The organism is Micromonospora sp. NPDC005203 (assembly GCF_042872705.1).
Classification (GTDB): domain Bacteria; phylum Actinomycetota; class Actinomycetes; order Mycobacteriales; family Micromonosporaceae; genus Micromonospora.
This window is the reverse complement of record NZ_JBIAKV010000006.1, coordinates 258786-314788: the sequence shown is the minus strand read 5'-3', so window position 1 is coordinate 314788 and position 56003 is coordinate 258786. Positions and strand designations below refer to the sequence as shown.

General features: G+C 72.1%; 55 protein-coding genes, 2 pseudogenes and 1 riboswitch (1 of these 58 only partly in view). Of the genes and pseudogenes, 28 read left to right on the top strand and 29 right to left on the bottom strand.

Features of this window, described 5'->3' with window-relative positions:
• Together lon and ACFYPM_RS16940 are read right to left on the bottom strand one after the other, a co-directional pair.
• Positions 1-644, bottom strand: partial view of an endopeptidase La gene (gene lon / locus ACFYPM_RS16945; protein ID WP_387197192.1) — the 5' portion only. 1687 nt of this gene lie to the left of the window's left edge; 644 of the gene's 2331 nt are visible here — the first part of the coding sequence; it begins with the start codon at positions 642-644; its stop codon lies off the left edge, out of view.
• A 34-nt stretch (positions 645-678) separates the two neighbouring features.
• Positions 679-1170, bottom strand: a complete 492-nt coding sequence (locus ACFYPM_RS16940; protein ID WP_387197190.1) for a manganese catalase family protein — start codon at positions 1168-1170, stop codon at positions 679-681.
• Positions 1171-1435: 265 nt separating this feature from the next.
• Between ACFYPM_RS16940 and ACFYPM_RS16935 the strand changes: the two genes are divergently transcribed.
• On the top strand, positions 1436-2041 hold the full coding sequence (locus tag ACFYPM_RS16935; protein WP_387197188.1) for a response regulator: 606 nt from the start codon (positions 1436-1438) through the stop codon (positions 2039-2041).
• A gap of 142 nt (positions 2042-2183) precedes the next feature.
• On the top strand, positions 2184-2531 hold the full coding sequence (locus ACFYPM_RS16930; protein WP_387197185.1) for an Lsr2 family protein: 348 nt from the start codon (positions 2184-2186) through the stop codon (positions 2529-2531).
• A gap of 127 nt (positions 2532-2658) precedes the next feature.
• Here ACFYPM_RS16930 and ACFYPM_RS16925 read toward each other — a convergent pair whose 3' ends face one another.
• Together ACFYPM_RS16925 and ACFYPM_RS16920 are read right to left on the bottom strand one after the other, a co-directional pair.
• Positions 2659-3930 (bottom strand): hypothetical protein, encoded by a 1272-nt coding sequence (locus ACFYPM_RS16925; protein ID WP_387197182.1) that lies wholly within the window; start codon positions 3928-3930, stop codon positions 2659-2661.
• A gap of 284 nt (positions 3931-4214) precedes the next feature.
• A complete protein-coding gene (locus tag ACFYPM_RS16920; protein WP_387197179.1) occupies positions 4215-5096 on the bottom strand; it encodes a hypothetical protein in 882 nt (293 codons plus the stop codon).
• A 162-nt stretch (positions 5097-5258) separates the two neighbouring features.
• Here ACFYPM_RS16920 and ACFYPM_RS16915 point away from each other — a divergent pair, with 162 nt between their 5' ends.
• From ACFYPM_RS16915 to ACFYPM_RS16895, 5 genes and pseudogenes are all read left to right on the top strand, one after another.
• Entirely contained in the window at positions 5259-5450 is a 192-nt protein-coding gene (locus tag ACFYPM_RS16915; RefSeq protein WP_387197176.1) for a hypothetical protein, read from the top strand.
• Positions 5447-5761, top strand: a complete 315-nt coding sequence (locus ACFYPM_RS16910) for an Asp23/Gls24 family envelope stress response protein (protein WP_387197173.1) — start codon at positions 5447-5449, stop codon at positions 5759-5761. Before ACFYPM_RS16915 ends, ACFYPM_RS16910 begins: the two co-directional genes overlap by 4 nt.
• Before the next feature lies 1 nt (position 5762).
• Positions 5763-6284 carry a DUF6286 domain-containing protein gene (locus ACFYPM_RS16905; RefSeq protein WP_387197170.1) on the top strand — a complete coding sequence of 174 codons (522 nt, stop codon included), beginning with the start codon at positions 5763-5765 and terminating at the stop codon, positions 6282-6284.
• The gene (locus ACFYPM_RS16900; RefSeq protein ID WP_387197167.1) at positions 6281-6841 is read left to right on the top strand and encodes a hypothetical protein; all 561 of its coding nucleotides are present in this window, start codon (positions 6281-6283) and stop codon (positions 6839-6841) included. The genes ACFYPM_RS16905 and ACFYPM_RS16900 overlap by 4 nt, the downstream gene beginning before the upstream one ends.
• 95 nt (positions 6842-6936) lie before the next feature.
• Positions 6937-7293 (top strand): annotated as a pseudogene (locus tag ACFYPM_RS16895) (helical backbone metal receptor); the annotation flags it as partial.
• 60 nt (positions 7294-7353) lie between these two features.
• On the opposite strand, the gene ACFYPM_RS16890 reads toward ACFYPM_RS16895, so the two are convergent.
• A complete protein-coding gene (locus ACFYPM_RS16890; protein ID WP_387197164.1) occupies positions 7354-8298 on the bottom strand; it encodes a TerC/Alx family metal homeostasis membrane protein in 945 nt (314 codons plus the stop codon).
• Positions 8299-8594: 296 nt separating this feature from the next.
• Between ACFYPM_RS16890 and ACFYPM_RS16885 the strand changes: the two genes are divergently transcribed.
• Positions 8595-8987 (top strand): FKBP-type peptidyl-prolyl cis-trans isomerase, encoded by a 393-nt coding sequence (locus ACFYPM_RS16885; protein WP_387197161.1) that lies wholly within the window; start codon positions 8595-8597, stop codon positions 8985-8987.
• Between the two features lie 150 nt (positions 8988-9137).
• Here ACFYPM_RS16885 and ACFYPM_RS16880 read toward each other — a convergent pair whose 3' ends face one another.
• Complete coding sequence (locus ACFYPM_RS16880) at positions 9138-9524, bottom strand: STAS domain-containing protein (protein ID WP_387197158.1); 387 nt, start codon at positions 9522-9524, stop codon at positions 9138-9140.
• Between the two features lie 102 nt (positions 9525-9626).
• Here ACFYPM_RS16880 and ACFYPM_RS16875 point away from each other — a divergent pair, with 102 nt between their 5' ends.
• The gene (locus ACFYPM_RS16875; protein WP_387197155.1) at positions 9627-10697 is read left to right on the top strand and encodes an SMP-30/gluconolactonase/LRE family protein; all 1071 of its coding nucleotides are present in this window, start codon (positions 9627-9629) and stop codon (positions 10695-10697) included.
• A gap of 57 nt (positions 10698-10754) precedes the next feature.
• Here ACFYPM_RS16875 and ACFYPM_RS16870 read toward each other — a convergent pair whose 3' ends face one another.
• A complete protein-coding gene (locus ACFYPM_RS16870) occupies positions 10755-12023 on the bottom strand; it encodes an Ig-like domain-containing protein (protein ID WP_387197152.1) in 1269 nt (422 codons plus the stop codon).
• 668 nt (positions 12024-12691) lie between these two features.
• Between ACFYPM_RS16870 and ACFYPM_RS16865 the strand changes: the two genes are divergently transcribed.
• Both ACFYPM_RS16865 and ACFYPM_RS16860 read left to right on the top strand, forming a co-directional pair.
• The gene (locus tag ACFYPM_RS16865) at positions 12692-13645 is read left to right on the top strand and encodes a sugar phosphate isomerase/epimerase family protein (RefSeq protein ID WP_387197149.1); all 954 of its coding nucleotides are present in this window, start codon (positions 12692-12694) and stop codon (positions 13643-13645) included.
• Positions 13646-13665: 20 nt separating this feature from the next.
• Positions 13666-15747 carry a PQQ-dependent sugar dehydrogenase gene (locus ACFYPM_RS16860; protein ID WP_387197146.1) on the top strand — a complete coding sequence of 694 codons (2082 nt, stop codon included), beginning with the start codon at positions 13666-13668 and terminating at the stop codon, positions 15745-15747.
• A 103-nt stretch (positions 15748-15850) separates the two neighbouring features.
• Here the strand turns inward: ACFYPM_RS16860 and ACFYPM_RS16855 are convergent, their stop codons facing one another.
• From ACFYPM_RS16855 to pdhA, 4 genes are all read right to left on the bottom strand, one after another.
• Complete coding sequence (locus ACFYPM_RS16855; RefSeq protein WP_387197394.1) at positions 15851-17530, bottom strand: right-handed parallel beta-helix repeat-containing protein; 1680 nt, start codon at positions 17528-17530, stop codon at positions 15851-15853.
• Positions 17531-17667: 137 nt separating this feature from the next.
• Positions 17668-19077 carry a dihydrolipoamide acetyltransferase family protein gene (locus tag ACFYPM_RS16850; RefSeq protein WP_387197391.1) on the bottom strand — a complete coding sequence of 470 codons (1410 nt, stop codon included), beginning with the start codon at positions 19075-19077 and terminating at the stop codon, positions 17668-17670.
• Positions 19062-20066 carry an alpha-ketoacid dehydrogenase subunit beta gene (locus ACFYPM_RS16845; RefSeq protein ID WP_387197388.1) on the bottom strand — a complete coding sequence of 335 codons (1005 nt, stop codon included), beginning with the start codon at positions 20064-20066 and terminating at the stop codon, positions 19062-19064. The genes ACFYPM_RS16850 and ACFYPM_RS16845 overlap by 16 nt, the downstream gene beginning before the upstream one ends.
• Positions 20063-21229, bottom strand: a complete 1167-nt coding sequence (gene pdhA, locus ACFYPM_RS16840; RefSeq protein ID WP_387197142.1) for a pyruvate dehydrogenase (acetyl-transferring) E1 component subunit alpha — start codon at positions 21227-21229, stop codon at positions 20063-20065. The genes ACFYPM_RS16845 and pdhA overlap by 4 nt, the downstream gene beginning before the upstream one ends.
• Before the next feature lie 106 nt (positions 21230-21335).
• Here pdhA and ACFYPM_RS16835 point away from each other — a divergent pair, with 106 nt between their 5' ends.
• Positions 21336-21842, top strand: a complete 507-nt coding sequence (locus ACFYPM_RS16835) for an Lrp/AsnC family transcriptional regulator (RefSeq protein ID WP_387197140.1) — start codon at positions 21336-21338, stop codon at positions 21840-21842.
• A gap of 74 nt (positions 21843-21916) precedes the next feature.
• Entirely contained in the window at positions 21917-24085 is a 2169-nt protein-coding gene (locus ACFYPM_RS16830; RefSeq protein WP_387197137.1) for an acyltransferase family protein, read from the top strand.
• Positions 24086-24104: 19 nt separating this feature from the next.
• Here ACFYPM_RS16830 and ACFYPM_RS16825 read toward each other — a convergent pair whose 3' ends face one another.
• The 4 genes from ACFYPM_RS16825 to ACFYPM_RS16810 are packed head-to-tail and all read right to left on the bottom strand — an operon-like array spanning position 24105 to position 28312.
• Complete coding sequence (locus ACFYPM_RS16825) at positions 24105-25076, bottom strand: DNA polymerase domain-containing protein (RefSeq protein WP_387197134.1); 972 nt, start codon at positions 25074-25076, stop codon at positions 24105-24107.
• Between the two features lie 33 nt (positions 25077-25109).
• The gene (locus ACFYPM_RS16820; protein ID WP_387197131.1) at positions 25110-26402 is read right to left on the bottom strand and encodes an acyltransferase family protein; all 1293 of its coding nucleotides are present in this window, start codon (positions 26400-26402) and stop codon (positions 25110-25112) included.
• A 21-nt stretch (positions 26403-26423) separates the two neighbouring features.
• On the bottom strand, positions 26424-27398 hold the full coding sequence (locus ACFYPM_RS16815) for an NAD-dependent epimerase/dehydratase family protein (RefSeq protein WP_387197128.1): 975 nt from the start codon (positions 27396-27398) through the stop codon (positions 26424-26426).
• Positions 27399-27421: 23 nt separating this feature from the next.
• Complete coding sequence (locus ACFYPM_RS16810; RefSeq protein WP_387197126.1) at positions 27422-28312, bottom strand: glycosyltransferase family 2 protein; 891 nt, start codon at positions 28310-28312, stop codon at positions 27422-27424.
• Between the two features lie 194 nt (positions 28313-28506).
• On the opposite strand from ACFYPM_RS16810, the gene ACFYPM_RS16805 reads away from it, so the two are divergent.
• The 4 genes from ACFYPM_RS16805 (at position 28507) to ACFYPM_RS16790 (ending at position 33289) form a co-directional block, all read left to right on the top strand.
• Positions 28507-30066, top strand: a complete 1560-nt coding sequence (locus ACFYPM_RS16805) for a glycosyltransferase family 39 protein (protein WP_387197123.1) — start codon at positions 28507-28509, stop codon at positions 30064-30066.
• A 43-nt stretch (positions 30067-30109) separates the two neighbouring features.
• Entirely contained in the window at positions 30110-30841 is a 732-nt protein-coding gene (locus ACFYPM_RS16800) for a histidine phosphatase family protein (protein WP_387197120.1), read from the top strand.
• Complete coding sequence (locus ACFYPM_RS16795) at positions 30825-31694, top strand: NAD(P)H-hydrate dehydratase (protein ID WP_357248875.1); 870 nt, start codon at positions 30825-30827, stop codon at positions 31692-31694. Before ACFYPM_RS16800 ends, ACFYPM_RS16795 begins: the two co-directional genes overlap by 17 nt.
• A 49-nt stretch (positions 31695-31743) precedes the next feature.
• A riboswitch (ZMP/ZTP riboswitch) is annotated at positions 31744-31833 on the top strand.
• A gap of 19 nt (positions 31834-31852) precedes the next feature.
• Positions 31853-33289 (top strand): glycine hydroxymethyltransferase, encoded by a 1437-nt coding sequence (locus tag ACFYPM_RS16790; protein WP_387197117.1) that lies wholly within the window; start codon positions 31853-31855, stop codon positions 33287-33289.
• Positions 33290-33406: 117 nt separating this feature from the next.
• On the opposite strand, the gene ACFYPM_RS16785 is transcribed toward ACFYPM_RS16790, so the two are convergent.
• Positions 33407-33658, bottom strand: a complete 252-nt coding sequence (locus tag ACFYPM_RS16785) for a hypothetical protein (protein WP_387197114.1) — start codon at positions 33656-33658, stop codon at positions 33407-33409.
• Between the two features lie 101 nt (positions 33659-33759).
• Positions 33760-34344, bottom strand: coding sequence for a hypothetical protein (locus ACFYPM_RS16780; RefSeq protein ID WP_387197112.1), 585 nt, complete (start codon positions 34342-34344; stop codon positions 33760-33762).
• A gap of 1411 nt (positions 34345-35755) precedes the next feature.
• On the opposite strand from ACFYPM_RS16780, the gene ACFYPM_RS16775 reads away from it, so the two are divergent.
• The 3 genes from ACFYPM_RS16775 (at position 35756) to ACFYPM_RS16765 (ending at position 36957) form a co-directional block, all read left to right on the top strand.
• Positions 35756-35968 carry a hypothetical protein gene (locus ACFYPM_RS16775; protein ID WP_387197109.1) on the top strand — a complete coding sequence of 71 codons (213 nt, stop codon included), beginning with the start codon at positions 35756-35758 and terminating at the stop codon, positions 35966-35968.
• 180 nt (positions 35969-36148) lie between these two features.
• Entirely contained in the window at positions 36149-36277 is a 129-nt protein-coding gene (locus ACFYPM_RS16770; RefSeq protein ID WP_387197106.1) for a hypothetical protein, read from the top strand.
• A complete protein-coding gene (locus tag ACFYPM_RS16765) occupies positions 36274-36957 on the top strand; it encodes a hypothetical protein (RefSeq protein WP_387197103.1) in 684 nt (227 codons plus the stop codon). The genes ACFYPM_RS16770 and ACFYPM_RS16765 overlap by 4 nt, the downstream gene beginning before the upstream one ends.
• A gap of 44 nt (positions 36958-37001) precedes the next feature.
• On the opposite strand, the gene ACFYPM_RS16760 is transcribed toward ACFYPM_RS16765, so the two are convergent.
• The 9 genes from ACFYPM_RS16760 to ACFYPM_RS16720 all read right to left on the bottom strand — a co-directional run bounded on the left by ACFYPM_RS16760 (position 37002) and on the right by ACFYPM_RS16720 (position 45211).
• On the bottom strand, positions 37002-37319 hold the full coding sequence (locus ACFYPM_RS16760; RefSeq protein WP_387197100.1) for an antibiotic biosynthesis monooxygenase family protein: 318 nt from the start codon (positions 37317-37319) through the stop codon (positions 37002-37004).
• Positions 37316-38566 (bottom strand): beta-ketoacyl synthase N-terminal-like domain-containing protein, encoded by a 1251-nt coding sequence (locus tag ACFYPM_RS16755; RefSeq protein WP_387197385.1) that lies wholly within the window; start codon positions 38564-38566, stop codon positions 37316-37318. The genes ACFYPM_RS16760 and ACFYPM_RS16755 overlap by 4 nt, the downstream gene beginning before the upstream one ends.
• A 23-nt stretch (positions 38567-38589) precedes the next feature.
• Positions 38590-39864, bottom strand: coding sequence for a beta-ketoacyl-[acyl-carrier-protein] synthase family protein (locus ACFYPM_RS16750; RefSeq protein ID WP_387197097.1), 1275 nt, complete (start codon positions 39862-39864; stop codon positions 38590-38592).
• Between the two features lie 173 nt (positions 39865-40037).
• On the bottom strand, positions 40038-40442 hold the full coding sequence (locus ACFYPM_RS16745; RefSeq protein WP_357555296.1) for a cupin domain-containing protein: 405 nt from the start codon (positions 40440-40442) through the stop codon (positions 40038-40040).
• Entirely contained in the window at positions 40435-41190 is a 756-nt protein-coding gene (locus ACFYPM_RS16740; RefSeq protein WP_387197094.1) for an SRPBCC family protein, read from the bottom strand. The genes ACFYPM_RS16745 and ACFYPM_RS16740 overlap by 8 nt, the downstream gene beginning before the upstream one ends.
• Positions 41187-42629 carry an acetyl/propionyl/methylcrotonyl-CoA carboxylase subunit alpha gene (locus ACFYPM_RS16735; protein ID WP_387197091.1) on the bottom strand — a complete coding sequence of 481 codons (1443 nt, stop codon included), beginning with the start codon at positions 42627-42629 and terminating at the stop codon, positions 41187-41189. Before ACFYPM_RS16735 ends, ACFYPM_RS16740 begins: the two co-directional genes overlap by 4 nt.
• 19 nt (positions 42630-42648) lie before the next feature.
• On the bottom strand, positions 42649-43161 hold the full coding sequence (accB, locus tag ACFYPM_RS16730; RefSeq protein ID WP_387197089.1) for an acetyl-CoA carboxylase biotin carboxyl carrier protein: 513 nt from the start codon (positions 43159-43161) through the stop codon (positions 42649-42651).
• Positions 43158-44876, bottom strand: coding sequence for an acetyl-CoA carboxylase carboxyltransferase subunit alpha (locus tag ACFYPM_RS16725; protein ID WP_387197086.1), 1719 nt, complete (start codon positions 44874-44876; stop codon positions 43158-43160). Before ACFYPM_RS16725 ends, accB begins: the two co-directional genes overlap by 4 nt.
• Complete coding sequence (locus ACFYPM_RS16720; protein ID WP_387197084.1) at positions 44873-45211, bottom strand: TcmI family type II polyketide cyclase; 339 nt, start codon at positions 45209-45211, stop codon at positions 44873-44875. Before ACFYPM_RS16720 ends, ACFYPM_RS16725 begins: the two co-directional genes overlap by 4 nt.
• A 446-nt stretch (positions 45212-45657) precedes the next feature.
• Between ACFYPM_RS16720 and ACFYPM_RS16715 the strand changes: the two genes are divergently transcribed.
• From ACFYPM_RS16715 to ACFYPM_RS16695, 5 genes and pseudogenes are all read left to right on the top strand, one after another.
• Positions 45658-46455 (top strand): BTAD domain-containing putative transcriptional regulator, encoded by a 798-nt coding sequence (locus ACFYPM_RS16715; RefSeq protein WP_387197081.1) that lies wholly within the window; start codon positions 45658-45660, stop codon positions 46453-46455.
• Between the two features lie 90 nt (positions 46456-46545).
• Positions 46546-46893: pseudogene (locus tag ACFYPM_RS16710) on the top strand (TcmI family type II polyketide cyclase); the annotation flags it as partial.
• A gap of 91 nt (positions 46894-46984) precedes the next feature.
• Positions 46985-48334 carry an FAD-dependent oxidoreductase gene (locus ACFYPM_RS16705; RefSeq protein WP_387197078.1) on the top strand — a complete coding sequence of 450 codons (1350 nt, stop codon included), beginning with the start codon at positions 46985-46987 and terminating at the stop codon, positions 48332-48334.
• Positions 48335-48697: 363 nt separating this feature from the next.
• Positions 48698-49765: a hypothetical protein gene (locus ACFYPM_RS16700; RefSeq protein WP_387197075.1), complete on the top strand. Its 1068-nt coding sequence runs from the start codon at positions 48698-48700 to the stop codon at positions 49763-49765.
• Between the two features lie 367 nt (positions 49766-50132).
• Entirely contained in the window at positions 50133-51263 is a 1131-nt protein-coding gene (locus tag ACFYPM_RS16695) for a low temperature requirement protein A (protein WP_387197072.1), read from the top strand.
• A 19-nt stretch (positions 51264-51282) separates the two neighbouring features.
• Here ACFYPM_RS16695 and ACFYPM_RS16690 read toward each other — a convergent pair whose 3' ends face one another.
• Together ACFYPM_RS16690 and ACFYPM_RS16685 are read right to left on the bottom strand one after the other, a co-directional pair.
• Positions 51283-52032, bottom strand: coding sequence for an Asp/Glu racemase (locus tag ACFYPM_RS16690; RefSeq protein ID WP_387197069.1), 750 nt, complete (start codon positions 52030-52032; stop codon positions 51283-51285).
• Entirely contained in the window at positions 52029-52856 is an 828-nt protein-coding gene (locus tag ACFYPM_RS16685) for a hypothetical protein (protein ID WP_357248831.1), read from the bottom strand. The genes ACFYPM_RS16690 and ACFYPM_RS16685 overlap by 4 nt, the downstream gene beginning before the upstream one ends.
• 253 nt (positions 52857-53109) lie before the next feature.
• On the opposite strand from ACFYPM_RS16685, the gene ACFYPM_RS16680 reads away from it, so the two are divergent.
• The gene (locus tag ACFYPM_RS16680) at positions 53110-53316 is read left to right on the top strand and encodes a hypothetical protein (protein WP_306271566.1); all 207 of its coding nucleotides are present in this window, start codon (positions 53110-53112) and stop codon (positions 53314-53316) included.
• A gap of 84 nt (positions 53317-53400) precedes the next feature.
• Here the strand turns inward: ACFYPM_RS16680 and ACFYPM_RS16675 are convergent, their stop codons facing one another.
• Positions 53401-53742 (bottom strand): winged helix-turn-helix transcriptional regulator, encoded by a 342-nt coding sequence (locus ACFYPM_RS16675; protein ID WP_387197066.1) that lies wholly within the window; start codon positions 53740-53742, stop codon positions 53401-53403.
• 95 nt (positions 53743-53837) lie between these two features.
• Between ACFYPM_RS16675 and ACFYPM_RS16670 the strand changes: the two genes are divergently transcribed.
• Positions 53838-54740: an NAD(P)-dependent oxidoreductase gene (locus tag ACFYPM_RS16670; protein WP_387197063.1), complete on the top strand. Its 903-nt coding sequence runs from the start codon at positions 53838-53840 to the stop codon at positions 54738-54740.
• A gap of 91 nt (positions 54741-54831) precedes the next feature.
• On the top strand, positions 54832-55791 hold the full coding sequence (locus tag ACFYPM_RS16665) for a TIGR03557 family F420-dependent LLM class oxidoreductase (protein WP_387197060.1): 960 nt from the start codon (positions 54832-54834) through the stop codon (positions 55789-55791).
• Positions 55792-56003: the final 212 nt, after the last annotated feature.

Here is a 56003-nt window from a genome sequence, read left to right as displayed (position 1 = left end):
TGGCGCAGCAGGAACTCCCGCTGGGACTTCTCCAGCCCCTCGCGGACGTCACTGTTGATCTGCTCGGTGACCTCCTGCTCGGCCAGGTAGTCCTTCACCCAGCCGACCAGCAGCTCCAGCCGGGCGGTGACGTCCGGCGCCCCGAGCAGCTCGGTCTTCTGGTCCAGGGTCAACCAGGGCGCGTAACCGGCGGAGTCGGCCAACTCGGACAGGTCGGTCATCCGCTCCACCGCGTCGATGACCTGCCAGGCGCCCCGTTGCTGGAGCACGGAGGTCACCAGGGCGCGGTACTCGCGGGCGAGTTCCCGGGCGCGGCCGGCGGGAGCGGGTTCGTCGAGTTCGGTCGCCTCGACCCAGAGGGCAGCGCCGGGGCCGGGCACGCCAGAGCCGATCCGGGCCCGGGACAGGCCACGGATGACGGCGGCGGGCTCACCCTCGGGCAGCCGGCCAACCTTCTCGATGGTGGCGACGACACCGACCGGGCCGTACTCGCCGTCGATGCGCGGCACGGCCAGCAGTTGGCGATCGCCGGTCGCCCGTGCCGCGTCGATCGCGGCCTGGGTGGTCGGGTCGAGGGTCACCGGGATGACCATGCCGGGCAGCAGCACGGCGTCGGTCAGGGGAAGTACCGGAAGAGTTGCCATCGAACACCTGCTATCGCGTTGAGTTGAGCGTGTCTCACTCAAGTAACAAAGCGTTCCCCTTGTTCCGGACTGTGACCCAGACCACGCGACCCGGGCTCCGGCGGAACGCCCCCGCACCGGTGGGCGGTCCGCCGGGAGACCTCACGTGAGCCTGCTCTTCACCGTGTTCACCACCGAGCCGGCCACGCCCGGACTGGTGCCGTACAACCGTGGGTCCCCCAGTGCCAGCACCGGCTCGGGGACGTTCGCGCGGGGCGTCGTCGTACCGGAACTCGCCCTTGCCGTCCGGCGCGGGACCAGACGCCCACCGTCCCTCGGCGGCGTCCGCGCCCGAGGAGAAGCCCAGGTAGGTGTAGCCGTACTCCTCGGTGAGGTCGCCGGAGTCCGGGAACGCCTCCGGCACCGGCATGTCCTCCAGGCCGTCCTTCTTGACCTGCTCGATCGCCGCCAGCCACATGTTCTGGTGCACCGTGTCGCGGGCCAGCAGGAATCGCAGCATCTGCTTGACGCCCGGGTCGTCGGTCATGTGGAACGGCCGGGGTCCCACCACTGCCGTGGATGAAGTGCGCCGGGTTCGACCCGGCGTGGGTCGCCGCGCCCCGAGTCGGCCCCGGCACGCCGCAGGTCACCCGAGACCGGCTCGATGCGGTGCAACCCTCGCAGCAGACCCCGCAGGCCGTGGCGCGCGTGCATCCACCCGACTCCCCTCGTTCGGTGCGTACCGGCATGATCGGTACCCGCTGGGGAACGGCGCAGACATGCCGGGAGCAGCCACCCTTCGAATCGTCGTCGTGGACGATCACCCCCTCTTCGTCCGCGGGCTGGAGTTACTGCTTCCGACCACCACCGACGGCCGGGCCGAGGTGGTCGCGTCGACCGGCGACGCCGCCGCCGCGGCCGCGCTGACCAGCCGCTGCCGGCCCGACCTGGTCCTGGTCGACCTGCAAATGCCGGCACCCGGCGGGATCCGGGCGGTGGCCTCGATCATGCGGACCACCCCACGGGTACGGGTGGTCGCGATGTCCGGTTCCGTCGACACCGCTGGGGCGGTGGAGGCGCTGCGGGCCGGCGCCGAGGGGTTCCTGCCGAAGACCAGCGAACCGGAGGAACTGCTGCCCCCGCTGCTGGCCATCCTCGACGGCTGGGCGGTGCTCCCAGCCGAGTTGCTCCGTGCCATGCTGCGCCCCGCACCCGCCACGTCCGTCGACCTGGACGGCAAGGAACGGCGACTGCTGCGCGCGATCGCCGCCGGCTGTACGACAGTCGACATCGCCGAGGAACTGCACGTCTCGGAACGGACGGTGAAACGGATGACCGCCGCGTTGCTGCGCAGGCTGCGGGTGTCCAACCGGGCCGAGGCGGCCGCCGTGGCCGGGCACACCGGCCTGCTTGATTGAGGGTTCCGTCATCGCACCGATTCACGGTTTTTCTCGGTAACGGGAATCACGACGCGCCGAATGGGACGCATATTGTTGCGGATTACCGGGGTGATAGGTCAGACTTTGGACACATCCCGCCGGACACAGGGAGTAATCGGCAATGGCGAGAAAAGTAATCACGGTCCTGACCGACGACCTCGACGGCGGCAAGGCCGACCGGACGGTCGAGTTCAGTCTCGACGGAGTGGCCTACACGATCGACGTCTCGGACGAAAATGCCGGCGTCTTGCGCAAGTCGCTGGATCCGTACATCAATGCGGGTCGGCGGATCGGGCGCGGCCCGGTGGAGAGCACCCGATCGATCCGGAGGCCCGGACGACCCGCCGGTGCCGGAATGGATCGGGAGCAGAACCGGGCCATCCGGGAATGGGCCGTCAAGAACGGCTACAAAATCTCCGAGCGGGGTCGGATCCCGGTCGAGGTCGTCGAGGCGTACAAGGCGCGCTGACACTCAGGTTGCCGCCGGGGTCCCGCCGTGCCGGCGGGACCCCGTCGGATTGTTCCGGCATTACACGACGGTGGCCGGTCACCCAGGGCCATCGCCCGGGTGACCGGCCACCGCCGGTCGTGCTGGATCAGTTGACGGTGATCCGCACCGAGTCGAAGGCGGGGGTCTGGTTGGCCCGCTCCATCATCGGCAGGCGGTGCGAGCCGTCACCGGCCCAGACGGAGCACTGCGCGGTACCCGACTCCGGCAGGCCCGGAATCTGGATGGTCACCTCGTCGGGCTGGGCACCACCGCGGCCGTCCTCGGTCGCGACGAAGAACGCGGGCACCTCCTGCGGCTCCGGCGGGGCGGTCAGGCTGTCCAGCATCCGGCACGCGGTGTGGAAGTGACCCCGGACCAGGCCCTGGGCGTTGAGCAGCGAGCTCTCCACGTAGTAGCCACCCTGACCGGCGGCCAGGAAGCGGTCCCGGATCAGGTTGCGGGTGCTGACCCGCAGGGTGAAGGCCTGGTTCTGGCCAACCTGCTGGGGGAACTGGGTGATCAGCAGGGAAGGGTTGTTGGCGGCGGCGCCGACCTCACCGAACTCGGTGCTCACGCAGCGGTTGCCGATCTGGAAACCGTCGTGCGGCTGGAGCCGGCTCTCGTCACAGTCGTTGGCCAGCACGCCGAGCCCGGCGCCGGGGGCGTTGCCACCGTTGTTGCCACCACCGTTGTTGCCACCACCGTTGTTGCCACCATTGTTACCGCCACCGGGAGTGGTGGTGGGCGTGCTGCCGCCGCCGTTGTTGCCGGTCGGTTGCACCTGACAGTCGGCGAGCTGCGCGAGGCCCTGCGGCCGAGGTCCGACCCGGTCGATCGCGGTCGTGATCCGGTCCAGCACCGCGCGCCGCTTGCCGGCCAGCGGCTGAAGGATGGCGTTGCGGATGAACGCCTCACCCTTGTTGCCCTCGGCGGCCAACCGGCGGTCCGCCTCGGCGATCTGGGCCTGCAACTGGGCGAGACCGCGATCCACCTCGGCCCGCGCCTGGGCCGGCACCTGCGGCAACTTCGCCGTCACATCCGGACACGCGATGGCCGTGCCGGTGCCCACCGTGCCGTCCCTGCCGTCCTCGCACTCGGGGACCGACTGCTGTCCGTCACCCCAGTGGTTACGCACCCACCGACCGTTCTGCCAGGTCCGGCTGGTCGAGGCGCCGCCAGCCGGCGCGGTCGAACCCGGGCTCGGCTCCACGCACTGTCCGGCAGCCGGACGCGGCTTATTTGTCCGCCGGTCCTGGGCCGACGAAATCTGGGTCACGGCGACGACTCCGCCGAAGACCACGAGCGTGCCGACAACGGCCAGCAGACGCTTGCTCCGCGCGTTGCCGGATGGCCGGCTCGCCCGTGTGGACCTGCGCATCGAATTGCTCTCCTTCTCGATCCGGTAGTGGATTCCTGCCCTCGGCGGACCGACGGATGTGAGAGGGCACGCCACCGCGGTGAGCACCGTGACCTACCCGGGTAATGCGTCGATGGCCGACGATGCCCTTTCCGCACCGTCTCCCGCGCCCGGTGGACGCGGATGGGGAGATCCTGTTCATTCGCGCAGGAGTACGGGACGGCGACCGGGAAGGTTCAACCGTCGCGCAGGAAATTGCCGCGACCGGATCCGGAGCCGGTGTCAGCAGGAAGAACGGGCGCCGGTCAGTCGGCGCAGAGGTGGTCGAAGGCGAACCCGCCGACCAGTTCGTCACGGCGCCGGCTCAGCGCGACAATCTGCGCGGTCAACTCGGCGCGGGGCAACAGGTCAGTGCCGGCGTTCGCGCGCAGCCGCTCCCCCACCGCGACGGTGGCGAGATCCTCGGCCAGTTGGGCCGCGTCGATGCCGCAGGAGAAGCGGTGCTCGGTCACCGAGACCCGCTCGACGAGGCACGCGTCGGGGCGGACCTGCACCCAACTCCAGCCCTGTGCCGTCCCGTCGGCCCAGCGCACGTGCAGCCCTCGCACGATCGGGTCGGCCACCCGTCCTGCCACGTACGCGTCGACCACCGCCGCGCGGCTCAGCGCGCCGAGGTCGTTGACCGGCCCGGTACGGCCGTCCGGCAGCCGACCGAGGATGTCCCGGAAGCTCACCGGGGCCGGGTCGTCCCCATCGACGGTCGCCCCGGCGGCGCCCGCCACGTAGGCGCGTGCGTCGATGACGTACTCCACCAGGCGCCGGCCGTGCTCGGCGGCCCGCACGGTGGGCGACCCGATCCGCAGCACGGGCAGGCCGGCGGCCGCGCTCACCGCGTCGGTGAGTCGCTCGACGCGCTGCTGCGCCGAGCCGGCGGGGGCGACCGGCCCCATCTGCACGGCGACTATCGCCCGGCCGGTGTCGGCGGCGCAGATCACGACGTCGAAGCTGGCCCGGCTGGCCGAACCCCACTGACTGCCGGTGACCCCGGGCGGGCGACCCTGGACCAGTTCGCTGAGCCGGCGTGCCGGGTGGACCCGGTGGCCGGCGCGACCGAACAGCGGCTCGCGTCCGCCGTCGGCGGGCAGCGCCCGCAGCCAGCCGCGGTCGTCGCTGCCGATGCTCGTCATCTGCCTGATCCATCCGCCGGTCGGTCGAGCCGGGCCGAGTCTAGGGGGTCGATCATGGGACTCCGAGTCGGGCTGTGACCTGAATCACAGTCGACCGACGTTCCAGAGACGGCCGACGGGTGTATCCAGCGACCGCCGGTACCGGACCGGCCGGAGGTGATCATGTCGCGACAGCAGTTCGGCTTCCTCGCCGGGTTTCTCGCCGTGGCGGTCTGGGCACTCGCCGGCATCGGCGTGGCCGCCCTCGCCGTGCTCGCGGGCCTGCTCGGCTGGCTGGTGGTCCGGGTGCTCGACGGTGACCTCACGGTGACCGGCCTCGGCGACCGCCACCCGCACTCGCGGCGCCGCCGATGACCACCCACCCCGCCGACGCGGCCGAGGTCGCGCGGATCGCGGCCCAGACGGCCGGCCACGTGCCGGGCGTGTCCGTCGTCCGCCCGGCGGCGGTCCGCCTCGACGACCGGTCCGTCGGCCTCGACCTACACCTGATCACCTGGTACGGGCACAGCGTGCCCGCCATCGCCGAGACGGTCCGGGCGGTGGTCGCCGACCGGGTGGCCGCCAGCACCGGGCTCCGCGTGGCGGTGGTGACAGTCACCGTGGACGACCTGCTCGTGCCGGGCGTCGACGTCTCCGCCGCCCCCGCGACCGCCGAGGGCGGCTGAGATGCGCAGCGTCAACCGGATCGCCTCGCTGCTGCTGGCCACCGCCCTGCTCGTCGGCGGGACGCTGGTGGCCGTCCAGGCACTGCTTCTCGCCCTGCACCGGCCGGCGCCACTGGACCCCACCGGCTGGCTCGACGCCCTGAGCGGCACCCGGTGGCGCGACCCGGGCGTCCAGGCGGTGGCCGGCGGCACCGTACTGCTGGGCCTGGCCATCCTGGTCGCCCAACTGCGTCCCTGGACGCCCGTGCGGTTGCGCACCGACGACCGCGACGGCTGGCACCTGCACCGACGCAGCGTGGAGCGGCGGCTGGCCGACGCCGCCAGCGCGGTGCCGGGCGTACGCCGCGCCCGGGTCCGGGTCCGACGGCGTGGCGGCCAGTGGCGCCCCCGGGTGCGCGCGACAGGTGACCCGGCCGCCCGGGCGGAGATCGAGTACGCGGTGCACCAGGAGTTGCACCGGCTCACGGCACCCCGCTCCGGCCACATCGACGTCCGGCTCCAACCCCGCCGGCGCCCGGCATGACCAATACCGGACACCGCCTGCTGTGGACAGTGGTCGCGCTGCTGTTGGTGGCAGGCGGCGCGGTGGCGCTGGCGGCCGGCCACGGCAGGCTGCCCGGCGCCGATCCACAGGCGGTGGTGCTCAGCGTCGGGCTGCTGGAGCGGTGGCGGACGGCCACACCGTGGAGCACCCTGGCCGCAGCGGTCGGCGGGGCGCTGCTCGCCCTGGCCGGGCAGCGCCTGCTGGCCCGGGAGCTGCGACGACCCGCCGGGACGCTGCGCGGCACCCTGAGCCACCCTGGGCGGCGACCGGGCCGGACCCGGCTGGCCGCCGAGGTCCTCACCGACGCGCTGGTCCGCGACCTGACCGGCAACCCCGGGGTACGCCGGGCCCGCGTGGTGCTCACCGGCGAGCCACCGCACCCCGACGTGTGGATCCGGGTGGACCTGACCGCCGATGCGGCGACCGCGGGTGTCCGCGAGCACGTCGGCGCCGCCGTCCGCCGGTTCGCGGCGACGACCGACTGCCAGCCGGCGCACCTCGACGTGACCGCCCACATCGAGCCGGGCCGACCCTGACTGACGCCCAGCCGAGCCGCGCCGAGCCGAGCCGAGCCGAGCCGAGCCGGCGAGCATGATCGGTGCCGGGACGGGCGGCGGACGGAGGTGCGCGGGTGCGGGTGGTGGCACTGGTGCCGTCGCTGACCCAGGCGGTGGCGCTGACCCTGCCGGGACTGCTGGTCGGGGCCACCGACTGGTGCAGCCACCCGGCCGGGCTCGACGTCGTCCGCGTCGGCGGCAGCAGGGACCCGGACCTGGACCGGGTCCGTGCGCTGCGGCCGGATCTGGTGCTGGTGACTGTCGAGGAGAACAGCCGGGCCGACGCCGAGGCGCTGCGGGCGGCCGGCGTGCCGGTGCGGGTCACCTACCCGCGTACCGTCGCGGGCGCGTTGGCCGAGCTGGGCGACCTGCTGACCGAGTTGGGTGCGCCGGGCGAGCCGGACTGGCTGCGAGCCGCTCGGCGCGCCTGGGTCACGCCGTCCCGATTGGCCTCCCCGGTGCTGATCGACTGAGGCGGGCGGCCCGGCGGATCAGCCGTCGACGCCGGGTCGGCGCGCGGCCACGACGCTGGCCCCGATGGAGATCGCCAGGGTCGCCACCACCACCGCGAGCGTCGACCAGACCGGCAGCTTGCCCACCGGCGTCTCGGCGAGGATGAGCTTCAGCCCCGCGAAGGCGAGCAGCAGCGCGAGCCCGTACCGCAGGTAGCCGAACTGGCGTAGCAGGCCGGCGAGGCAGAAGTAGAGGCTGCGCAGTCCCAGTACGGCGAAGGCGGTCGCCGTCCACACCAGAAACGTGTTCGTGGTGATGGCGAGGATCGCCGCCACCGAGTCGATGGCGAAGACCACGTCGGTGGCCTCGATGGCGACGAGCGCCACCAGAAGCAACGTCGCGACTCGCCGGCCGCCGACCCGAGCGGTGAACCTGTCGTCGTGGTAGCGGGCATCGGTGGGCACCAGCCGTCGGAAGAGTCGGACCACGACGTTGCGGTCCGGGTCGACGTCCGGCTTTCCGCGTACGGCCAGCCGCCAGCCGGTCCAGATCAGGAAGGCGCCCAGCACGAACCCGGCCCAGGTGATCCGGTCCAACAGCTCGGCGCCGGCGAAGATGAACAGCAGGCGGAAGACGAGCGCCCCGACGACACCCCAGAACAGCACCTTGTGCTGAAAACCCGGTGGCACACGGAAGTAGCCGAAGAGCAGGGCGAAGACGAACACGTTGTCCACCGAGAGCGCCTTTTCCAACAGGTAGCCGGAGAAGTACGCGGTGGCCGGGTCGCCGCCGAGGCCCCACCAGAGGACCAACCCGAACAGCAGACCCGCGCCGATCCAGACGGCGCTCCAGAGCACCGCCTCGGGCAGCTCGATGACGTGGTTGTCCCGGTGCAGGAGCACGTCCACGGCGAGCAGCGCGGCAATCAGCGCGCTGGTCGCCGCCCAGGCCCACAGCGGCACCGTGACCGTCGCCTCAGCCACCGGTGCCCTCCGCCTCGACCACGGCCCACCTAACCCGCGGGCCGCTTCCGAGCCTAAAGGTGCGCCCCCGCCCCCACCGGGGCTCCGAGGAAGTCACTCCCGCCCGCCGATCTTGCATTTACTGCCCCGACGAAGGGCGTGAATATGGACATACCGGCGACCGAAAGTGCAAGATCGGCGCATGGTTGGGGTGGGGCTCGGGTCGGGGTGGGCGGGTCTGCCGCACATCGGTGGGGGGTGATCCGGCAGGATCGAGGTGACCGGACACATCAACCGACACGGCAGGAGATCCCCGCATGAACCAGGCAGCAGGCGCCTCATCCGGCAAGCCCGAGGTGGGTCCGATCGAGGGTGCGCCGCCGGCCGACCTCGTGCTCGAGGACATCACCATGGGTGAGGGACCGCAGGCCCAGCCGGGCCAGCTCGCCAGCGTGCACTACGTCGGCGTGTCGCACTCCACCGGCGGCGAGTTCGACTCGTCCTGGAACCGGGGCGAGGCGTTCGAGTTTCCGCTCGGCGGCGGTCAGGTCATCGCCGGCTGGGACCAGGGCGTCGTCGGCATGCGCGTCGGCGGACGCCGACGTCTGACCATCCCGCCCCACCTGGGGTACGGCGACCGCGGCGCGGGCGGCGTCATCAAGCCGGGCGAGACGCTCGTGTTCGTCGTCGACCTGCTCGGCGTGCGCTGACCGACGCTCGGGGGGTCGTCGGATCGCGCTGACGGCCCCGCAGGTCGGATCGCGCCGACGGCCCCGCAGGTCGGTTCGCTCGGGGGTCGTCGGCGCGCCGACGAGCCCCGCGGCGGACTCCTCGGATCGCGGCGGCCGCTCCGGGCCAGGTCAGGCGGCCAGTTGCAGGTGCGCCGGCTCGACTGTCGGGCGACGGGCGGCCTCGACGACCCGGGCCGGCTGAAGGATCGGCATCACCCGGTGCAGGCCGGCGGCGCGCAGCACCCGGGCCACGACCGGGCTCGGGTCGACCAGGACCAGTGCGCCACCACACGCCCGCACACGCAGGTGCGCGGCGAGCAGCGTGCGGACGCCGGTGGCGGAGAGCAGCCGCAGCCCGGACAGGTCCACCTGGAGCACCGGACGGGGCGGCACCGACCACAGCGCGGACCGGAAGGCGGCCACCGTGGCGATGTCGATCTCGCCGGCCACCCGCACGAGGACCATCTGGTCACTCACGCTGACCTGCACGTCCAGCCGGTCGTTCCGCTCTCCCATGCCGAGAAATCTAGCCGCACCCACCGACAGTTTCGGCCTCTGCCGGAGTGATTCCGGGTACGCCCAGGGTCTTACCCCGAGGCTCTCCCCATCCTCCTCGGGGTGGAGGTCGTGTCGATCATCGGTCGGCCGCCGCCGGCGGTGGAGAATGGGCCGATGCTGGTCCCTCGGCCCCGGCCGCCCCGGTTGATCCGTCCCGTCCGTGAGGCGGCCACCACGCCCCCGCCGTTGGCCGGGGAATGGGCTCCGACCGACCAGAGGCTCGACCGGGCCGAGTTGCTGCCGCTGCCCAACGGCGCCGTCGGCCCGGAGGACGTGCTCGTCGACGACGCCGGCCGGGTGATCAGTGGCGACGAGGACGGCCGGCTCTGGTGCTGGCCGGTCGACGCGCCGGTCGGCACCCGCCCCCGACTGCTGGCCGAGACCGGTGGCCGACCGCTCGGCATCGAGGTGGACACGTCCGGCGAGGCTCTCGTCGTCTGCGACGCGTACCGAGGGCTGCTGCGGGTGACGCCCGACGGCGCGGTACGCGAACTGACCGGGACGGCACCCCTGGTGCACCTGGCCAACAACGCGACGGTGGCGCGCGACGGCACCATCTACTTCACCGACTCCTCCGACCGGTTCCCGGTGTCGCACTGGAAGCGGGACCTGCTGGAGCACCGCCCCAACGGTCGGGTGCTGGCCCACCATCCGGGCAGCGGCCGCACCGACGTGGTGGCCGACGGGCTGTACTTCCCCAACGGGATCGCACTGACCCCGGACGAGTCGGCGCTGATGCTCGTGGAGACCAGCACCCACCGCCTGCTCCGCGTCGAACTGGGCGGCGGCGTCCGGGTGCTCGCCGACCTGCCCGCGTACCCGGACAATCTCTCCGCCGTCGGCGACGGGACGTACTGGATCGCTTTGCCCAGCCCACGGGTACCGATCGCCGAGCGGCTGCTGCCGCACCCGCGACTGCGCCAGATCGCCGCGTTGTTGCCCGACGCGTTGCAGCCGCAGCCACGCCGCTACGGGCTGGTCGCGCTCGTCGACGGCGCGGGCGCGGTCCGCCGGACGCTACACGGCCCGGCCGGGCGGTACCGGATGATCACCGGGGTACGCCAGCACGACGAGCGCCTCTGGCTGGGCAGCCTGATCGGGCCAGGGGTGGCCCGCGTACCACTGAACTGACACGCCCGGGCCGACCCGTCGTGGCAGCGGGTCGGCCCGGGTGTCGGCGCCGGTGTCTCAGCGGCCGCTGACCGAGGGCGCCGGAGCGGGCGAACCGCCGGCCACCGCGCCCGGGTGCGCCGGAGTGACAGGTGCGGGCTTGAGGCCGGGCGGCACCGGCAGGGCGCTGCCCCGGACGAACTCGTCCCAGCTCACGTTCCACGCGGTCCAGCCGTTGCCCGGCTGCAACTCCACCTCGGTGCCCTTGACGGTGATCAGGTCACCGACCTGCGTCATCCCCATCAACCAGTCGGCGGCGGTGGCGGAGACGTTGGCGCAGCCGTGCGAGACGTTGGTGTTGCCCTGGTCGCCCTCCGACCAGGGCGCGGAGTGGATGAACTCGCCACCCCAGGTGTAGCGCTGGGCGTCGTCGACGTCGACCACGTAGCCACCGTTCGGCTCACCCCGGGTGTCGAAGGTGGTCCGCTCGTGCTTCTCCATGATCACCATCTTGCCGCTGGAGCTTGGCGTGCTCGGCTTGCCCAGGCTGACCGGGATCCGCTTGATCTGCTTGCCGTCCCGCAGCACCGTCATCTGCTTGGTGGCATTGTCGATCTCCAGCGCGGTCTGGCGTCCGATCTTGGAGGTGGCCCTCCGCTCGGCGTCGCCGACCCGGTCCTTGCCGATCGGCAGGCCCTCGAGGCCGGCCCGGACACTGATCGTGGTCCCCGGCTTCCAGAAATCGGGCGCCCGGTAATAGACCTGACTGCCGTCCTCGATCCACGACCAGGTGCCCGGCTGCGGCGGATTCGTCTTCACGAACAACCGCCGCTGGACATCTGCTCTGGCCTCTTTCGGAATTGCCGGGTCGAACGCGACGGTTACCGGCATCGCGGTGCCGTACGTCCGATTGCCCACGAAATACAGAGTGCTGGTGATCTGCGGTTTGGTCGATCTGGCCATGGTGGTGAACGACGTGGTGCGGGTGGTGGTCGCACCGGAGTCCCCGGTCGCGGTCACCTCGGCGGTGTACGTCCGCCGCGGTTGCAGGGGCGCCGTCGGCACCCAACCCGAGCCGTCCTCGCGTGGCTCGGCGCCGACCTGCTTGCCCTTGTCGTCGGTGAGGCGTACCCCGGTGACCCGTCCACCCGTGACCACGGCGCCCACCTCGGCGCTGACCGGGACGTCGCGGGCCTTGTCCGCCGGCGTCACGGCGAGTTCCGGGCCGGCGACGTGGTCCTTGGCCGAACCATTGGCCGGATCCCGGTCGGCGGTGCACCCCCCCAGGACGAGTGGTGCGGCTGCGATGGTTACCGCCAACAGCGTCAATCGCCGCCTAGACGTCATGTTGAGTCCCCCCGTTTCGACTTCCCTCCGCCACATTCTCACCTGCTCAGCAGGCCTATCCGTCGCATTCCGAAATAATCGGCGGCGCATTTACCGACGCATTTTCCGATGATGTTCCAGATGGCGGATCAGGCGTTCAACCGACAGGTCTCTCGCCCTCTGCTCCGCTTGAGCCGGCCGGATGCGGTCGTCCCGTTCGTGATCGACTCGGCGTCGGTGCAGCCGGGGTGTCGGGACGTCCCGATGCCGCGAGTTCCGTGAGCGCGAGTGGATCATGCCGGGAAGCGCGGCGATGCCGCTCGGTTCCCGGGTGGATCACGCTCGGTTCACGGCCGGGTCGGGTCCGGTGAGATCGAGCCCGCGCACCTCGGGGGCGGACTTTTGTCGACTGAAGCGAAACTTTTGCCGAACGCGACGAAGCTTTGCCTTCGTCCGGGGGCAAGGGTAAGGTCACTTTCCAGATAGAGGGTTGCCCATTAGTCGATCAGCCTGCCGCCACCCCTGCCGGGTCGCCGTGTTCCGCCCCCGACGGGGGGCCGGGCCGCACCGGAGCGCCGTCCTCACCGTCCAGCCGAAGCCCGCCTTCGGCCGGTTCGGCGCGCCCGGGTGACGACAGCCAGGTCGACCGCCGCCGACGGCGTACCTGCCGTCAGGAAGGGACCACCACCATGGATCAACAGCTCAACCCACCGAGACCGACGTCCGAGCCGATCAGCCGGCGCGGAGTGCTGCGCGCCGCGACCGTTTCCGCCGCCGCCGTCGGCGCCGCCGGCCTGCTCGCCGGCCCGGCCACCGCCGCCCCGGCCGCCCCCGCCGCGCAGTCTCGGCGTCGGGTGCCGGTCGACCGGATCAGCATCCAGCTCTACACCCTGCGCGATCAGCTCACCGCCGACCTGCCCGGCACCCTGGACGCGCTGCGCCGGATCGGTTACCGGCGGGTGGAGCACGCCGGATTCGTCGGCCGCACCGCCGCGCAGTTCCGGGCCGCGCTCGACGAGGCCGGGCTGCGATCCACCTCCGGGCACACCGGCATCCCGCAGCCCTTCGACGCCGCCACCTGGGAGCAGGCCCTCGAGGACGCCAACGTCGTGGGCTGCAAGAAGATCGTCCACCCCTACTTCGGTCGGGACGCCAACGGTCAGGCGATCCGGGACCCCAACGTCTACCGGGCCCTGGCGCGCGACCTGAACAAGGCCGGCCGGCTGGCCGAACGCGCCGGGCTCGACTTCGGTTACCACAACCACCAGCTGGAGTTCACGCCGCTGACCGACGGCTCGACCGGCTTCGACATCCTCACCGGGCAGACCGACCCGCGCCTGGTCCACTTTGAGCTTGACCTCTACTGGACCTGGCGGGGGGCGCACGACCCGGTCGACGTGATCCGGGCCAACCGCGGCCGGATCCGCCAGGTGCACGTCAAGGACCTCGACGTCGAGGGTGGCTTCGCCGACCTCGGCGACGGCCTCATCGACTTCGGCCGCATCTTCGCCCAGGAGCGGGAGGCCGGCATCGAGGAGTACATCGTGGAGCGCGACGACGCGGGCACCGCGCCACGCTCCCCCGCCGACGCCCTGGACACCGCACGGGTCGGCTTCGACTTTCTCGCCTCACTTCGGTACTGAAACACCTCGGGGGACAATTGATGAACAGAACCGCATTCGTGTCCGCCCTGCTGCTGGTGACGGCCGGTCTCTCCGTACCGCCGGCGGCCGCGGCCGCCGCACCGGCCCCGCCGCCGGACAGCAGCTTCCAGAAAGTGACACTCAACGACTTCCCGGGCGAGCCGATGAGCCTCGCCGTTCTGCCCGACCTGCGGGTGCTGCACACCTCCCGCACCGGCGAGGTCCGCATCCACGACCCGCGCACCGGGCTGAACACCCTCGCCGCCGACATCCCGGTGTACGAGCACGACGAGGAGGGCTTGCAGGGGGTCGCCATCGACCCGAACTTCGCCCAGAACAAGTGGGTCTACCTCTACTACTCGCCGCCCATGGACACGCCGGTGGACGACCCGGCGACCCCGGGCGTCAACGAGGGCGACGCGCCGGAGACCGGCACCGAGGCGGACTGGCTGCCGTTCAAGGGCGCGCTGCGACTGTCCCGGTTCAAGCTGGACGGGTCGAAGCTCAACCTCGCCAGCGAGCAGCAGATCATCGACGTGCCGACCGACCGGGGCATCTGCTGCCACGTCGGCGGCCAGATCGACTTCGACAGCTTGGGCAACCTGTACCTGTCGACGGGTGACGACAGCAACCCGTTCGCCTCCGACGGCTACGTCCCGATCGACGAGCGGGCCAACCGCCACCCGGCGTTCGACGCCCAGCGCACCTCGGCCAACACCAACGACCTGCGCGGCAAGCTGCTGCGCATCAAGGTGAAGAACGGCGGCGGTTACACGGTGCCCGCCGGCAACCTCTTCAAGCCGGGCACGGCGCAGACCCGCCCGGAGATCTACGCCATGGGGCTGCGCAACGCGTTCCGCTTCTCCGTCGACAGGCGTACCAACAACGTGTACGTGGGCGACTACTCCCCGGACGCCTCCAACCCGAACCCGGCGCGCGGCCCGGCCGGGCACGGCCGGTGGATGCTCGTCGACAAGCCGGCGAACTACGGCTGGCCGTACTGCGTGACGCCGACGATCGCCTACCGCGACTACGACTTCGCCACCGGCCAGTCCGGCGCCAAGTTCAACTGCGCGCGCCCGGTCAACGACTCACCGCACAACACCGGCAAGCGCGTGCTGCCGCCGGTCGAGCAGCCGCAGGTCTGGTACGCGGCAGCCCCCTCGGCCGAGTTCCCGCAGCTGGGCACGGGCGGCATCTCTCCGATGGGCGGCCCGGCGTACGACTACGACGGGACCAGCACGTCGCGTACCCGCTGGCCGGCCTACTACGACGGGGTGCCGCTGTTCTACGAGTGGAGCCGGGACTACATCAAGGAGTTCCGCCTCGACTCCGACGGCGACGTCGCGGACATCCTTGCGGTGGCACCGTCGCTGGTGGTGGACAACCCGATGGACATGGAGTTCGGCCCAGACGGCGCGCTCTACGTGCTGGAGTACGGTGACGGCTACTTCGCCGAGAACCCGGACGCCCAGCTGTCCCGGATCGACTTCGTCCGGGGCAACCGGACGCCGATCCCGAAGATCAGCGGCACGCCGACCGTTGGGCAGGCCCCGCTGACCGTCGCGTTCTCCAGCGCCGGCACCACCGACCCGGACGGTGACAAGCTCAGCTACGCGTGGGACTTCAACGCGGACGGTTCGGTGGACAGCACCAACCCGAACGCGACCTGGACGTTCTCGAAGAACGGCTCGTACACGCCGACGCTGAAGGTGACCGACCGCACCGGACGGTCCGCCTCGGCGTCACTGCCGCTGGTGGTCGGGCCGACCGCGCCGGTGGTCGAGTTCGTCACCCCGGAGGCTGGGCAGCCGTTCCAGTTCGGGCAGACGGTCGCGTACGAGGTGAAGGTCACCGACGACCTGCCGGTGGACTGCTCCAAGGTGAAGGTCACCTACGTGCTCGGGCACGACGAGCACGGGCACCCGCTCTCCACCTCGACGGGTTGCTCCGGCAGCATTCCCACCTTCCTCGACAGTGGGCACAGCGGTGCGGACAATCTGACCGCCGTGTTCGTCGCCGAGTACACCGACGCGGGCGCGCAGTCGGGCTCGGCCGAGGTCGTGCTGGACCCGACCCCGGTGGCCGGTCTGGCCGGCTGACCAACCCACGATGACAGCGGCGGCGCCCGGATCACTCCGGTCGCCGCCGCTCGTCGTCTCTCCCCCGGCCGGCGTACGGCGCGGACGGTCCTGCGGTCGCCGCTCAGGTCCAGTCACTGTCGACGTGGTTGTCCCGCCAGCGCCCGCCCACCGGCGGGGTGTCCAGCAGCATCCCGTCGCCGGCGTTGCCGGCCAGGTCGTTGTCCTCGACCCGGCAGTCCACGCAACTGCCGCGCTCGGTGATCCACAGCCCGTGCGTCTGGGTCTGGTAGTCGTGGTTGTCCCAGATCCGGTTGCCCCGAACCGTGGCCGAGTCGAACGGCGCGTCGATCGTGATCCCGGCCCGCCGCTCGGGTGCTGGCGACAGTTCGTATCCGATGCCGGGCGGCGGCACGTCCCCGCTCCACGCGGTGAACCCGTCGGGGCGTACCGGGGCGAGGGTGAGTTCATCGCCGGTGTTGGAGGCGACCATGGCGACGGCTCGTCCGACCCGTAGGACCTTGCCCCGGTGCCCGTCGTGCGGCCAGTTGGCCGACCGGTCCACCAGACACCGTTCGCTGTAGCGGACGGCGTCGCCGGTACCGCCGGCCCCCTCGGCACACTGCCGCCCGTTGTTGCGGATCCGGTTGTTGAGCAGCACCGCGTCGGTCATCTGGTGGTCGACGCGGACCGCGTCCAGGCCGTTGCCCCAGAACTCGTTGCTCTCGATGACCACGTCCCGGATCGAGCCCTGGTAACCACGTCCGAGGTCGTGCGCGTGATAGCCGTGCCGCCCGTTGCCGCTGATCCGGTTGCCCCGCACGGTGTACGGGCCGGGGCTGTTGCCGATGCTGACCCCGTCGCGCATGTTGCCGTCGATGACGCAGTCGGTGAGCAGCCCACCCCGGCCGGCCACCGACGAGGTGCCCTGCGCCGACACGTCGAAGCCGGTCTCCAGGTTGCCGGTCATCGTGCAGGCGGAGACGATCAGACCGTCGGCGCCCCAGTCGGAGATGCCGAACCGGTTGCCCTGGCTGTGACAGCCGATGATCCGGTAGCCGCGCGGCGGCGGCCAGTAGTCCTTCTGCAACTCCAGGAAGATGCCGTTGGTGCCGTTGGCCAGGGTGGTGCAGTTGGCGATGGTCAGCCGCTCCACCGTGCCCCACCCGCCGACGCCGACGCCGATGCCGGCGCCGCCCATCTGCTCGCCGTTGTCCAGTCGGCCGCAGCCGACCACCACCACCCCGTCGATCAGGGAGTCCTGGAGGAAGTCGCAGCCCAGCCCGGTGGCGGCGGTGTGGTGGATGTAGAGGTTGCGGAAGACGCCGCGCACCACGTACTGGAGGCCGAGGCCCTTGGCCAGGTAGTTGTACTCGGCCATGGCCACCCCGGAGCCGTCGATCTGGAAGTCGGCGAAGGTGCAGTCGGCGATGTGCCGGTCCCGGTCGGCGCCGTGCTGCACGGTGGTCCAGAAGGCCAACGGGGTCGGGTCGGCCCGGTTGCCCTCGTTGCTGAGCATGAACCGGGTCGCCGCCGGGCCGGCCCCGATCAGCGACACACCGCTGCGCCACACCGTGCCCGCGTCCCGGATCGAGTAGATGCCCGGTGGGCAGTAAATGACCCGGGCCCGCCCGTCCGACGCGTACCCGGCGCCCAGCCGGTCCACGAGGGCAGCCAGCGCGGGCTGGTCATTCGTCGCGCCGTCGCCGGTCAGCCCGTACTCGAGCGCGTCGCAGTAGAGCGGCGCGCCGGCCGAGGCGGGCCGTCGTACCCGGACCGAGTTCAGTAGCAGCTCGTTTGCCACGGCCACAGGCCGGCTCCCTTCGACGCGTTCGGTGCGCTCCGGCGGGGCCGACTTCCCGATGACGCCGCCGGGAAACCCCGGGCGTGCGTCGGTCCCGGCGCCGAGGGGGCAGCGCCGGGACCGAGGGGGTACGCGCCTCAGACGGCGGCGATCAGCAGCGCCGGGCGCTCCACGCAGTCGGCGACGTGCCGCAGGAAGCCACCGGCCACCCCACCGTCGCAGACCCGATGGTCGAAGGTGAGGCTGAGCTGGGTCACCTTCCGGACGGCGAGTTGCCCGTCGACCACCCACGGCTTGTCCACGATCCGGCCGACGCCGAGCAGCGCCGCCTCCGGGTGGTTGATGATCGGCGTGGAGCCGTCGACGCCGAACACCCCGTAGTTGTTGAGCGTGAACGTGCCGCCGGTCAGTCGGGCCGGCGGGAGGCTACCCGCCCGCGCGGCGGCGGTGGTCGCCGCCAGTTCGGCGGCCAACTCGGCGGTGGTGAGCCGCTGGGCGTCGCGCAGCACCGGCACCAGCAGACCCCGGTCGGTCTGCGCGGCGATGCCGAGGTGCACCCCGGCGGACTGGACGATCCGCTGCGCCTCGGTGTCCACCCGGGCGTTGAGCTGCGGGAACCGGCGCAGCCCGCTGAGGCAGATCCGCGCCAGCAGGCCCAGGATGCTCACCGGCGCGTTCGGCGTCGCCGCGTTGATCGCGGCCCGGGTCTCCAGCAGCCCGGTGGCGTCCACGTCGACCCAGATGGTCACCTCCGGGATCTCCCGCCGGCTGCGGGAGAGCTTGTCGGCGATGGCCTTGCGCACGCCGGTGAGCGGGATGATCACGTCGTCGTCCCCGGAGGGCACCGGCGCGACGGGGGCGTCCGGCACGGCGGCGAGCCGGGCGGCGGGTACGGTCAGCGCCGCCTCCACGTCGGCGCGGCGGATCACCCCGCCGGGACCGGTGCCCCGCACCGCGTTCAGGTCGACGCCGCGCTCCCGAGCCAGTCGCCGTACGATCGGCGAGATGACCAGGGCGGTCGGCGCCGGGTGGCCGGACGCGTCGCCCGTACCCGAGGCACCGCCGGCAGCCGCGCGGATTTCACTGGTCGGGGCAACACCACCGGACGAGGCGGGGTCGGTCCGCGCGGGGTCGGCCGGTTCGGGAGCGAGCGTCAGCCGTGGCCGGCGCCGGCGGCGGGTGGCGCCGCCGTGGCCCGTGCCGTAGCCGATCAGCACGTTTCCGGAGCCGGCCTGCTCCTCCTCGCGGTAGGTGGCGTGCCCGGCGGGCTCGTCACCACCGTCCAGCGGCGCGATGGTGATCAACGGCTGGCCGACCGGGCGTACCTCACCGGCCGCGCCGTGCAGGGTGACGACCCGGCCGGCGTACGGGCAGGGCACGTCGACGACCGCCTTGGCGGTCTCCACCTCGACCACGCTCTGGTCGACTGTGACCACGTCGCCCACCGCGACCCGCCACTCGACGATCTCGGCTTCGCTCAGCCCTTCGCCCAGGTCGGGCAGGAGGAAGACCTGCGTGCGCGCGACGGTGGTCATGCCGCCGCCCAACGCGCGTCCGGCTGGTCGTTCCACTGGAGTCGGGCCACCGCGTCGAGCACCCGGTCCACACCGGGCAGGTGGGTGTGCTCCAGCATCGGCGCCGGGTACGGGATGTCCAGCCCGGCGACCCGCAGCACCGGGGCGTGCAGCGCGTGGAAGCAGCGCTCCTGCACCCGGGCGGCGATCTCCGCGCCGACCCCCGCGAAACCCTGGGCCTCCTGGATCACCACGCACCGGCCGGTACGGCGGACCGAGGCGGCGATGGTCTCGTCGTCGAACGGCACGATGGTGCGGACGTCCACCACCTCCAGGTCCCAGCCCTCCTCGCGGGCGGCCTCGGCGGCCTCCAGCGCGACCGGCACCGCCGGCCCGTACGCCACCAGGGTCGCGTCGCGGCCGGGCCGGCGCACGACGGCCCGGCCGAACGGCTCGGTCCGCGTCGGCAGGACCGCGTCGGCGCTGCCGAAGTAGAGCTTCTTGGGCTCCATGAAGACCACCGGGTCGGGGTCGTCGATCGCCTCGCGCAGCAGCGAGTACGCGTCCTCGACGGTCGCCGGGGTGACCACCTTCAAGCCGGGGGTGTGCGCGTAGTACGCCTCGGACGAGTCGCAGTGGTGCTCGACCCCGCCGATCCCACCGGCGTACGGCACGCGGATGACGATGGGCACGCTGAGCTTGCCCCGGGTCCGGTTGCGCAGCTTTGCCACGTGCGAGGCGATCTGCTCGAACGCCGGGTACGCGAACGCGTCGAACTGCATCTCGACCACCGGCCGCAGACCGGACATGGCCAGGCCGACGGCGAAGCCGACGATGCCGGCCTCGGCGAGCGGGGTGTCGAAGCAGCGGTCCTCACCGAAACGGGCCTGGAGGCCGTCGGTGATCCGGAAGACGCCGCCGAGCGCGCCGACGTCCTCACCGAAGACGACGACCCGCTCGTCGGCGGCGAGGGCGTCGGCGAGCGCGGCGTTGAGCGCCTTCGCCATGGTGGTGGCCATCAGGCGTCACCCTCCTCGTCGCGGGCGGCGGCCAGCTCGGCGCGGACCTGCTCGCGCTGTTCGATCAGCTGCGGGGTGGGTTCGGCGTAGACGTGGTCGAAGAGGCTCAGCGGGTCCACGGTGGGCTGCTCGTTCATCCGGGTCCGCAGGTCCGCCGCGTACGCCTCGGCCTGCTCGGCGACCTCGGCGACCGCCGCGTCGTCGAGCACCCCGCGGGCCCGCAGGTAGGTCTCCAGCCGGGCGACCGGGTCGCGGTCGCGCCAGGCGTCGACCTCGGCGCCGTCGCGGTAGCGGCTGGCGTCGTCGGCGTTTGTGTGCGGTTCCATCCGGTAGGTGTGCGCCTCGACGAGGAACGGCCCGTTGCCGGCGCGGGCGTGGGCGACCGCGCGGGTGAGCACGGCGAGCACGGCCACCGGGTCGTTGCCATCGACCTGCTCGCTGGGTACGCCGTAGCCGACGCCCTTGTAGGCCAGCGACGGCGCGGCGGTCTGCCGCGACAGCGGGACGCTGATGGCGTAGCGGTTGTTCTGCACGAAGAAGACCACCGGCGCCTTGAACACCGCCGCGAAGTTGATCCCCTCGTGGAAGTCGCCCTCGCTCGTCGCGCCGTCGCCGATGAAGGCCAGCGCCACGGTGTCCCGACCCTGGTACGCCGCACCGTGCGCGAGGCCGGCGGCGTGCACGCACTGGGTGGCGAGCGGGGTGCACTGCGGCGCGGTGTGCACCTCGGTCGGGTCGTAGCCGCAGTGCCAGTCGCCGCGCAGCAGGGTGAGCACCTCGACCGGGTCGATGCCCCGGGCAACCAGCGCCATCGACTCACGGTAGGTGGGGAAGACCCAGTCGGTGTCGCGGACCGCGAGCGTCGCGCCGACCTGGCACGCCTCCTGGCCCCGCGAGGACGGGTAGACAGCCAGCCGGCCCTGCTTGGTCAGGGCGGTCGCCTGGGTGTCGAACCGGCGGCCGAGCACCATCCGGCGGTACAGCTCGCGCAGCACCTCGGCGGGTGGCTCCGGATAGTCGCTGCGGGCGGGCAGCGGCGTGCCGGTCGGGTCGAGCAGGCGGACGGGTTCGGTGTTCGGCAGCAGCGGGCGCGCCGGGTCGGGCGGGGTGGCCGCTCGACGAGTACGCGGGGATGCCCTGCGGACCGCCTGGGGAGTGGTCGTCACGGCGGAACCTCCTGGGACGTGTGGTGAGCCTATGCTTCCGCGTGTCGGATGATTGACTCAAGATCCACGCAGAACGCGGGACGGTTGGCACGCGGAGGGGGTCACAGTGAGCCAGGAGAGCGGCGACGACGCGGACCGGGTGGTGGGATCGGGACGATCGGTTCGAGCCCTCGACGAGGTGGACCGGCGGATCCTCGACGAGCTGGTCCGGGACGGGCGTACGTCGGTGCGCACCCTGGCCGAACGGATCCACATCTCCCGCACCAACGCGTACGCGCGGGTGGAACGGTTGCTGCGCGACGGGGTGATCACCGGGTTCCACGCCCAGGTGGCGCCCGAGGCGGCCGGGTTGGGCACCTCGGCGTACATGGCGTTGACAATCGAGCAGAACACCTGGCGGGAGGTGTCGGCCGAGCTGGCCCGGGTGCGCTACGTCGAGCACGTGGCGTTGCTCAGCGGCGAGCACGACGTGCTGGCCCTGGTCCGGGCGCCGGACAACGCCGCCCTGCGGGATGTGGTGTTGGACCGGGTGCAGCGCATCGCCGGGGTGTTGTCGACACGGTCCTGGCTCGTCTTCGAGGAGTTCGGCGGTACGCAGAGCCCATGGCAATAGAGGACATAACACGAATTCATTAGCACGATGATGAAATAGCCGACGTACCGTAGAGCGCCGCTACTATCCGCGACGTGGCTATATCGAATGAGTTGTGGGCGCAGGCCCGGGTCGCCGCCCCGCCACCGACCAGGCCGTCGTCGACCAGGCCGACGGCACCCGGTGCGCGGTCCTTCCGCGGGGACATCGAAGGTCTACGGGCGGTGGCCGTGCTGCTGGTGCTCCTCGGTCACGCCGGAGTGCCGTACCTGCCCGGCGGTTTCGTCGGTGTCGACGTGTTCTTCGTGATCTCCGGCTTCCTCATCACCGGCCTGCTGCTGGAGGAACTCGACAATCGTGGACGGCTGTCGCTCACCGACTTCTACGCCCGCCGCGCGAAGCGTCTGCTGCCGGCCGCCGCGACCGTCCTGCTCGCGACCCTGGTGCTGACCTACTTCTTCCTGCCTCGCGGCCGCTGGTCGGCCACCGCCTGGGACGTCATCGCCAGCGCCTGCTACGCCATGAACTGGCGGATGGCCGGGCAGTCCGCCGACTACGTGGCCGCCAACGACGCCGCGAGCATCGCCCAGCACTTCTGGTCCCTCGCCGTCGAGGAGCAGTTCTACCTGGTGTGGCCCCTGCTGCTGATCGCGCTCGGGTGGTTCGCCCGCCGCCGGGGCCACGCTGGCCGCGGCCTCTACCTGCTCGGGTTGGCGCTGATCGCCCTCCCCTCGTTCGCCTGGGCGCTGTACGTCTCACCGACCGACCCCTCGGCGTACTACGTCACCACGACCCGGATGTGGGAGTTGGCCCTCGGCGGTGCCGTCGCCGTCACGGCGATCTGGTGGAGCCGGTCACCGCGCCTGGTCGCCGTCCCGCTGGCGTGGGCCGGGCTGATCGCCGTCGGCGCCTCGGCCGCGCTGATCACCACGGAGGCCGGCTTCCCCGGCTACGTCGCGCTCGGCCCCACCCTCGGCACGGCCACGGTGATCGCGTTCGGGCCGGCCGCCGGTCGCGCCGGGCCCGCTCTCCTGCTGGGCCGGCAGCCGCTGCGCTATGTCGGCGGGATCTCCTACTCGCTGTACCTGTGGCACTGGCCGGTGCTGATCGCCGCGCAGGCACACTTCGGTGACCTCGGTGTCGGCCCCGCGCTCGCTGTCGTGGCCGCCTCGGCGGTCCCCGCCGCGCTCACGTACCACTTCGTCGAGAACCCGGTCCGCCGGTCGCCCACCCTCGCCGACCGGCCCTCCGCCGCCCTACGCATCGGCGCCGTCTGCACCGGCGCGGCCGCGCTCGCCGGCCTGACCTTCCAACTGGCCATTCCGACAACGACGGGTACGACATCCGCGTCGGTCATCATGGGTCAGGTGCCCGGCGGCTCCCCACCGGCGACGCCACCGACCGCGCCCGGCGCCGCCGCGCTCGGCACATCCCCCCGGACCAGCCGGGCCGGGGTGCCCGTCGACAAGGTCGCGTCGATCACCCCCGAGCCGGCGCGCGCAGCCCGGGACGCACCGCTGTTGCAGGCGACGAAGAGTTGCCACGTGTCGCTGGAATCCGACACGCCGGACGTCTGTGTCTACGGGAAGATGAACTCGGCGACCACCATCGCGCTGGTCGGCGACTCCCACGCCGACCAGTGGGTCCCTGCCATGCGGCTGGCGGCGGAGACCAACGGGTGGCGCCTCGCCACGTACACCAAGGGCGGCTGCCCGTTCCTGACGGCGGAGATCTCCCTGAACGACAGGCCCTACTCCTCCTGCACCGAGTGGAACAGGAAGGTGCGGGAGACGTTGCTCGGCGCGGGTCGCCCCGACCTGCTGGTCGTCACCAACGCCGAGTACCCGGTCCACGGCGAACCCGCCTCGAAGTGGCGGTCGGCGCTGGTCCGCGAGCTGCGCAAGACGTGGAGCGGCATGATCGCGGAGAAGGTGCCGGTGGTGGTCCTGCGGGACACGCCGCTGCACCTGAAGGACGTCGCCGAGTGCGTGTCGAAGAACCCGAACCGCCTGACGAAGTGCGCCAACAGCCGCGACGAGACCCTGGGCCGCGGGGGCGGTCCGGCCCAGGAAGAGGCGGCCGACGGGCTGTCCGGCGCCCACCTGATCGACCTGAACGACTGGATCTGCCCCGCGGACCGATGCGCGCCCGTCATCGGAGGGGTGCTCGTCTGGCGCGACGCGCACCACCTGAGCGCCACGTACTCGACGACACTCGCACCCCAGGTGGGCGCCGCGCTCAAGCCCGTGCTCGCCGAGCTGTAACCTGCCGGGCTGGCGGACCTCACCGAACGGGAGGGGCCTCCAGCCCGTCCCGGTCGGCCAACGCCAACAGCGGCTCCAACGAGTGCCGGTCGCCATCCAGGCCGGCGTGCGGGTCGCCGCGCTCGGCGAAGCGGGCCGGCATGCTGAGCACGTCGAAGTCCTCCGGTCGGGCGTCGTCCAGCTCCGCCCACTCCAGCGGCGCCGACACCAGGGCCTGCGGGGTCGGCCGGATCGAGTACGCCGACGTCACCGTGTGGTCGCGGGCCATCTGGTTGTAGTCGATGAAGACCGGCCGGTCGCGTTGGTCGCGCCACCAGGTGGTGGTGACCAGCTCCGGGAGCCGGCGCTGGATCTCCCGGCCCAGGGCGAGCACCGCCCGGCGACACTCACCGAAGCTCCACCTCGGCTCGATCGACAGGTAGACGTGCAGGCCCCGCCCGCCGGTGGTCTTCGGGTAGCCGGTCATCCCCAGCTCGGCGAGGAAGGCGCTGACCTCGCGGGCCACCGGCACCACCTGGTCGAAACCGACGCCGGGCATCGGGTCGAGGTCGATGCGCAGCTGGTCGGGTCGCTCCACGTCGGCGGCGGTGACCGGCCAGGGGTGAAACCGCAGGGTGCCCAGGTTGGCCGCCCAGATCACCACGGCCAACTCGCTGGGCGCGATCTCGTCGGCGGTCCGGCCACTGGGGAAGGTGATGTGCGCGGTACGCACCCAGTCGGGCGCGCCCGCCGGTAGCCGCTTCTGGTAGAACGCGTCGCCCCGGTTGGTCTGCCGGGTGGCGATCGTCGCGCCCTCGAAGACGCCGCGCGGCCAGCGTTCCAGCATCGTCGGCCGGTCCCGCAGGGCGCGCAGGATCCCCTCACCCACGGACAGGAAGTAGCGGACCACGTCCAGCTTGGTCAGCCCACGCTCCGGGAAGTACGGCTTGTCGGGGCTGGAGACACGGACCAGCCGCTCCCCCACCTGAATCTCCTCCGCCACCGTGGCCACGCCCCCGAGCGTACTCGGGGGCGGGCCGGCGGGTTACCGTCCGGGAACCAGTGTGGCGGGTTGCTGTGGCAACTCCTGGGTCGGGCCGCCGACCTGCGCCGGCGGCTCCTCGGCCACCGCGGTCTGCTGCTCGACCGGCACCCGCTGCGACGACCGGCGGGCCACGAAGCCCGGCGTCCAGTCCTTCAACCGCAGCGCGGGGCGCTCGACCAACTTCCAGGACAGGAACGCGGCGGCGAACGCGACCGCTACCGACATCGCCGCGAACGGCAGGTAACCCCAGCGGCTCCAGCCGAGGCTCGTCATCACCTGCTGGAGGACGAACCCGTAAATGTAGATGCCGTACGAGTAGTCGTTCTTGCGGCCCACCCAGTGCAGCTGGCGGGGCATCCGCACCGACAGCCAGACCAGCAGGTACGCGAACGCGGGCAGCCCGATGACGAAGAAGCCACCGAAGAGCAGGGACAATCCGAGCGCCACCGCCGAACCGATGCCCAGCGCGTCGTTGATCGGCACCCGCTCGCGGTAGAGGTCCAGGGTCGCCCCGGCGGCGAAGAGGAAGCCCAGGTAGACGATGTAGTGGAAGGTCATGGTGCCGACCAGCGGCGACACGAAGCTCCAGCTCGCCGTCGACACCGGGCCGCTGATCCGTCCGGAGCTGACCCAGTCCTGCAGGATGCTCAGGTAGAGCGCGACGGTCAGGAACAGCACGAACCGCCGGGCGTTCCGCAGCACCGCGGTCACCGCCAGCACGCCCACCACGACGTAGCAGAACATCTCGTACTTCAGCGACCACAGCGCGCCGTTGAAGACGCTGTAGTTGACCTTCTCGCCCCACGGGGTGGTGTCCGTGAACAGGTCCCGGACGCCGTACTGACGGACGCCGGTCCACCAGTTGGCCTGCAGGTAGGCCAGCGGGCCGCCCCGGTCCCAGGGGTTGTCGAAGAACCCGGCGATGGTGCCGTGCTCCCGCAACGCGACGAGCGGGGCGATCACCAGCGCGCTGACCAGCAGGCAGACCCAGAGACCGGGGAAGATCCGCAGGGCCCGGTGCCAGGCGTAACGGAAGATGCCGGTACGCCGGGCGCTGCGGGTGATCAGCAGGCCGGACAGCACGAAGAAGCCGTACACGGCCATGGTGCCGACGTTCGTCTGCCGACCGGTCAGGTAGTAGCCCAGGTCGTTGGCGCCGAAGCCGAGCGGCTTGGAGTGTGACAACACGACGCCGACGGCGAGGCAGAGCCGGATCAGCCCGATGCCGTTGCTCCGGCCGGAGAGCAGGTCGGCGAGGGTGCCCCGGGACCGGATGAGAGCGGGGGTGGTCATGCGCTCAGGAACCTCCCGGCATCAGGCGGGCACATCGGCGCCGGCGTGCTCCCACAGCTGCTTCATCTCGGTGTGCAGGTCGTCGCTGGGCGACCAGCCGAGCACCTCGGCGGCCAACCCGATGTCCAGCCGCTGCCAACTGGTCTCGGCGGGACCGGTCTGCTCGGCCTCGACGAGGTCGGTCGGCACCTCACTGACCTCGATGAGGAGCCGGACCATATCACGCGCGCTGGCCGCCACACCCCGACCAATGTTGATCACACGACCGGCCGCGTCGGGACGGGACGCGGCCAACTGCACGGCGGCGACCACGTCACCGAGACCGATGAAGTCACGCCGGGAGCCGAGCGGAGCCAGCTCCAGCCGGGCCCGCTCACCGGCCCGCTGGGCGTCGCGCAGCCGGCCCGCGACCACCCCGAGCAGGCTGTGGCCGGGCTGGCCGGGGCCGATGACGTTGCCGACCCGCAGCGTGACGCCCTCGATCAGGCCCTGCCGGTCCGCCGCGGTGACCGCCTCGGTGCAGCGCACCTTGAACTCGCCGTACGGCATCACGGGCGCGGGGGTCAGCCGCTCGGGCATCGACGTGTCGACCGGGACCAGCCCGTACTCGTGCACGCTGCCCATCTGGAGCACCCGGACCCGCCCCGGCAGTCGGCCCGCGGCCGCCAGGAGCCGCTCGACCAGGGTGACGTTCACCGCGAGCATCTGCGCCTCGCTCAGGCCCCACATCCCGCCCGCCGCGTTGATCACCACGTCCGGGGCGAGGTCACGCAGCACCGCGGTGATCTCGTCGACGTCGGCGGCGGCCAGGTCCAGTGCGCGGACCTGGACACCCGGGCCGATCGTCTTCGGGGTACGCGCCACGGCGACCACGGTGTGCCCCTGGTCGGCCAGGGCGCGGCAGATCGGGCGGCCGAGGAATCCGGTGCCGCCGAGCACCACCACCCGTACGGGCGGTTCGGCGTGCTCCGCCGGACGTCGTTGTCGGACGGTCATGGCGCTCCCCTGGCTCTCGTCGGTCATCGGCCCGGCCCGAACGCGTGCCGGGACAGGCTGCGTACGCCGGACATCTTGCCGGAGCGGACCGCCGTCGGCAGCAGGGTGATGGCGTGCAGTCGGGACGAGGTGTAGCTGCGGGCCGCCCGGGCCGCCCGCGGCCAGCCCTGCTCGTCCATCCGCCGGGCGACGTCGAGGAAGAACGCCCGCGCCTCGGTGAACCGGGAGCCGCTGACCGCGTCGGCGGCGGACTTGCTGACCGCGTGCCGCCGGTACTGGAAGCAGAGGGTGTTGTCGACCGCCATCTGCTCACCGCGCTGGATCAGGTCGATCACCAGGGCCAGGTCCTGGATGACCTGGAACTCGTCGCGGAAGTCGACGGCCTTGAGCGCGTCCGTCCGCCAGCACATCGACGGGAAGTAGAACCAGCAGCCCCGCAGCAGGCTGGCTGCCAGGTCCTCGCCGCCCATCAGCTCACGGGAGCCGATCCGCGGGGCGTAGATCCGCCGCTTCGCCTCGTCGACGATGGTGTTGACCACCGTGCCGGTGGCGTCGATGATCTCGACCCCCGGCTGGACCATGCCGACGCCCGGGTACTGCTCGATCACCGATCGCACGGTCGCGACGTAGTTGGGGTGCATGATGTCGTCCGTGCCCATCATCACCAGGTACTCGTGCTCGGCAAGGCCGACGCACTTGCGGTAGTTGGCGGTGATCCCGAGATTGTGCTCGTTGCGCTGGTAACGGACCCGCTCGTCGTCGATGCCCGCGAACCACTCGGGCACACCCGGCTCGGTGCCGTCGTCGACCACGGTGAGGCGCCAACCAGGGTCACTCTGCGCCATCACGCTGCGCACCGCCGCCTGCATGAGGGGCACGCTTCCGTAGTACGGCAGCATAATGTCGACAATCATTGGGTCGGTAGGCCTCACTGTGCGTGGTGGAAATGCGCGACGGGCGCGGCCACATTATCAGGCCCGCCCCCACGATCGGCCAGCGCCGAACCGGGCGGCGCGCCCACCCCGAGCGCACCGAGTCACCGCCCGACGCCCGACTTCGCGGGCGCTATCATCGTCGCGCCCCGTCACCCGCCCCCGATCGGACGCCGATGTCGAACCGCGCCGTCGCCACGGACGCGCAGCCCGCGCAGACCGACGGGAAGAGTCCGCCCCTGCCCGCCGAGCCGGACCGCCAGCCGGTCCCCCTCGCCCGCCGGCTGGCACTCACCGTCTGGTTCTGGCCGAGCGCGTTCGCCGCGCTCGTCGTCGGGTGGCGGATCGGCAGCCCGGAGATGTGGCACGACGAGTTGGTCACCGTCGACGTGGCGACGCGCTCCACCGGACAGATCCGGGCCATGCTGGCGAACGTCGACGCCGTGCACGGGGCCTACTACCTGTTCATGCACGCCTGGACGACGCTGTTCGGCACGAGTCCCGTCGCGGTACGTCTGCCGTCGGCGCTGGCCATGACCCTGGCCACCGCCTGTGTGGCGTTGGTCGGGCGCCGGCTCTTCGATCACGCGACGGGTGTCGCCGCCGGCTTCGTCTTCGCCCTGGTGCCCACGGTCACCCGGTTCGGGCAGGAGACCCGTTCGTACGCCTTCGTCGTCCTGGCCTCGGCGGCGGCCACCCTGTTCCTGCTCCGCGCGCTGGAGCGGCCCCGGTGGCAACGCTGGGTGGCGTACGCGCTCGCGGTGGCCGGCATCGGCCTGGTCAACGTGGTGGCGCTGACCCTCCTGCTCGGGCACGGCACGGTCGTGCTGATCCACACCTGGCGGCAGCGCCACCGGTGGCCGCTGGTCTGGTTCCCCCTCGCCGCCGTCGCCGGGGTGGCGATCGCCGCGCCGGCGATCCTGCGGGGCATGACACAGGCGGGCCGGCAGATCAGCTGGATCCCGGATCTCTCACCCTGGACGGTCTGGGAGCAGGCGTACGGCTCGACGCTGCTCGCCGCCGCGGTGACCGCGCTGGCCACGGTGGGTCTGCTGACCCACCTGCGCGGCGACGGCGTGCATCGGGCGGTGAGCGTGACGCTTGTCGCCGTGCTGCCGGTGCCGGTGATCCTGCTGGCCTCGACCGGCGAGATCAACTACTTCTTCTCCAAGTATCTGCTGTTCTTGCTGCCGGCCTGGGCGGTGCTGGCCGGCGCCGGCATCACCGCGCTGCGCTGGACCCCGCTGATGGCGGCGGGGCTCGTGGTCGTCGCCGCGCTGTCCATGCCCGGTCAGCTCGCGCTGCGCGGCGAGTACTCGCACGGCTGGTACACCTACCCGCGGACACGCGCCTTCGACCCCCTGTCCTACTCCCAGGCGGCCAGGGTCATCGAGGCCGGCTACGAGCCCGGGGACGGCCTCGTCGTGGGCGGTGTCTGGTGGTGGATGACCGAACCCGGGGTGCGGTACTACCTCCCGGAGGACATCTCCCCGCCCAACGTGTTCCGGCACCGGACGGCGGCCCAGCGCAACGAGCTGTACGGCACGGACTGCGGCGAGCCGGCGAAGTGTCTGCCCGACGAGCCGAGGCTCTGGTTGGTGACGCCGACGGTCACCGACGCACCGCTGAGCGGGCTGTCGAAGGATCGGGCCGAGCTGCTCGGCAAGCGCTACCAACTGGCCCGGCTGACCCACGTGACCGGGATGACCGTCGGCCTCCTGCAGCGGCGCGGCTGACCCGCCGCGATTACCGCCGCCGGCACCCGGGTAGGGGGTCGGCATGGCGGAACTGGCGACCCTCTGGATCATCCGACACGGTGAGAGCACCGCGAACGTGGCGGCGACCCACGCCGAGGCGTCCGGCGAGGAGCTGATCGGGCTCGGTCACCGTGACGCCGACGTGCCGCTCTCCCCCACCGGTGCGGAGCAGGCCCGGGCCACCGGCCGCTGGTTGGCCGAGCTGCCGCCGGAGCGCCGGCCGGACGTGGCGGTGGTCTCGCCGTACCTGCGGGCGGTGTCCACCGCGGAGCTGGCGCTGCGCGGCACCGGCGTGCCGGTGAGCCGCGACGAGCGGCTGCGCGACCGGGAGCTGGGCATTCTCGACGGCCTGACCGGGCGCGGGGTGCGTCGGCGTCACCCGGACGAGGCCGAGCGCCGGGAGCGGCTCGGCAAGTTCTACTACCGACCGCCGGGCGGGGAGTCCTGGACCGACGTGGCGCTGCGACTGCGCACGCTCCTCGGCGACCTGCGCCGGGACCACGAGGGCCAACGGGTCCTGCTCTTCGGCCACGACGCGCTGGTTTTCCTGCTGCGTTATCTGGTGGAGGGGCTGACCGAAGAGGAACTGATGGCGCTGACCCGCCAACACGTGATCGCGAACTGCTCGATCACCGACTGGTCCGCCGACGCCCAGGGCCGGCTGACGCTTGGCGGGTTCAACAAGGTCGGTCACCTGCACCGGCAGGGCGCCGAGCCAACCAGGGAGGACGAGATCCATGCCGAACCGGTCTGACGTTCAGGTGATCACACCGGGGCTGCTGCGGGAATGGGCGCTGCCGGTGCCGGTCGGCGGCAAGGAGAGCCGGGGCACCGTGCTGGTGGTCGGCGGCTCCCGTTTCACCCCCGGTGCGGTGCTGCTCGCCGGGGTGGCCGCGCTGCGCGCCGGCGCCGGGGTGCTCCAACTGGCCGCCGCCGAGTCCACCGCGGCCACGCTGAGCATCCAGGTGCCCGAGGCGCTCGTGGTCGGGCTGCCGGAGACCTCCGACGGCGCGGTCGCCGCTGACCGGGACGGCCAGCTCGGCGAGCTGGTCGCGCAGGCCGACGTGGTGGCCCTCGGTCCCGGGCTGAAGGCGATCGACGAAACCAACCGCCTGCTGAGCCTGGTCCTGGACGCGGCCCGACCGCGCACGTCACTGGTGCTCGACGCGTACGCCCTCGGCGCGCTCAGCCACGCGCCGGACCTGCTGGTCGGCTCGGGCCGGCCCGTGGTGCTCACCCCGAACGTCACCGAGGCCGGGCACCTGCTCGGCCGGGAACCGGGCGACGACCTGGACGCCGAGGCGGCCGAGCTGGCCGCCCGTTACGAGGCGGTCGTCTCGCTCTACGGGCACGTGGCCGCCCCGGACGGGCGGGGTTGGCGGGAGGAGAGCGGCGACGCCGGGCTGGGCACCTCTGGCAGCGGGGACGTGCTCGCCGGGTTGCTGGCGGGATTGTTGTCCCGGGGCGCCGACCCGGCGCAGGCCGCCTGCTGGGGCTCGTTCGCGCACGCGGTGAGCGGGCAGCGGCTGATCCCCCGGTACGGCCGCATCGGCTTCCTCGCCCGGGAGTTGCTCGACGAGATCCCCGGAACGCTGTCGATGGTCTGACCGACCGGTGGAGGTCGCCCGGGACGGCCCCGGCCGGCCCGGTAGGATCGGCGCGGGCCGTTACTGGCGCGTGGGGATGGACAACCATCGGGGAGCGGCCCCGTCATGAGGACGTTTGCCGAGCGCCTGGGCCTTCCCGCACGTCTGTTGGAGGTCGCATGTCGCACAACGCCGAGTCCACCGCATTCCGTAGCGCCCTTGAGGTGATCCGGGCTGTCGAGCCGCGGGTGGCCGACGCCATCGGCGCCGAGCTGACCGACCAGCGGGAGTCGCTCAAGCTCATCGCCAGCGAGAACTACGCCTCCCCGGCGACGCTGCTGGCCATGGGCAACTGGTTCAGCGACAAGTACGCCGAGGGCACCGTCGGCCGCCGCTTCTACGCCGGCTGCCAGAACGTCGACACCATCGAGGCGCTCGCCGCCGAGCACGCCCGGGAGCTGTTCGGCGCCGCGCACGCGTACGTGCAACCGCACTCGGGCATCGACGCCAACCTGGTAGCCTTCTGGGCGGTGCTGGCCGACCGGGTGGAGTCCCCCGCGCTGAAGAAGGCGCAGGTCCGCCACGTCAACGACCTCACCGAGGCCGACTGGTTCGCGCTGCGTCGCGAGCTGGGCAACCAGCGGATGCTCGGCATGTCGCTGGACGCCGGCGGCCACCTCACCCACGGCTTCCGGCCGAACATCTCCGGCAAGATGTTCGACCAGCGCAGCTACGGCACCGACCCGACGACGGGTCTGATCGACTACGACCGGGTGGCCGAGGCGGCCCGCGAGTTCAAGCCGTTGATCCTGGTCGGCGGCTACTCGGCGTACCCCCGGAAGGTGAACTTCCGGATCCTGCGGGAGATCGCCGACTCGGTCGGCGCCACCTTCATGGTCGACATGGCGCACTTCGCCGGCCTGGTGGCCGGCAAGGTGTTCACCGGCGACTTCGACCCGGTGCCGCACGCGCACATCGTCACGACCACCACGCACAAGTCGCTGCGCGGTCCGCGCGGCGGCATGGTGCTCTGCCAGCCGGAGCTGGCCGACCAGGTGGACCGGGGCTGCCCGATGGTGCTCGGTGGTCCGCTGCCGCACGTGATGGCCGCCAAGGCCGTCGCCCTCGCGGAGGCTCGCCGCCCCGACTTCGCCGACTACGCCCAGCGCATCGTGGACAACGCGCAGGCGCTCGCCGAGGGGCTGCTGCGCCGGGGCGCGAAGCTGGTCACCGGTGGCACCGACAACCACCTGGTGCTGATCGACGTGTCCGGCTACGGGCTCACCGGCCGGCAGGCCGAGCAGGCGCTGCTCGACTCGGGCATCGTCACCAACCGCAACTCGGTCCCGCAGGACCCGAACGGGGCCTGGTACACGTCCGGCATCCGGATCGGCACCCCGGCGCTGACCACCCGGGGCCTGGGCACCGCCGAGATGGACCAGACCGCGGATCTGATCCACACCGTGCTCACCCAGACCACGGCCGGCGCCAACGCCGACGGCACCCCGTCCAAGGCGAAGTACGTGCTCGACGCCGACCTGGCCGACAAGATCGCCCGGCAGGCGACCGACCTGCTGGCCCCCCACCCGCTCTACCCGGGCATCGACCTGGCCTGACGGCGCAGCCGCGGCGGGTGCGCACGGCACGCCGTCGGGGCACTCGTCAGAATGAGCGATATGCCTCTGGGTCATGGTTATGACTCGGAGGCATATCGCTGCGCGGGGTGACCGGCCTCAGTCCAGGGGGCGCTTGAGGTGATAGCGGTGGACCTCCGTGCTGCCCTGGACGTTGTTCACGTCCTCGGCCGCGGAGACCAGCTCCCACCCCTCCCGACCGGCGCGGTTGAGGTGCGCGATGGCGGTGTCACCGAAGGCGGTGATGTCCTTGCGGGACCCGTCCGGGGCGTACCAGACGAACGAGACGTGGAAATTGCGGCCCTGTCCCTGATAACGGCGGACGAGCAGGGCGTACTCCCAGGCAATCATGCGGACATTATGACCGTCCACCCAGGACGACGGTACGCCGGCCGTCGCGCATTGCCATCCGGTGAACGCGGTGGGTCAGCCGGCCGGCGGCAGCGTCGCGGTCAGCGGGTGAGCGCGATGAGGGTGGCGAGTCGGGCCACGCTGGCCGCCGCGCGGCCGCTGTGAGCGATCTCGGCGATGAGGGTACGAGCGGCAGGCCGGTAGCGAACTTCGGCGGGCGCGATGGTGTCGGCGTCGGCCAGGGTGTAACCGGCTTTGGTGATGTCGCCGGCCTGGAGGTAGGCGCGTGCCACGTCGATGAGGTGGGCGCCGCGATGCTCGGCGGGTAGCAATGGCCAGTCGTCGCGGCGGATGGCCTGCTCGTGGCGGTACACGGCTTCGCCGGCATCGCCACAGTTCAGTGCGGTGAGGAAGCGGGCCAGCAGCACGACCATCGGGCCGAACGCGGTGTGGTGGGCGTCCTCGGTGCCCGTACGCCGGCCGGCCAACGCGGCGGCGTGGTCGATCAGGTCGTCGGCGCGGCGACCCTCGCCGCAACCGGCAGCGGCCATTGCGGCCTGGAGGAGCAGCGTTCCGCGCACCCCAGCGTCGGCGGCCGTGCCCACGGCGGCGACGGCCGCGGTGAGGGCGAGCCGGTCGCGGCCCAGCGCCCGCAACGCCTGCGCGATTCGCGATCGTGGCGGCACCGGTGCGGACGGGGTCGCCCGTGGCGGCGGTGACGGCCCGGTCGGCGGCGAGCCAGGCCAGGTCGGCCTCGCCGAGTTTGACGAGCACCGAGGCGGTGATCCGGTACGCGGGCACCAGCAGGCCGGGTGTGGCCTGGGCGGCGTCGAGCAGAACGGGCAGCGCCCGGAGGAGTTGTGCGTAGTGGGCGTGCTGGTAGGCGAGCCAGGCGTGCTCGACCCGACGGCCGGCCTCATCGGTCGACACCCTTCGGGGACCACGCTGGTGATAATGGGCCAGTGCGGCGCGGACCGCGTCGATGCCGGCCAAGGCGGGCGTCGCCAGCGGTGACGTCTCGCGCGGGTCAAGCAGCATCGCCGGATCGAGGCGTAGCACCTCGGCGATCTCCTGAATGACCGAGTAGCGGTCCAGGCCGCGCACCCCGCGCTCGACCTTTGTCGACCCAACTCTTCGACTTGCCGAGCCGATCGGCGAGCATCTGCTGGGTCATCCGGCGACGCACCCGCCAACGCGCCACCCGTCGCCCGACCGGCTCGACGCGTTCCACCATCGGTCGGGTCACCGATCCCGCTCCTGCGGCAGCGCCTGGGTGGGCTGCCCACAGTGGGGACACCACCTCGTTTTCACCCGGAACGCGAGCAAGCCAGCAAAACCCCGGCACCAGCCCACCAAAAACCATCGCCGACACCACTTCGGAGATCATGCTCACCTTCACTTCTTCGGCTCGCCCCCGTGATTCGATCCGCTCGTCTTGACTTGTCCAGTGGACGCCGTGCACGCAGTCGCGGAGGCAGGTGCGTTCGGTGCCTATCGGTGCTTAGGAGTGCCGTGGCCACCTAATGTCCGACCGAATCGCTACTGTTCGCGTGGCGGTCGCTAGAGATGAGGAGGCTGGAGGGTGGCACCCCGCGGAGAGGCGTTGACGCGGTTGTTGGCCGAGGTGGGCTGGCAGCCGGAGCAGTTCGCTCGACGTCTCAACGAGTGCGCCGAGCGGCACGGTCGGACCGAGCGGCTGCACCTCAAGACGCCGTACAAGTGGAAGAAAGGCGACATTCCCCGAGCGCCGTGGCCTTCGCTGACCTCGGTGCTGCTGTCCGAGCAGTTGCAGCGAACGGTTGATCTCGATGAGCTGGGTTGGCCAAGCGACGGGTTCGAGGCCGCGCCCGCCTCGGTTGGTCTTGATCTGCCCTGGTCCTCGGGCGGGTCGACAACGCCTTCGACAGGTTCACCGACAGCCGGCCCGAGCACGGCGACCCCGACTGGTCTTACTGGATCAACGAGGCGCAGGCTCACGCTCAGGCCGGCTACTGCTTCGTCAAGCTCGAAGACTGGCCGCGCGCCCGCGACCACCTGCGGTCAGCGCTGCGGCTACAGAGCAACGAGTACACCCGCGAGGGCGCACTGCGTAACGCGTTGCTCGCGACCACGTACGTTCAGCAGGAGCACCCCGAGTTGGACAAGGCGCTCGCCCTCGGCGACCAGGCCGTGCAGACCCTGACCGGGCAGGTCACCTCCGCCAGGTGCGTCAAGCACGTCCGCAACCTGGTCGGCGCGCTGACCCCGTACCGGCGCACTCCCACAGTCCGCCGATTCTGTCAGGACGCCAGGGACTTGATCGCCTCCTGAGGGTGGCTCGGTGTCGAACGGGACCCGGGCGAGAGGAGATCGTGCTCGTACCATGAAACAGTGGCCTCGCCCTCGGGCGGAGGCCACTACACCATGGATCGAGCGCGATCATCAAGGTCGCGTCCGGAGCGTCAGACCAGCGCGGCTGTCTGTATGTGCCGCTCGCCCCGGATGATCTGAATGCCGAACTTCGTGAGAGCGCCGACCACGTTCGATCCGGCCTGGCAGGCGGCCCAGGTCCGGCGGGAGGCCCAGGTCCACCGGCAACCACCGGACTTCATCAACAAACTGCTGAGGAGCCGACAGTGAGCGGGCTGCCCGGAGTCACCGACGGCGCGATCCTGGACGCCGCCTTCGCTCCGGCGCTGAGCCTCGTCGTCGGCGTCCCGGATGACCTGCACCCGCAGTGGCGGCCGGTCGTCACGGCGGCCACCGCCGAGGAGCGGATCGCGGCGGCGTTGGACCGGTGGACCCCGGGATTCGCTGGCCTGGTGCCGCGGTTCTTCGGCGCGTTCCGCAAACGGCTGCTGGACGTCCGGCTCGGTCGGGCAGCCGGCGACCTGGCGCTGATCTACGTCGTCCGCGGCCGCGGCGACGAACTGGTCCTCTGGCTGGGCTGGGACTCGCGGCAGTTCCGAAAGCCACGGTTCTGGGACCGCTTTCCCACCGCGGTGCAGACGTTCCTCCAGACCGTGCACGCCGGCTTCAGCCATCCCGATGGCATCTCCGGGGGGCTGGCGCACGTCGGCGAGATGAGCACGTACGCGGAGTGGGCCGAGGAACCGGACGGCCTGGTGGACTGGGACGAAGAGCAGGAGATCGCCTCGACCCGCCTATTGGTCGTCACCACCAACGGGACCAACCTGTTCTACTGCCTCTCGCCCGACCTGCCCACCGGCACCATCGCCCTGGTGTACGAGGGCGACATCGATCCCCAGCCGTTCGACGCCAGCATCGACGCCCTCCTGCTGTGTCCTCTGGGGGACTGAGTTCGTCTTTCCCCGGCGAGCACCCCGGGACCGGGCGTGGACCGTCAGACCAGCGCGGGTGTCTGGGCGTGGATGTGGAAACGCAGCGAGCGGGCGTCGGTGAAGCACTCCCGCATCGGACGCACCAGGTCCCGGTGCTCGGGGGTCCGTTCCCAAGCCTCGAAGTCGGCGAGGCTCGCCCACTCGCTGGTGATCAGCCACTGTTCCGGATCGGTCGACGAGCGGCACACCTGGTCGACCAGGTGTCCCGGCACCCCGTCGGCGACCAGGTGCCGCACCTCCTCGTAGGCGGCGAGGAACTCCTCGGTGCGTGGCACCGGGACCCGCACCAGGAACACCACCCGCGCCCGCTGTCCACTCATGGCGTCTCTCCCCTCATCGGCACGGCCCCGCGCAGGACCAGCGCACTGTTGAACCCGTCGAAGCCCCGCGCGCAGACCAACGCGAGCCGGCTGCGCGGCTGGCGGTGCTCGCGCAGGAAGTCCAGTTCGCACCCCTCGGCGACCTCCTCCGGGCCGGCCGACGCGGGCAGCGTGTCGTGCGCGAAGGCGAGCAGCGCGGTGGCCACGTCCAACGCCGAGCCACCCTGGTACGCCCGCCCGGTCAGCGGCTTCTGCGTCGTCACCGGGACCGGCCGGTCGGCGAACACGGCACGCAACGCCTCGGCCTCGCTGCGGTCGTAGCGGGGCACACCGAGGGCGTCGGGCAGCACCACGTCGATCCCGGCCGCCGCGACGCCGGCCCGGTCCAGGGCCAACCGCATCGCCCGCGCGTACTGGGTCGGGTCGCCGGCACTGTCCGCGGTGGTGTGCGCGGCGTCGTGGGTGGAGCCCCACCCGCTCACCTCGCCGTAGACCCGGGCGCCCCGGGCGAGGGCATGGCCCAACTCCTCCACCACGAACACCGCGCCCCCCTCGGCCGGCAGGTAGCCGCTGGCCGAGGCGTCGAACGGCCGGTACGCCCGCTGCGGATCGGCGACGTCACTGAGCAGCCCGGAACGCAGTTGGCACGCCAACGCGTACGGGCTCAGCGGGCACTCGGTGGCCCCGGCGATCACCACCGGGGTGCCCCGGCGTACCGCGCGGGCGGCGTGCGCGAGGCTGTCCAGCCCACCGGCGGCCTCCGCGACCAGGACCCCGCTCGGTCCCTTGAACTGGTGGTGGATGGACAGTTGCCCGACGCTCGCCGCGTAGAACCAGGCAATCGACTGGTACGCCCCGACCGTGCGTGACGATCCGCCCCACAGCCGTTGCAACTCCCGCTGGCCGAACAGGTTGCCCCCGGACGAGCTGGCCAGGGTCACCGCGTAGCCGTACGGGTCGGGGGCCCGCTCGGGCAGGCCGGCGTCGGCCAACGCCAACCGGGTCGCGGCGAAGCCGAGGTGCGTCCACCTGTCGGTCTGCACCACCTGCCGGCTGTCCGCGTACGAGTCGGCGGTGAAGCCGGGCACCTCCCCGCCGAAACGCGTCGGATAGCCGGCCGGGTCGAACAGGGTGATCGGTCCGGTCCGGCGGGTGCCGGCCAGCACCGTTCGCCAGTGCGCGTCCGCGCCGATGCCGCTCGGCGCGACCACACCGATGCCGGTCACCACCGCCCGCGCGGCGCTCACGCCGCCACCGGGCCGAACGGCGCTCACGCCGCCACCGGCCCGGCCGACCGGCGGAACACCATCGCCGACTGGAAGCCGCCGAATCCACTGCCCACCGACAGTGCCACCTCCACCGGGACCTCCCGCGCCTCGTTCGGTACGTAGTCCAGGTCGCACTCCGGGTCCCGGGTGCTCCAGTTGGCCGTCGGTGGCACCACGCCGAACTCGATCGCGAGGGCGCACGCCGCCATCTCGATCGACCCGATCGCGCCGAGCGAGTGCCCGACCATCGACTTGATCGAGCTGATCGGCACCCGGTACGCGGCCTGGCCCAACGCCCGTTTGAACGCGGCTGTCTCGTGCCTGTCGTTCTGCTTGGTACCCGAGCCGTGGGCGCTGATGTAGGACACCTGCTCGGGCAGGATCCGCCCCTGTTTCAACGCGTCGGTCACGGCGAGGCTCATCTCCAGGCCGTCTGGACGCAGCCCGGTCATGTGGTAACCGTTGCTGCGGCTGGCGTAGCCGGCCACCTCGCAGTAGATGTGCGCGCCCCGCCGGCGGGCGTGCCCGAGCTCCTCCAGCACCAGCACCGCCCCGCCCTCGGCCAGCACGAACCCGTGTCGGTCGGCGTCGAACGGGCGGGAGGCGTGCGCCGGGTCGTCGTTGTCCGGGCTGGTCGCCTTGATCGCGTCGAACGAGGCGACGGTGACCGGCGAGATCGGCGAGTCCGCCGCGCCGGCCAGCATCACGTCCGCCTCACCGTCCACGATGAGCTGGTGGGCGTAGCCGATGGCGTCGATGCCGGAGGTGCAGCCGGTGGACACCACCTGCGCCGGGCCGTGCAGCCCGTGCCGGCAGGCCACGTCGGCGGCGAGGCTGCTGGGCACCAGCGCCTGGTAGAGGTACGGGCCACCGCGCGTCGCGTCGACCAGCCAGCGCTGACCGTGCTCGCTGACGGTGACGTACTCCTGTTCCAGCGCCATCGTGCCACCCACGGCGGTGCCGAGCACCACCCCGGCCCGGTCCCGCTCGGCGTCGCTGAGCACCAGTCCGGCGTCAGCGACGGCCTCCACGGAGCAGGCCAGCGCGAACTGCACGTACCTGTCGGCCCGGCGTTGTTCGGCCTCGGTGAGCCCCGCTGCGGTCGGGTCGAAGTCGCATTCCGCGGCGATCTGCGACCGGAACGCCGACGGGTCGAAGAAGCTGATCCGCCGGGTGGCGGTCCGCCCCTCGGTGATGGTCTTCCAGAACCGGTCCCGGCTGGCGCCGCCGGGCGCGACCACCCCGATCCCGGTCACCACCGTCCGGCGTCCGCTCACGACGCCACCCCGGTTCGCGACTGCGGGGCTCGCAACCCCGGCGCACTCCTCGCGCTCACGACGCCACCTCGGTTCGCGACTGCGGGGCTCGCAACCCCGGCGCACTCCTCGCGCTCACGACGCCACCCCGGTTCGCGACTGCGGGGCTCGCAACCCCGGCGCACTCCTCGCGCTCACGACCCACCGCGCTGTTCGGCCAACTCGGTGTCGACGTGACCCAACTCCGGGCGGGGGGCGAGCGGACCCAGGTGGAAGACCACCTCGGCCGGTTCGACGCCGGTGTTGCGGAGTCGGTGCCGCACGTTCACGGGGACGAACAGGGCCTCACCGGCGGCCAGCAACGTCGGCTGGTCGTCCAGGTCGACGGTGATCGCGCCGCGCACCACGTACAGGAACTCCTCGCTGTACGGGTGGTAGTGCTCGGCGATCCGCTCCCCCGGCGCGAGGGTGGCGACCCCGAGGAAGCCCGAGGTGCTGCCGACCGTGCGGGGGCCGAGCAACACGCGCAGCTCACCGCCGCGTCGCCGGTCGGCGGGTACGTCCCCGGCGGCGATCGGCCGGGTGCTCAGGTCACTCATCGTCGGCCTCCGTCGGCTCGGTGCTGGTCAGGGGGGCGTCCTGGTCGGCGCGCTGCCGGGCGATCCGCTCCACCCGATCCTTGATCACCGTGAGTTGGATGACGCTGTTGGTGTTGATCCGCTCGGTCATCGCGGCGTTGTCCAGCGGCGCGCTCGGCTTCATCGCGAAGTCCTGCGTCCAGGTCATCCGGGTGCCGCCGGCCTCCTCGGTGTAGCGCCAGTGGATCCGCATGTGCTCGAACGGCCCGGTCTCCACCCGGTACGCCCGGACCTGCCTGCTCACCGGGTCGGAGGTGCGCTCGCTGACCCAGCTCCAGGACACCCCGTTCTCGTCGGGGTACATGGTGAGCCGGAACCGCACGGTGTGGCCCTCGCGGTGCAGGATGTCCACCACGGCGTACTCGGTGAACAGTTCGGTCCAGTTCGCCACGTCGTTGGTGACCTCCCAGACCAGCGCCAGCGGCGCGTCGATGACCACGCTGTTCTCGGTATGCCCGGGTGGGTCGACGCGGCGGGCGACCAGGTCGGCCACCGCCGGGATGCTCAGCTCCCCGGCCTGCTCGGGGATGCTCACCTGCCACCGGTCGGCGACGACCGCGGAGAGTTCCAGCAGTGCGAGGGAGTCCATCCCCAGCTCCTCCAGCGACGCGGCAGGCGCCCGGGCCGCCGCGTCGGGGTCCAGCCCGCAGTGCGCCACCAGGATGTCGGTGATCTCGGCGGTCATCGGGCGACCATGGGTGACGGTCATCGGGTCCTCCTGAGGGTTGTGTCGGGTTCCGCGGCGGGCGCGGGGCGCGGAGCGGGGGTGGCCGTCGCCCGCCGCGCGGACGCCGCGTCGGGCGCGGCGAGCAGACGGTCGACCAGGCCGGTCGTGTAGCGGCCCTTGCGGAATGCGGCGTCGTCGAGCACGCGCCGGACGAACGGGATGGTGGTGTGGACGCCCGGCCCGGCGATGTCGAACTCGTCCAGGGCCCGTTCCAGCCGGTTGAGGGCCAGCTCCCGGTCCGGCGCCCAGACGATCACCTTGGCCAGGAGCGAGTCGTACCAGGGGCCGACGAGGTAGCCGGCGCTGGCGTGGGTGTCCACCCGGGTGAACGGGCCGCCGGGCGGGGTGAACCGGGTCAACCGGCCGGGGGTCGGTGCGAAGTCCCGGGCCGGGTCCTCGGTGTTGACACGGCACTCCACCGCGACGCCGTGCAGGCGGATGTCCTCCTGCCGCCAGCGCAGCGGTACCCCGGCGGCGATGTGCAGTTGCTCGTGCACCAGGTCGATCCCGGTGATCATCTCGGTGACCGGGTGCTCCACCTGGATCCGGCAGTTGATCTCCAGGAAGTGGAACTTCTCCTCCGCGTCGACCAGGAACTCCAGGGTCCCGGCACCGACGAAGCCGACAGCCAGCGCGCCCCGCAGGGCCGCCTCGGCGATGGTGTCGAGTACGGCGGCGGACAGCGCCGGCGCGGGCGCCTCCTCGACCAGCTTCTGGTGTCGGCGCTGCACCGAGCAGTCCCGGGTGCCCAGGTGCACCCCGTTGCCGTGGGAGTCGCAGAGCACCTGCACCTCGACGTGTCGCGCCTCGGTGAGGTAGCGCTCGACGTACACCCGGTCGTCGCCGAAGGCGGCCTGGGCGGCGGCCCGGGTGCGGGCGTACGCCCGGCGCAGCTCGCCCGATGTCCGTACGACGGTCATGCCGCGACCGCCGCCGCCGGCGGCGGCCTTCACGATCACCGGGTAGCCGACGGCCGCGGCGACCTCCGCCGCCGCGGCGGCGGTGGGCACCGGTGCGACGCTGCCCGGCGACAGTGGCAGGCCGGCACGGCTCAGCAGGGCCCGCGCCGAGGACTTGTCGGCCAGCGCGGCCATCACCGCCGGTGGTGGGCCGATGAAGGTCAACCCGTTGTCCACGCAGATCTCGGCGAAGTCGGCGTCCTCGGAAAGGAAGCCGTAACCGGGGTGCACGGCCTGCGCGCCCACCTGCCGGGCAGCCTCCACGATCGCGGCCGCGTTGAGGTAGCTGCGCCGACTCGACGCGGGCCCGATCCGGACCGCCTGGTCGGCGAGGCGGACCACCGCCGAGTCGGCGTCCGCCGCGGAGTAGACGACCGCGGTTCGCACACCCAGCTCCCTGCAGGCGCGCAGCACCCGCAGGGCGATCTCGCCCCGATTGGCGATCAGCACGGTCTCGAACATGGTCAACCACCCTGCGCCGTCATGCCGGGTCCAGCTCGACGAGCGGCTGGTCGTACTCCACCGGGTGGCCGTCCTCGACGAGGATCGCGACCACCCGACCGGCACGATCGGCGGTCACCTCGTTCATCAGCTTCATCGCCTCGACGATGGCGACCGGTTGGCCCGGACGGACCAGGTCGCCCACCGCGACGAACGGCCTCGCGCCGGGCTCCGACGCGCGGTAGAAGGTGCCGACGATGGGTGCCCGCACCGCGGCCCGGCCAGGCGTCGGTGGCGGGGCCGGCGCCGGGCCGGCGGGCCGCGCCACGTCGGCAGACCCGGGAGGTACGTCCGCACGGGCCGGCTCCTCCGGGTGCCACTCGACCTCCAGCACCGCCGGTCCGCTGCGCAGCCGGATCCGGCGCACCGGCCCGGCCAGTTCGGCGATCAGGTGTTGTGCCTGCCGGCGCAGGCCGGCGAGCGCCTCCTCGCCCTCCACCCCGGCGTCGTGGGGCACCTCGACTGTCGACACCGTCGTGTCCCCGGCGCTCACCGGGCACCCGCCCGAGCGTTGGCGCGTGCCATCCCGAACCGGCGGAAGCGCTGTCGACGCAGGCGGACCAGCATGGCGGGCGGCACGTCCAGTAGCGGCAGCAGGTTGCTCAGCAGGGCCGCGCGCAACCGGTGGGCGGTCTCCGCCGGGTCGCCGTGCGCGGCGGTGGTCGGCTCCGGCACGACCTCGTCGACCACCCCGAGTCGGCGCAGGTCGGGCGCGGTCAGCTTGAGCGCGCGGGCAGCCTGCGGCGCCGCCGAGCGGTCCGGCCACAGGATTGCCGCGCATCCCTCGGGGCTGATCACCGAGTAGACGGCGTGCTCCAGCATCAACACCCGGTCGGCGACCGCCAAGGCCAGTGCGCCGCCGCTGCCCCCCTCTCCGGTGATCACTGCCAGCACGGGGGTGGGCAGCACGGTGAGGGTGAGGATGTTCTCCGCGATGGCCGCCGCCTGGCCCTGCTCCTCGGCGCTCACCCCGGGGTCGGCGCCAGGGGTGTCCACCAGGGTGATCACGGGCAGGCCGAGCCGGGCGGCGAGGCGCATCAACCGCAGCGCCTTGCGGTGCCCGGCCGGGCTGGCCATGCCGAAGTTGCGGGCCACCAACTCGGCGGTGGTGTGCCCCTTCTGGTGGCCGATGACCATCACGTGCCGGTCGGCCAGCCGCGCCAGGCCGCCCACGACGGCCGGGCAGTCTCCGCCGAGTCGATCGCCGTGCAGTTCCAGGAACCCGTCGAAGACCGAGTCGAGGTAGTCCAGTGTGGTCGGTCGACCCGGGTGTCGCGCCAGTCGGACCGTGTCCCACGCGTCGCGTACCGCCGGGGTGTCACCTCCGCCCGCCGTTGCCGCGTCGGCGAGGCGCTCGCGGCGCGGCGCCGGCTCCTGCCGGGGTACGGGCGGACGGGCCGGGCGGGCGGCGCGGGTGGCGGCGAGCAGCGCCCCCAGCCGTGCGCGCAGTGACCGGCGCTGCACCACCATGTCGACCTGACCGTGGCGGAGCAGGACGTCGGCGCTCTGAAAGCCCGCCGGCAGCGCCCGGCCGGTGACCTGGCGGATCACCCGGGGACCGGCGAAACCCATCCGCGCGCCGCTCTCCGCGAGGACCAGATCGGTGTTGGTGGCGAACGACGCGGCCACCCCGCCGTAGGTCGGGTCGGTGAGGACGCTCACGGTGAGCAGTCCCGCCTCGCGCAGCGCGGCGATGGCCTGGCTGACCGTGGCCATCTGCATCAACGACAGCACGCCCTCCTGCATCCGCGCCCCGCCGGAAGCGGTGACCAGGATGAGTGGGACGCGGTCGTCCAGCGCCCGTTCGGCGGCCCGCGTGATCAGCTCCCCCACCGCGCAACCCAGGCTGCCGCCCAGGAAACGGAAATCCATCACCGCCAGCACGGCCGGGTGAGCGCCGATGGTGGCGGTGGCGCAGACGACCGCCTCGGCCAGTCCGGTGCTGGCGCGGGCGGCGCTGAGCCGGTGCGGGTAGGGCAGCACGTCGACGAAGTCGATCGGGTCCGTCTCGGGAAGCTGGTCGGGCAACAGCCGCAGCGACCCCGGGTCGACAAGCTGACGCAGGCGATCCGGGGCGCCGAGCCGGGCGTGCTCCCCACACTCCGGGCAGACATCCAGGTTGCGGCGCAACCGTTTGCGGTAGAGCAGGCTGGCGCAGCCGGGGCAGCGGGACCAGAGCTGCTCCTCCCGTGGCGCGGTGGCGGTCACGGCCGCCGCCCGGGGTCCGGGGCGTCAAACCGGTAGAAGCACCGCGCCATCGCGTCCCGCGGTGAGCGCCAGGTGGGCAGGTACGGCGACACGTACGGGCGCAGGCGGTCGCTGACCCGGATGAACTCCGGGTGACCCCGGGCGCCCTCCACCGCGTCCGCTGCCGGATGCTCGGTCTCGAGCAGGTGCACATAGAGATCGTGGAGCCGGTACAGCGAACGGTGCCGGACGCCGACCAGGCGCGGCAGCTCCGTCGCGTCCGACTCGGCGAAGATCTCGGCGACCCGCTCCGCGGCGGTCGGATCCACCTTCGCGACGATCAGTGATCGGTCCATACTGCTCCTCCCCCACGGCGTCCGGGCGGCGACGGGTGTGCCCGGACGCGCTGGACGACTGCGGACACGATGCGGCAGTCCTCGTCACGGCGGCGTCACCGTGGCGCATCGGTCAGCGACGTAGGACGGTGACGCTGCGTTGACGCATCCTGTGTACCAGCTATGCGTACGCTGCATCCCACGCGGGCGGACCGACGGACGTTTCCGCAGTTCAGAACCGATCTCAGGTTGACTGTCGGCCAATAGAACATTCACCGCGGCGTTGACTCACCGTTACCGCTATTGATAATCTTCACGGTGGTCAGCCCGGCCGCCCCGGCGGGCGGGGCCGCCCCCGGCAGCCGTGGGCCGCGCCCCCCACCGGTGGGGCCGACAGTGGCGTCACGGGCGAACCGATCCGGGACACAGCAGACAGTCGGGACGAGCGTTCCGCAGGGGGTGCCGCCGTGACCGCTGACCCGTCCGTGCCGACCGCCGGGGAGCCGCCCGGGGAGGGCGTCTCCCTTCACCTGCTCGGTGGTTTCCGCCTGTTGCGCGAGGCGGTGCCGGTCGTGGTGCCCCGCGGGCTGCAACGGGTGATCGCCCTGATCGGGCTGCGCCCGGGCGCCACCCGCAGCCAACTCGCGGGCCTGCTCTGGCCGGACGCGTCGGAGGAACGGGCCCTGTCCTCACTGCGTACCGCGCTGTGGCGGCTGCGGCAGGACCCGTGTTGCCCGATGACCGTGGCCAGCGACACGGTACGGCTCGGCCCGACGGTCCGGCTCGACGTCGACGACCTGGTCGGCACCGCGGCCCGCGTGCGGGACGGCGACGACCCGCGCATCGCGGCGGGAGCGCTCGCCGCCGGCCGGCACGATCTCCTGCCCGGCTGGTACGACGACTGGGTGCTGCTGGACCGGGAGAGACTGCGCCAACTGCGCCTGCACATGCTGGAACAGGTGGCCGGGCAGCACCTGACCGCGGGGCGGCACGGTGAGGCCCTCGAAGCCGCGTTGGAGGCGATGGCCGCCGAGCCGCTCCGGGAGACGCCGCACCGCCTGGTGGTCCGCATCCACCTCGCCGAGGGCAACGCCTTCGAGGCCGTGCACGCCTTCTACGTCTACCGGGACCTGCTGCGCAGGGAGTTGAGTCTGGAGCCGAGCCCCGCGATGAACGCCCTGCTCGACGACACGCTCGCCCCGATCCGCCAGGCCACCCGCGAAGCCGTCACCGACGGCCCGTCACCGGCGGGCCGGCGTACGTGACGGTGATGTGACAGACGCTGCGGCACGGTAGGCGCACAGAGCACGTGGCACCGGTCCGAGGATCGGGAAGCCACCGGCGGAAGGGGTCCCATGAGTCGTCTACTGATCGTCAGCCGGATCATCCCGGGCGCGGAGGGGCGGGTCGCACAGATCTTCGCCGAGTCCGACGCCACCGACCTGCCCGGTCTGACCGGCGTCACGCACCGATCCCTGTACTGCCTGCACGACCTGTGCGTACACCTGCTGGAGACCTCGGACGACATCGACCCGGACGCCCTCGCCGCGGCCCGCAACCACCCGCTCTTCCACCAGGTCAACGAGCGGCTCTCCGCGCACACGTCGCCGTACCTGCCGACCTGGCGCTCCCCCCGGGACGCGATCGCCGGCTGCTTCTACCGGTGGGATGCCCCCGACGCGCCCGCGGCACGTCCGACAGGCACCGACGTGCCCGCGGCACGTCCGACAGGCACCGACGTGCCCGCGGCACGTCCGACCAGCACCGACGCCGCGACACAGCCGGCGGGCTGACATGCCCACCCCTCCACCGCACGTCCTGATCATCGGCGCCGGCACGGGCGGTCTGTGCCTGGCGCACGGCCTGCGCCGTGCCGGGATCAGCGTCGCCGTCTACGAGCGGCACCGCGACCGCGCCGAAGGGCTGCTCGGCTACCGGGTCGGCATCGGCCCCACCGGCAGCCGGGCACTGCGGCAGTGCCTGTCCCCGGAGTTGTTCGCCATCTTCCTGGCCACCTGCGCGCGGCCGCCGCACTACTTCAACGTGGTCACCCAGGGGCTCCGCCAGACCGCGTCGTTCGCCCTACGACCGAACGCCGACCCGGTGCACACCGAACACTCGGTGGCCCGGATGGTGCTGCGGCAGGTGCTGCTGACCGGCCTGGACGACGTGGTGCACTTCGACAAGACCTTCACCCGCTACGAGCAACGCGACGACGGGACGGTCACCGCGTACTTCGCCGACGGCACCAGTGCCACCGGCAACCTGCTGGTCGGCGCGGACGGCACCCACTCGGCGGTACGCCGGCAGTACCTGCCGCACGCCGTCACCCGCGACGCCGGCACCATCAACATCGCCACCCGGATCCCGCTCACCGCGTACACCCGCGGCCTCGTCCCGGAGCGGGTCCGTCAGGGCATCTCGCTGATCTTCGGCAGCGGCGGGATGATGGGCGTCCTGCACGTCATGGAGTTCAAGTGGGACGCCCGGCGGGCCGTCAAACCCGGCGTCAGCGACGCCGACGCCGCGGTGCTGCGAAACTGGCCCGGCCTGGTCCACGACACCACCACCGACAACATCAACCTCATCATCTGGAGCACCGGCCGCCGATTCCCCGCCGACGTCCTGGAGCGTCGCGGTGAGAACCTGGTGAACGTCGCCCTGGGCCTCACCTCCAACTGGCACCCGAACCTGCGGGAGCTGCTGACCCGCGCGGATCCGGCAAGTGCCCTACCGATCAGGGTGTCCACGTCCGAACCGACGCCGCCCTGGAAGAGCAGCACCGTCACCATGCTCGGCGACGCCATCCACACCATGACCCCCGGCCGCGGGGTGGGCGCGAACACCGCGCTGCGGGACGCCCGCCTGCTCTGCGACCAGCTCGGGCACGCGATGACCGGCGACAAGACGTTGGTGCAGGCGGTCGCCGACTACGAGGCAGCGATGGTGCCGTACGGCGTCGCGCGGGTCGCCGAATCGCTGAACCGCAGCGGCACCAGCGGCGACGACCGGATGTACCGGCCGGTGGTGGGTCGACTCGCGCTGCTCGGCGCGCGCGGCTACTTCGGAGTGACGAGCCGGGTGCCGCGGCTGCGTCGCCGGTTCGTCGACGACTTCCACACCTACGAGGGCGACCAGGACTGAGCTGGACATCGACCCGGGTTCGGCGTCCCCCGCCGGGCCCGGGTCTCGTCGTGCCGGGCCTCGGGTGTTGTCCGGTGCGGTGCCGCTTGTTGGTCCGGCGCTGCTCGTCCGCCGCGACGCTGCTTGTTTCGGGGCGACGCTGCTTGTTCGGGGCGACGCTGCTTGTTCGGGGCGACGCTGCTTGTTCGGGGCGACGCTGCTTGTTCCGGGGCGACGCTGCGTCACTCGGCGGACACCGCATGACGTGGTCGCCACACCCGGGTCGCCTGCGGCCGATCCTCTCACTTGCCAGCAACACGCGTGTGCGAAGCTGCGGCGAGTTTTTCTCGTGCCTTTTCCAACGAGCTGAGAGGGAGGTTCGCCGTGGCGTGGTCTATCGGACACTCGCTGATAGTGGTGCTGGCACTGTTGCTGGGCCTGGCCGCCGGGTGGCTGCTGCGCGGCCGGCGGGGCGTGCAGGGCAATTCGATAGTGGACGGAGACCCCGTCGCCGGCCTGGCCGTGATCGAAACGCCGACGCCGGCGGCCACCACCGACGAGGCCCGGCCCGCAGCCGCCGTCGACCCGGCCCCCGTCGCGGTCGCCGACGAACCAGTGCCGGTGGACACGGTCAGCGCGCCGGCCGCCGTCACCGGACCGGACAGTGGACCCACGCCGGTGGAAGTGCCGGCGGAGGCCCCGAGCACCGTCGACCCGGCCGACATCGCGCTGACCGAGGCCCCGCCGCCCGTACCGTCCGACGCGGATGACCTTCCGTCGGAGCCGGTTGTGGAGTCGACCCCCGAGCCGGCCGCGGTCGACGAGCAGCCCGCCCCGGCGGCCGTGATCGCCCCCCGCCAGCCCGCGGACGACCTCCCGCTCGACACCACCCCCGCCGACGGGCCGACCACGGCCAACCCGGCCGACGGACCGGCCGCCGCCAGCCCGATCGACGAGCCGACCGCGACCAGGCCGGTCGACGATGTGGCGGCCGAGGCCGCGGTGCCGACGCCGGTGGACGCCGACGCGCCGCACGCCGAGCCGTCGGAGGCCGACGGCGTGCAAGCAGCACCGACGGACGTGGACGCCGAGCCGGTGGACGCCGAGCCGGAGTCGGTACCATCGGCGGTGGCCGCGCCCGCGGTCGTACCGACCGTGGCCGAGACCCCTCGGGCCGTCCCGACCGCTGCCAGCGGCACGGACTCCGGTCCGGCGGACGACTTCCGCCGGATCCAGGGGATCGGGCCGAAGATGGCGTCGGCGTTGCAGGACGCCGGTGTACGCACGTACGTCCAGCTCGGTGCGCTGGACGAGGCGGCGCTGCGTGACCTGATCCGGGCCGCCGGCCTGCGCGCCGCACCCGCGCTGGCCACCTGGCCGCAGCAGGCGCGCGTACTCGCCGGTGCCGGCGACGAGATGGCCGCCGTACTCCCGGGCGGCAACCCGTCCTGACGCGCGACATCGAGCCCCCGGTCCACCGTCCCAGGCGACGGTAGGCCGGGGGTTCGGCCGTCTAGGTCACTTCACCACGGGCCCCGCCGCCGGCGCGATCGACTCGGAATTCAGAGAACCGGGCCCATCCGAGCGGCCCGGACACCCTGGCTTTCAGGAAGCCGGGTCGATCACCCCCGGTTGGGGGAAGGGCCGGCGAATTCGCGGCCGTGCGGTCGACCGATCGATACCGTCCGTTCAGGTGGACCGGACGGGTCCGTCGAGCCGACCGGTTCCGCAGGAGTAGCCCGTGCACCACGCCGCGCCGGAGCCCGGGTCCCCGCGGTCCCGTCGTCCTCCGGTCCGTGATCCGGAGGCCCCGCGGCGGGTGACCCTCCTCGAACTCTTCTTCGACCTGGTGTACGTGGTCGCCCTGGCGCTCATCTCCCGGGGCATGGTCGACCAGCTCGACTGGCACCGGGCCGGACAGGCACTGATCCTGCTGGCCGCCGTGTGGTGGACGTGGGTGATCACCACCCTGGTCACCGACCTGTACAACCCGGAACGCACCGAGATCAAGCTGCTGATCAGCGCCGTGATGTTCGGCGCGCTGCTGATGACCACGGCGATCCCGGAGGCGTTCGGCGACCGTGGGCTCGCGTTCGCCGGCACCTACGTGGCGATCCACCTCGGGCGCGGGCTGTTCCTGATGCCGGCCGTCCGCCGCGAACCGCAGACCCAGCGCCGCGCGGCACGCATCTTCATCTGGTTCGCGGTGTCCGCGATCCCGTGGCTCATCGGCGCGTTCACCAGCGATGACGCCCGCCTGGCGTGCTGGGCACTCGCGCTCGCCATCGACTACGTCGGCTTCCGGCTCGCGTATCCGGTGCCGGGGCTCGGGGTGGTGCCCGAGCCCCAGCGCAACGTCACCGCGGAGCATCTCTCCGAGCGCTACCAGCAGTTCTTCATCATCGCGCTCGGCGACGCCATCCTGACCATCGGCACCATGTTCAGCACGGCGCACACCGAGGCGCAGAACATCGGGGTGTTCGCGGTGGCGTTCCTGACCACCCTGCTGCTCTGGCGGATCTACGTGCACAAGTCCGGTCAGCTGCTGCCGATGGCCATCAAGGGGTCCGGGTCGCCCAGCAAGTTCCTGTTCACCGCCCCGTACACACATCTGCTGATGGTGGCCGGGGTGGTGACCACGGCGACCGGGTTCGACCTCGTGCTGCACGAGCCGACCGGACGGACGCCGCCGGCCTGGGCCGCGGTGATCCTCGGCGGCCCGGCCCTCTTCCTGGCCGGCCGGGCCTCCTTCGAGTACGAGGTGTTCAGCCGGGTGTCCCTGTCCCGCCCCGGCGGTGTGCTGGCGCTGCTGAGCATCGCTCCCGCCGTGTTGTACCTGCCGCCGGTGTTCGCCTCTCTCGGTGCTCTGCTGGTGCTGATCGGTGTGGCCTACGCGGACTTCCGGCGTAGCTACGGCAAGCCCCCCGAGGCCCCCTCGCCGCCGCACTGAACCGGCCGGCCCGCCCGGCTCAGACCCCGGCGAGCAGCCGTCCGGCGTCCGGCACGTACGGTTCGACACCCAGCCTGGTGAGCAGCTGGTGCACGGTGGCGGTGGCCGCGGTGAGCACCGGACGGCCGAGTCGGGCCTCCACCCGCGGCACCGCCGCCAACGACGGAAGCTGCACGCAGGCGGACAGGACCACCGCGTCCACGTCGGTCACGTCCAGCCGCTGCGCCAGCCCGACCAGGTGAGCGGTGGGGACGCGCCCCACCGCGACATTGTCCGGCTCGCTCAGGCTCACCGCCTGGGTCACCTGCACGCCGTGCGAGGCCAGGTAGGCAACGACGGTCGCGGTCAACGGCGGCAGGTACGGCGCGATCAGGGCCACCCGACGGGCGCCCAGCGCGTGCAGCCCGGCGACCAGCGCCCCCGCGCTGCTCACCACCGGCATGTCGTGCCCGGCGCGACCGGCCGCCCGGCCCAGCCGCCGCTCGGCCCGTTCGTGCGCGCCGGGACCCTCGCACATCACCGCCACCAGGCAGGCGTACGCGAGGACGTCGCAGCGGGCGTCGGCCAGCTCGGCGGCGCAGCGGAGAGCGGAGCGGTTCATTCGGGCCAACTCGTCGGGGGTCACCTGACGCAGGCGTACCCGGCTGGCGTGCGTGGTGAATCGGACCGTCGGGTCGACGGTCTCGCGGCGGCGCAGCATGGTCGGGATCTCGGTCTCCATGGTGGTGTTCGAACTGGGCACCACCAGGCCGACGCGGTAACCGCTCACACCAGCGCCCCGGCGTACGCGCGGACCTGCAGTCGCCGCGCGGCGGTGCCACCCAGGCGCACCTGTAGCCCGAGCGGCGCGGCGGCGCGGCGGACGTCATCCAGGTGCAGCGATCCGTGCCGGTCCACGGTCAGCACCGGCGGCTCCTCGAGTTCGCCGTCGGACGCGTGGAAGGAGAGCAGGGTGACGGAGGTGGTGAGGTAGCCCGGGTACGCGGCGCGGGCCGCCGACTCGTCCCGGTGGGCGAGCACCACCAGGTCGTCGAGGTGGGCGAAGTCGGCGGCGAGAGCCGCGGCCTTCCAGTGCGCCGGTTCCTCGGCCGCGCCGGTGAGGTGCCGGGAGCGGTTCGCCGAGGTGATGTAGAGGTGGTCCGATCCGGTCTCGGCGAGCGCCCGCTCGAAGAAGACGTTGGACGGGCAGGTCAGGCCCGGCGCGATCACCTGGGTGGTGCGCAGCCCCTGGTCGACCTGGGTGAGGTGCTCGGGCAGCCGCTCCGCCGCCGGCCCCCGGAAGCCGAACGGCCCGGCGCCGTACAGGCTGTCCATCAGTGCCCGCACCCGGCCGACCGGCAGCCGCGGTGAGATCCGCGTCCAGTCGAACATCCCGGGGATCCGGCCGATCGCGGTGGTGATGCTGCCGACCTGCTCGGCTGGTCGGCCCTTGGCCAGGTTGACCCGGCGGACGGTGGCCGCGTCGGGACGCGTGACGATGACGTAGAAGTTGGCGAACGCCGCCGCGACGACCGCGCCGCGAGCCAGCGCGCGGGCCGCGACCGCCACGTCCTCGGGACGGTCGATGTACAGGGGTGGTGTCGGGGCGTCCATGAGTCCTCCTCGGCGGGGCCGTGAGGCAGTTCTACGTCCGCCGCGCGGCACGGGGGCCGGGTCGGTCGCCGATCCGATAGCCGACTCGCGTTACCCCGTGCGAGCGGCCGATCCCGGGCGGTACGCAACGGCGGACGGCCTCGGCCGGATGGGGGATCCGGCGTGGCCCCGCCTTCGTGTCAGTTAGCCGCACGACCCAATTGGGTACAACGACTGCACCTCAGATCCACCACATTTCCTTCAGGAGGCAGCGATGCGCGGCACCTCGATACTCGGAGTCATCGTCGTGATCTGGCTGGTGATCGGCGCGGTCGCCGCCGGCCAGCGTGGCTACTACAGCGGCGACGACACCAACTGCGCCGAAGCCGGCACCATCCTGGTCACCATCGTGGCCGGGCCGTTGAACTACATCGGCGCCAACCCCAAGGTCGACTGCAAGCTGCCCGAGCCCTCCAAGTAGGACAGCCGGACACCGGCCCGCGCCCCTCGACCCCCGGGGCGCGGGCCGGTGTCCGTACGGGTGCGGCTCGGCCGTTCCGAGACACTACGCCCCGGCCCGCCGCTCGCGCCCCCAGGCGGCCAGCGGCTCGAGCGCCTCGTTGAGTCGCGTGCCGTCGACGGTCAGCGAGTACTCGACGCGGGGCGGCACCTCGTCGTAGGAGACACGGTGCACGACGCCGTCGCGTTCCATCTCCCGTAGGTGCGAGGCCAGCACCTTCTCGGTGATCCCCGGAAGGAGTCGACGCAGCTCGCCGAAGCGGCGGTACGGGTGCTCGTGCAGCGCCCAGAGGATCAGCACCTTCCACTTGCCGCCGATCACCTCCATCGCGGCGTCGATCCCACAGACGTGTCCCTCTGCTGCGCCCGGCCGGTTCAGCGTCGTCATGCCCACCCTTCCGACGTCCTCGCTCACCCGGGGGTAAGCACCCACTCCGAAGTGCGTACTTGATCACCGGAGTGCTTCCGACCAGCCTAATCGGCATGACACCGAACGCTGTGCAGAAGACCTCCGTCACGATACTGGGGCTCGGCGCGATGGGCTCCGCGCTGGCCCGCGCCTGGCTCGCCGCCGGTCGCCGGCCCACCGTCTGGAACCGCACCCCGACCCGTGCCGCGGTCCTCGGCGCCGAGGGCGCACGGGTCGCGGCCAGCGCCGCCGAGGCGGTCGCGGCGAACACCCTCGTCGTCGTCTGCCTGTTGGACGACACCTCGGTCGACGAGGCGATGGCCGGCGTCGATCTGGCCGGCCGGGACCTGGTCAACCTGACCACCAGCACCCCCGCCCAGGCCCGTGCCCGCGCCGCGTGGGCCCACGAACGGGGTGCCCGCTACCTCGACGGCGGGATCATGGCTGTCCCCCCGATGATCGGCGTGCCGGAGGCTGGCGGCTACGTCTTCTACAGCGGCTCGCGGGAGCTGTTCGAGCGGCACCGGGAGACGCTCGGCGTCCCGGTCGGCACCACCTTCGTGGGCGAGGACCCGGGTTTCGCGGCCCTGTACGACGTGGCTCTGCTCAGCGCCATGTACGGGATGTTCGCCGGGGTCACCCACGCCTACGCCCTGATCCGCGGGGAGGACATCGATCCCGCGGCGTTCGCGCCACTGCTCGCCGACTGGCTCGTCGCCATGGCCCCGGCCGTGCACCAGACCGCCGACCGGCTGCGCAGCGGCGACTACACCACGGATGTCGTCTCCACTCTCGCCATGCAGGTGGCCGGCACACCGACCTTCCTGCGGACCGCCGAGCAGCAGGGTGTCAGCGCGGAGCTGCTCAGCCCCTTCTTCGCGCTGATGGGCCGCCGCTTGGCCGAGGGCGCTGGCGAGGAGGATCTGGCCGGCGTGGTCGACCTGCTGACGCGCCACACACCCCGTACGGCGTCCTAGGAGGCTGGCCTACGGGCGTCGTCGGTGTTTGTCGAGGTCGAGGCCGGGAACCGACCCGCGTCAGTCGGCGGACGAAGAGCGGGGGCGTGGCATGCAGATCGGCTACAAGCTGGCCGCGGAGGGATACGGCCCCCAGGAGATCATCCGACAGGCCGTCCTGGCCGAACAGGCTGGTTTCGACTTCGTCGAGATGAGCGACCACTTCCACCCCTGGCTGGACGCGCAGGGCCACTCGTCGTTCACCTGGAGCGTGCTCGGCGCCATCGCCGCCAAGACCAGCACCCTGCGTCTGGCCACCGGCGTCACCTGCCCGACCGTCCGCTACCACCCGGCGATCATCGCGCAGGCCGCGGCGACCATGGCGCTGATCTCCGACGGACGGTTCACCCTCGGGGTGGGGGCCGGCGAACGACTCAACGAGCACGTGGTCGGGCAGGGCTTCCCTTGCGTCCGGGGCCGGCACGAGCGGCTCCGCGAGGCGCTGGAGATCATCCGGCTGCTCTGGCAGGGCGGCTACCAGTCCTATGAGGGCCGGCACCTGCACCTGGAGGACGCCCGGATCTTCGACCTGCCGGACACCCCGCCGGTGATCGCGGTGGCGGCCAGCGGCGAGGCGTCGGCCCGGCTCGCCGCCGAGTTGGGCGACGGGTTGTTCGCCACCGAGCCGGACGCCTCGATCGTCGAGCACTACCGCCGGGCCCGCGGCTCCGGCCCGCGCTACGCCGAGGTTCCGCTGGCCTGGGCCAGTGATGAGGACCAGGCGGTGCAGGCGGTGTTGCAGACCAGCAGATGGATGGTCACCGGCTGGAAGGTGATGAGCGAACTGCCGAACCCGGTCAACTTCGACGCGGCCAGCGCGCACGTGGAGGAGAAGCACATCCGCCAACTCTTCGCCATCGGCCCCGACCCGGAACCGCACGTGGCCAAGGTCCGGTCGTACGTCGAGGCCGGCTTCGACCACGTCGTCCTGCAGAACGCCGGCCCCGACCCGGACGGTTTCCTCGACTTCTTCGCCGGCACCCTCGCCGACCGGCTGCGCGCCATGTCCTGACGCCGCCGGCAGGGCCACCGCCCGCACGGTCACAGCGGTACGGCGGGACAGCGGACGGGGGCCCGGGGGGGAGGCACGCAGGGGGGGGGGGCGGGGGGGGGGGGGGGGGGGGGGGGGGGGGGGGGGGGGGCGGCGGCGGGGGGGGGGGGGGGGGGGGGGCGGGCGCGCGGGGGGGGGCCGGGCCCCCCCCCGCCCCGCGGCGGCGAGGCGGC

Coding starts and splice junctions, on each gene's coding strand:
- ACFYPM_RS16865 (WP_387197149.1), top strand. CDS start 12,692: ATGGATCAACAGCTCAACCCACCGAGACCGACGTCCGAGCCGATCAGC.
- ACFYPM_RS16800 (WP_387197120.1), top strand. CDS start 30,110: ATGGCGGAACTGGCGACCCTCTGGATCATCCGACACGGTGAGAGCACC.
- ACFYPM_RS16870 (WP_387197152.1), bottom strand. CDS start 12,023: ATGACGTCTAGGCGGCGATTGACGCTGTTGGCGGTAACCATCGCAGCC.
- ACFYPM_RS16805 (WP_387197123.1), top strand. CDS start 28,507: ATGTCGAACCGCGCCGTCGCCACGGACGCGCAGCCCGCGCAGACCGAC.
- ACFYPM_RS16930 (WP_387197185.1), top strand. CDS start 2,184: ATGGCGAGAAAAGTAATCACGGTCCTGACCGACGACCTCGACGGCGGC.
- ACFYPM_RS16905 (WP_387197170.1), top strand. CDS start 5,763: ATGCGCAGCGTCAACCGGATCGCCTCGCTGCTGCTGGCCACCGCCCTG.
- ACFYPM_RS16665 (WP_387197060.1), top strand. CDS start 54,832: ATGCAGATCGGCTACAAGCTGGCCGCGGAGGGATACGGCCCCCAGGAG.
- ACFYPM_RS16720 (WP_387197084.1), bottom strand. CDS start 45,211: ATGGACCGATCACTGATCGTCGCGAAGGTGGATCCGACCGCCGCGGAG.
- ACFYPM_RS16770 (WP_387197106.1), top strand. CDS start 36,149: ATGCCGAACTTCGTGAGAGCGCCGACCACGTTCGATCCGGCCTGGCAG.
- ACFYPM_RS16885 (WP_387197161.1), top strand. CDS start 8,595: ATGAACCAGGCAGCAGGCGCCTCATCCGGCAAGCCCGAGGTGGGTCCG.
- ACFYPM_RS16820 (WP_387197131.1), bottom strand. CDS start 26,402: ATGACCACCCCCGCTCTCATCCGGTCCCGGGGCACCCTCGCCGACCTG.
- ACFYPM_RS16880 (WP_387197158.1), bottom strand. CDS start 9,524: ATGGGAGAGCGGAACGACCGGCTGGACGTGCAGGTCAGCGTGAGTGAC.
- ACFYPM_RS16685 (WP_357248831.1), bottom strand. CDS start 52,856: ATGGACGCCCCGACACCACCCCTGTACATCGACCGTCCCGAGGACGTG.
- ACFYPM_RS16760 (WP_387197100.1), bottom strand. CDS start 37,319: ATGAGTGGACAGCGGGCGCGGGTGGTGTTCCTGGTGCGGGTCCCGGTG.
- ACFYPM_RS16915 (WP_387197176.1), top strand. CDS start 5,259: ATGTCGCGACAGCAGTTCGGCTTCCTCGCCGGGTTTCTCGCCGTGGCG.
- ACFYPM_RS16925 (WP_387197182.1), bottom strand. CDS start 3,930: ATGCGCAGGTCCACACGGGCGAGCCGGCCATCCGGCAACGCGCGGAGC.
- ACFYPM_RS16900 (WP_387197167.1), top strand. CDS start 6,281: ATGACCAATACCGGACACCGCCTGCTGTGGACAGTGGTCGCGCTGCTG.
- ACFYPM_RS16745 (WP_357555296.1), bottom strand. CDS start 40,442: ATGAGTGACCTGAGCACCCGGCCGATCGCCGCCGGGGACGTACCCGCC.
- ACFYPM_RS16670 (WP_387197063.1), top strand. CDS start 53,838: ATGACACCGAACGCTGTGCAGAAGACCTCCGTCACGATACTGGGGCTC.
- ACFYPM_RS16940 (WP_387197190.1), bottom strand. CDS start 1,170: ATGACCGACGACCCGGGCGTCAAGCAGATGCTGCGATTCCTGCTGGCC.
- ACFYPM_RS16735 (WP_387197091.1), bottom strand. CDS start 42,629: ATGTTCGAGACCGTGCTGATCGCCAATCGGGGCGAGATCGCCCTGCGG.
- ACFYPM_RS16815 (WP_387197128.1), bottom strand. CDS start 27,398: ATGACCGTCCGACAACGACGTCCGGCGGAGCACGCCGAACCGCCCGTA.
- ACFYPM_RS16705 (WP_387197078.1), top strand. CDS start 46,985: ATGCCCACCCCTCCACCGCACGTCCTGATCATCGGCGCCGGCACGGGC.
- ACFYPM_RS16740 (WP_387197094.1), bottom strand. CDS start 41,190: ATGACCGTCACCCATGGTCGCCCGATGACCGCCGAGATCACCGACATC.
- ACFYPM_RS16810 (WP_387197126.1), bottom strand. CDS start 28,312: ATGATTGTCGACATTATGCTGCCGTACTACGGAAGCGTGCCCCTCATG.
- ACFYPM_RS16860 (WP_387197146.1), top strand. CDS start 13,666: ATGAACAGAACCGCATTCGTGTCCGCCCTGCTGCTGGTGACGGCCGGT.
- ACFYPM_RS16680 (WP_306271566.1), top strand. CDS start 53,110: ATGCGCGGCACCTCGATACTCGGAGTCATCGTCGTGATCTGGCTGGTG.
- ACFYPM_RS16785 (WP_387197114.1), bottom strand. CDS start 33,658: ATGATTGCCTGGGAGTACGCCCTGCTCGTCCGCCGTTATCAGGGACAG.
- ACFYPM_RS16910 (WP_387197173.1), top strand. CDS start 5,447: ATGACCACCCACCCCGCCGACGCGGCCGAGGTCGCGCGGATCGCGGCC.
- ACFYPM_RS16675 (WP_387197066.1), bottom strand. CDS start 53,742: ATGACGACGCTGAACCGGCCGGGCGCAGCAGAGGGACACGTCTGTGGG.
- ACFYPM_RS16795 (WP_357248875.1), top strand. CDS start 30,825: ATGCCGAACCGGTCTGACGTTCAGGTGATCACACCGGGGCTGCTGCGG.
- ACFYPM_RS16790 (WP_387197117.1), top strand. CDS start 31,853: ATGTCGCACAACGCCGAGTCCACCGCATTCCGTAGCGCCCTTGAGGTG.
- ACFYPM_RS16920 (WP_387197179.1), bottom strand. CDS start 5,096: ATGACGAGCATCGGCAGCGACGACCGCGGCTGGCTGCGGGCGCTGCCC.